Raw genomic sequence first — 57,671 nt, forward strand, 5'->3', positions numbered from 1 at the left:
CCGCTCCCAGAACTGAAGAAGAAGAGAAACTATACAAAAAATTGCAAACGAACGGGAACAGGTGGAGGCAAGACCTGGAAGATTTCCTGCAACTCAATCAAGAATTCGAGAGCCTGGGGATTCTCAACCCCTTGGAAGTGCAGCTGGCGCTGGTGCGTCAGGGGCGGGAGAGATCGCCAGAAATGGCAGAGGCAAAAACGGCTACCAATCTTTTCAACAAACTTTACGAACGCTCCCAGGCTAACCGGATCTTTTTTGAGGGGCAAAACCAATCCATTTTAAAAATTTTGGAAATAAACGAGGAGGTAGCGACAGCAGCTTATAAGGCAGCCCAGGAGGATGTGAGCAAAAGCCTATTCTGGGCTGTCACCGGCCTGTTACTTGGCCCCCTCACGGCAGTGATTTTTGGCCTTTACTTCAGCAATACCATTGCTAAGCCCCTCGGTGCTAAGATTATAGGCGTCGTAACAGTAGCCGAACAGATATCTGCCGGCGATCTCACCACCTCTGTGCCGGTCCCGGAAGATCGGGACGAAATCGGAAAATTGCTGGTGGCTTTCCGCACCATGACAAAAAGCCTGAGTTCCTTAATTTCCCAAGTGCAGCAGTCCGGCATTCAAGTGACCAGCTCAGCCACCCAAATCGCCGCCTCTGGCAAACAATTAGAAGCCACGGTGCAAGAACAACTCGCCTCTACCAACGAAGTCGTCGCCACGGCGAAGGAGATTGCCGCCACTTCTGGGGAATTGGTGAGGACGATGGATGAAGTCACGGAGATGGCACACAGCACCGCGACGGCAGCCGGTGCCGGACAAAAAGACCTCTCACGCATGGAGGCAACGATGAGCCAGCTGGCAGACGCCACTTCTGCCATCTCTGCTAAACTGGGGGCGATCTCTGAAAAAGCCAATAACATCAATAGCATTGTTACCACGATCGCAAAAGTGGCTGACCAGACGAATTTGCTCTCCCTCAACGCCGCCATAGAGGCTGAGAAAGCGGGAGAGTACGGTTTGGGCTTTGCCGTCGTGGCGAGGGAAATTCGCCGGCTGGCTGACCAAACCGCTGTCGCTACCCTAGATATCGAGCAGATGGTGAAAGAGATGCAATCGGCAGTTTCCACCGGCGTGATGGAAATGGACAAATTCACCAGAGAAGTTAGCCGTGGGGTGGACGACATTCGCAATATCAGCGCCCAAATCGCGCAGATTATTGAGCGAGTGCAAGCGCTCACCCCGCGTTTTGAAGCAGTGAATCAGGGTGTGGAGGCTCAATCCACCGGCGCGACGCAAATCAGCGAGGCGATGGTGCAGTTAAGCGAAGCCTCCTCGCAAACCGCTCAGTCTCTGCGCGAAATCAACAGCGCGATTGGGCAGCTGAACGAGACGGCGCAAGGCTTGCGGCGAGAAATTTCTCGCTTCCAAGTCGGAGATTAAACCTTCCAGCTAAACCTTCTCAATGGAGAGCAGGGCTCGTGTTTAATAACATGACATTCCCAGCGCGGATGTTCAGCGCATTTATGTTCTTAGGTCTAATCGTCTTAATCGTGGCTCTTTTCGGCAGGGGCTCGACTTCCCGGTTGAGCAACCACATTCAGACCTTGAGCGCGAACAGCCTGCCTAGCGTCCTCGGACTGTGGGAAGTGAACGAGAGGCAAACGCAAATCGAGTCCTCAGAGCGAGCCTTGATCGACCCCAAACTCATCCTAGCAGAAAGGCAGGCAGAAATAGCGAGAATCCGGCGGGCGTCTGAGCAAATTGACGGGAGATTCAGCCAATACGAGGTTATCTGCGGTTCCCTAAAAAAAAGGTAACAAAATGACAGCAAACAAGGAACAAAGAACTAACAATTGCTGGAAGCGAATCGGAATTTGGGGCGACCGGTCTTGCCGGGAACTGAAAACCCACACTCACTGCCGCAATTGCCCTGTCTATTCTGCCGGCGGGCGCACTTTGCTGGAACGGATAGCGCCAACCGGCTATGTGAGTGAGTGGACTGATTTGCTGGCTGAGCAAAAAGAAGCTAGCGCCAAGGGCACTGTGCCGGTGGTTATCTTTCGCCTGGGAGTGGAGTGGCTGGCACTGCCGGCTGGCTTGTTCCAGGAAGTGACGCCGGTGTCGCCGGTGCGCACCCTGCCTCACCGCAGCAACGATATCCTGCAGGGGCTGGTGAACATCCGGGGCGAACTGCAAATGTGCGTCTCTCTCAGCAATCTCCTGAGACTGCACGCCGCACCGGCACCTGCCGGCAAGACTATAAACAGTGCTGTTTACAAACGGATGGTGGTTGTGGAAAAAGAAGGGAACCGCTGGGTCTTTCCCGTTGATGAAATCTATGGGGTTCACCGCATCGCCCCAGAGGAGGTGCGGAGTGCGCCGGCAACTGTCTCTAAAGTGCCCGACACTTATATCAAAGGAATGATTAGCTGGCGAGAGAAAAGCGTGAGTTACCTGGATGATGAGTTATTATTTTACACTCTGAACAAAAGACTTCTGTGATATATAGCGTTTTTCAGTTGGATGAACTATGGCCCAGAAACCCGGTTTCTTAAAGAAACCGGGTTTCTCAGTACCTCACTAATATGAGAGACGCTATAATATTTTCTCTGTTTGAGCCTGGAAACGAGAAAAAATAATCAACCGCCCCCGTGAGGGGACGCCAAGAAGGAAGAAGAGAGGGGATAGCACCCTACTGCTGAGAAATGAAAAATCAGAATATGAGCAACTACTCGATGATGGATTTATTCCGCACGGAGGTGGAAGCCCAAGCAGCCATATTGAATGAAGGTCTGCTGGCGCTGGAAACCAACCCGAATGACACTCGCTGCCTGGAATCGATGATGCGTGCCGCGCATTCAATCAAGGGGGCTGCCCGGATTGTCCAAATTAATGCTGCAGTCAGAGTCGCCCACGCTATGGAGGACTGCTTTGTTGCCGCCCAGAGAGGAGCCATCACCCTAACAGCAAACCAGATCGATGTCCTGCTGCAAGGGGCGGATTCGCTGCTGCGCATCGCCCGCGTCAGCGAAACCGAGTTAGTGAACTGGCAAGCGGAATATGAAGGGGAAATTGAGGCGTTGGTGACTGCAATTTCCGCCCTCCTGACACCGCTGCCGCCAGAGGGGAGCGCCGCACCGGCAGCCCGCCCGCCGCAGCAAAGTCCGCCGGCGCACAGCACATATATATCTCACTCCTGTGAGGCGCAAGCGGGGCGGGAGACAGGGGGAGAGGTTCCGCCCTCCACCTCCCCTGCAGTTGAGCCGGTGGCGATTCCAGCAATTCCGGCGGTGCGCGCACCCGAGAGGGCACTCCAGACGCCGGCAGTGCCCAGTTCGCCACCGGCAGATCGAGTGGTGCGGATGAGCGCGGAGAATTTAAATCGCTTAATGGGTTTGGCCGGCGAGTCTCTGGTGGAGGCGAACTGGCTGCAGCCGTTTGCGCAAGAACTGATGAAACTGAGAAACCGCCAAGCGGAACTGTCGAGCCACTTGGAAAAGCTACAGGAATCCCTTGAGGGCGAGCGTTTGAATGAGCGCAGCGAGGAGCATTTGAAAACAGCCCGCCAAAAAGCCAGTGAGTGCCGGCAGATGCTATCCGAGCGCCTTAACGAACTGGAGCTATTTGCCCGCCGGTCTGCAAATCTTTCCGACCGGCTCTACCAGGAAGTGATCGCCAGTCACATGCGCCCTTTTGGGGACAGAATGCAGGGTTTTCCGCGAATGGTGCGCGATTTAGCAAGACAGCTGGGCAAGCAAGTTAAATTGGAAATTGTCGGGCAATCGACTAAAGTTGACCGGGATATTTTAGAGAAGCTAGAGGCTCCCCTGACTCACATGCTGCGCAACGCTATCGATCACGGCATTGAGTCACCCGAGGAGCGTCTGGCGGCGGGGAAGCAGGCAGAAGGTAAGGTGCGCCTGGAAGCAGCGCACAGGGCCGGCATGCTCTCGATTGCCGTTTCTGACGATGGCAGGGGGGTTGATTTCCAGCTGTTGCGCCAAACAATCATTAGCAGAGGCATGGTAACAGCCGAAATGGCTGACCGGCTGACAGAAACCGAGCTGATGGACTTCCTATTTTTGCCCGGATTTTCCACAGCAAAAGCGGTGACGGAGATTTCCGGTCGCGGCGTCGGGCTGGACGTGGTGCAGAGCGCGGTGCAGGAGGTGGGCGGCGTTTTGCGAGCTTCAGCACAGCCGGGAAAGGGGATGATCGTTCACTTGCAATTGCCGCTCACCCTGTCTGTTATTCGCACGCTGCTGGTGGAAATCTCGGGAGAGCCTTTTGCGTTTCCGCTGACGCGCATTGAGCGGCTGGTGCGGGTTCCCAGAGCGGAGATTAGAGTTGCGGAAAATCACGAATATTTTATTGCAGACGAGCAAAATCTTGGTCTGGTGGCGGCGCATCAAGTGCTGGGGTTGAAGGAATCCCCCCCGCAGTCATCCGCGCTGCCGGTGGTTGTGATTAGCGACCGGTTCAGCCGCTACGGACTTGTGGTGAGCCGGTTTCTCGGCGAGCGCGATTTGGTGGTCAGACCTTTAGATCCGCGCCTGGGAAAAGTTAAGGATATTAGCGCCGCCGCTTTGCTGGAAGACGGCTCTCCGGTGCTGATTGTGGATGTGGAAGATATGGTGCGCTCCATTGACCACTTGCTCGCTACCGGGCCGTTGTGCCAGGTCGGTGGCGCTGAACACCCCACTGCGTCAAAGCCCCGCAAGCGCATCCTGGTAGTTGACGATTCGATTACTGTCCGCGAAATGGAGCGCCAGTTACTGCAAAATAACGGTTATGAGGTGGAAGTGGCTGTGAACGGGATGGATGGTTGGAATGCTATCCGCACCGGCCACTATGACTTGATTCTCACTGACGTTGACATGCCTCGCCTGAACGGGATTGAGCTGGTGAGTTTGATTAAAAGCCATCCGAATTTGAAGTCGCTACCTGTGATTATTGTTTCTTACAAAGACCGTGAGGAAGACCGCATCCGGGGGCTGGAAGCTGGGGCGAATTATTATTTAACTAAGAGCAGTTTCCACGACGACTCGCTGTTGCAGGCTGCGATAGACCTGATTGGCAATTAAATCTAGCACTTCTAAATGATTTGCGCAACCGCGCTGGGGGCTATAAACCCGGTTTCTAAAAGAAACCGGGTTTCTGGGTCCCTCACTCGGGGTGGGGTGCGCGGGCGCGTCACCCACCCTACTTCTCTAATTGCAATGCCATGCCCCACGCGATGATGCCCCACGCGATGATGCCCCACGCGATGATGCCCCCCACCCCCATTTTGATCCTTGTTATTTGTCGCTGTCTGCTGTAAAGTGTCAAAAATCCCAACTCCAGCCCCCAATGCCCCATGCCCCATGCCCCATGCCTCATGCCCCATGCCCCATGCCCCACGCCCAGTGACAGGCTTCGGATCGCGATCGTTAATGACACGCTGATCGCAGTGGAAGCGATATTGCAGGTCTTGGCTGCAGATCCGGACTGCAAAATTGTTTGGGTGGCTTGTAATGGTGCTGAAGCAGTCACTAAGTGCGCGATAGACCTTCCAGATTTGATTTTGATGGACTTGGGGATGCCGGTGATGGATGGTGTTGAGGCAACCCGCCGGATTGTCAGCCGTTTTCCCTGCGCTATTGTTGTGGTCACCGCCAGCGTTAAAAACCGGCTGTCGAAGGTTTTTGAAGCGATGGGCTGTGGGGCGCTGGATGCGGTCAATACCCCGACTCTGGGCGGTTCCGCTGAGGACAGGAGCGGTGAGTTGCTGCTGGCCAAAATCGCTACGGTGCGCAAATTGCTGGGCAAATCAACTCGCCGCAAATCTGAGCTAAGGTTGAATAAACAGGAACGGTGTTTTGCTCCCTCCCTGAGGCCGGTTGTGGCGATCGGGGCTTCCACCGGCGGTCCGCTGGCTCTGATGGCGGTCCTCTCCCGCTTGCCCAAAAATTTCTCAGCCGCAGTGGCGATTGTCCAGCATATAGACGCTCAGTTTGCCCCCGGATTGGTGGAGTGGCTCAACCAGCAGTCGCCCCTCCCCGTTCGGCTGGCGGTGGGGGGCGGGCGTTTGGAACCGGGAAAAGTTTTGGTGGCTGGAACGAATGACCACCTGGTTTTGTCTCCAGATTTGACGCTCAGGCACACCCGGGAACCGCGCGACTGTTTCTACCGTCCGTCTGTGGATGCTTTTTTCCTGAGTGTGGCCAAATACTGGCCGGGAAAGGGGGTGGGGGTACTCCTGACCGGCATGGGAAGGGATGGAGCCGCCGGTCTGATGTCGCTGCGGCGTGCCGGCTGGCACACTATCGCCCAAAACCGAGCCACCTGCGCGGTTTATGGCATGCCCAAAGCGGCGGCGGAGTTGGGAGCGGCTGTGGAAATTTTACCTATTGACGCAGTTGCGCCGGCCATTGTAAAGTTGTTTGGCTGCTAAGGTAACTGATTTCAACCGGCCAGTTTACCGCCCGATATCGGGGGATTTGATTGAGAGCGCCCGCGAACTCCTTACCCGGTCAGCGCTTTCGGCTTTCCCTCAGGACAGAGTTCCCAAATTTATTCAGCAGAAATTTCAGTATTTTTATCAGTCAGTCAAGCCCGTAAAATCCGTAGTTTCACTGTATCACCTGCGTGAGAAATATCTTAAAATTAAACTAAAGGTGCTTTGAAGAGGTTCGCCAGTTTTATAAAAATTTTATAATCAAACAACACTAAGCTAATCATCTTCTAGCTAGCCGGTCGAAAAATCTATTTTTTGGAAGATCCTGCCCAGAAGCCCCAGAAATTAAAAGTAGAGCAGCTTACCGCTAACCTCAGTAGAGGAGGAAACTAAGATGAGTGTCCCGACAGCCAGCGCCACCAACTCCGCTTCACCTTTGACGGGATATCCGATTAAAGTTCTGCTCATCGACGATCAGGAGATGATCGCTGAGGCGGTACGCCGCATGCTAGCGACTGAAGAGGATATTATTTTTCACTACTGCAGCGACCCAGCCCTAGCCCTTCAAATGGCTGCAGAGATTGCCCCGACAGTTATCTTGCAAGATTTAGTCATGCCGGATATTGATGGGTTGCTGCTGTTGCGTTTTTTGAGAGCGAATCCAGCCACCCGCGACATTCCTACAATCGTGCTTTCAGTCAAGGAAGAGGCCAAACTGAAAGCAGATGCCTTTGCCAGCGGGGCTAATGACTACTTGGTCAAACTTCCGGATAAAATTGAGCTGATTGCCCGCATCCGCTACCACTCAAAGGCGTATATTAGCCTGCTGGAACGGAATGAAGCGTATCAAGCCATGCAGCGCACCCAAGCTCAGCTGGTGCAGGCAGAAAAAATGTCCAGCTTGGGGAATCTGGTGGCCGGTATTGCCCACGAAATCAACAACCCCGTCAACTTCATCTACGGCAACCTCAGCCACGTCACTGAGTACATTGAGGGGCTGCTCAATCTGATCCACCTTTACCAGCAGCGCTGTCCCAACACTGACCCAGAAATTCAAGAACTGGTTGAAGATATAGAGTTAGAATTTGTGCTTGAGGATCTGCCCAAAATGCTATCCTCAATGAAGATGGGCACTGAACGCATCCGCCAGATTGTTATCACGTTGCGCAACTTCTCTAGGCTGGATGAAGCGGAGATGAAACCTGTTAACCTTCACGAAGGAATCGACAGTACGCTACTGATTTTGCAGCACCGGCTGAAGGCGAAGCAAAACCGCCCCGCTATTCAAGTCATCAAGGAATATGGCGATTTACCTCCCGTGGAATGCTATGCGGGATTGCTCAATCAGGTGTTTATGAACATTCTCAGCAATGCCATTGACGCCCTGCACGAACGCGACCGGCAGAGACTTCCAGAAGACATTAAGCGCAACCCCAGCACTATCACCATCCGCACTCTGGTTCAGGAGCGCAGCGGGGTGGCCATCTGCATTAAGGATAATGGCCCGGGAATTGCCGGCACTGTCAAAGCGCGGCTGTTTGAGCCTTTTTTCACGACCAAACCCGCCGGTGAGGGCACGGGGCTGGGACTTTCCATTAGCCACCAAATTGTCGTGGAAAAGCATGGGGGCGCGCTGCGGTGCGTCTCGGAACCGGGAGAAGGCGCTGAGTTTTGGATTGAAATTCCCTGCAGCGTGAAAGTTTCAAAAGACTTATCTAAAAGTAAGAAAAATCGGCAATTCCTGGAGCCCTATGTGGCCTAGCCCTTTTGGATTTTGGATTTTGGATTTTGGATTTTGGATTTTGGATTTGGCATTAAAAACCCGGGCATCAAGGGGTTTTCGTCGGGCGAAAAAAATACTATCTCCTTCAACTTTGTATTATAGCAGTATGCACTTAGGTTAAAACATTAGACCTTCAGGGCAGCCAGACGCTGGCCTACGTCTATATCCCAGTAGTAATATGGGTTAGGACAATAGAAGCCGGAGTGCGGGGGTGCAAAAGAGGCCGAAATGTACGAACCTAAGTGGCTACTGCTATATATCATATCCGGTTGAACGGCCTAGAAAAAACTGTTGGCCACGCCAGAGGCCAGAAAGCCGGTTTCTTTAAGAAACCGGGTTTCTTAACCCTCGGGTTTATTAACAAACAACAATTAACAAAAATTTAGTACAGGGTTTCACTCACAAAATGGGCAGATCAATGGTAAATTCTGTCCCCTCTCCCGGCAGAGAATGACAGCTCAGCCGCCCGCCATGTTTTTCTTCTACAATCTGGCGAGAAATAGACAGTCCGAAGCCGGTGCCTTTACCCACCGGCTTGGTGGTGAACAAGTGGTCGAACACCCGGGCGCGGACTGACTCGCTCATCCCCTGGCCATTGTCTTTAATAGAAATGACCAGCCGGTTTGAATCCACCAGGCCGGTGCGAATCTCAATCCGGTTGGGATTCGCCTCGATTTGCTCATAGGATCGCCCAGCGTTAGATTCGTCAAGGGCATCAATTGCATTGCTCAGCAGGTTCATAAATACCTGATTCAGCTGGCCCGGGTAACACTCAATCTCCGGCACCTCTCCATACTCGCGCACCACCCCGATTTCGGGGCGATCTTTGTTGGCTTTGATGCGGTGTTTCAAAATCGTTATTGTGCTGTCAATCCCCTCATGGATATTGAACTCCACCGGCGCGTTAGAATCCGAGCGAGAGAAGGTTCTCAGAGAGATGCTGATATTGCGCAGGCGGTCCGTTCCTTCCCGCATTGATAAAAGCATTTTTGGGAGGTCTTTGCTCAAAAACTCTAAATCAATTTCCTCAATAAACTCCTCAATATGAGAGCCTGGCTCCGGATATTCTTCCTGATATAGCTTCAGTAAAGCTAGCAAATTATGCATGTATTCTACCGTATGTTTGATATTGCCATCAATGAAATTTATGGGATTGTTGATTTCATGGGCCACCCCAGCCACGAGCTGGCCGAGTGTGGACATCTTTTCATTTTGCACCAGTTGCAGCTGAGATTGCTGCAAGTCGTGGAGCGCCTGACTCAGTTCGGCAGTCCGCTCCTCCACCCGTTTTTCCAGCTGTTCATTTTGCTCTAATAGCTTCTTCATCAGAGAGCGCAGTTTCAGGTGCACCCCGACGCGAGCTAAAACTTCTTCTTGCTGAAACGGCTTCGTAATATAGTCTACCGCTCCGATTTTTAACCCTTTTACCTTATCGACGGGATCGCTGAGAGCCGTCATAAAAATTACTGGAATGTCCTGGGTTTTGGGGTTGCTCTTTAGCCTGGTGCAGGTTTCAAACCCGTCAATCCCCGGCATCATTACATCCAGCAGGATCAGGTCAGGACTCGCGTACTCCGCCTGCTTGATCCCCCTTTCGCCATCCGTAGCCACCAAGATTGTCCACCCCGACTCAGCCATTGCTCCAGAAAGCACTCTCAAATTTGTTGCGTTATCGTCAACCAACAAAATTTTCCCCGTCATGGCTCGCCTCTAAAAAGACTTATCCTTTACCCGTCAATCTTACCACACCCATCTGCGGCTCAAGTCAAGCTTGTTAAACTGGGCTATCTGTCAAGAGGTGCGATCGCAAACTTTACTGGGAGCTTGGCGGGGAGGCTCCCAACGTTATTTCCTGGCTGCTCTCATATCCGGTTGCGCCAATTTTATAGCAGTAGCCACTTAGATTAGGACATTCAACCTTCAGGCCCGGCGGACGCCGCACCTACGTCTATATCCCAGCATTAATATGGGTTAGAACAATAGGATCCGGAGTGCGGGGGTGCAGGCCGAAATGTACGAACCTAAGTGCATACTGCTATATATCGCTGCAGGGCGCGGTATCCCCGGAGGTGTATCACCCGATACATTTGCTTGTTGGGGTTTGTGCGATGTGCCGGTGGCAAAGACTATATAGCGTTTCTCATCCTTTGTGAGGTGCTGAGAAACCCGGTTTCTTAAAGAAACCGGGTTTCTGGGGGCTATATATAGCGTTCTAGTTGTGAGAGCTGAGTTCCCCGGTTTCTTTAAGGAACGGGGGCTCTACAATCTCTCAAGTCTCTACCCCGAATTTTTCAACCAGCTCTCGACAAATTTTTCGATTTCCTCTATGGCAAAGCTGTCCGCAAATTGCCGCACCTGCGCGGCAAACGGGGCGTACCTCGCATCGGATTTCTCTAGTTCGGCGCACGCCTCCTCTATCTCCTGAATATTTCCCATCATCGCTAAGTCGTAGAGTTTTTCTAATTCCGCTTTCGGTGGGGCAACTATCTCACTCGTCTCTTCCTTCTTCTTCCTGCCTTCTTCTTGGCGCGCCGGCTTTGGCTCCTCCTCGCAGATCCATTGCAGCTCCAGATGCTCCTGCAAGATCGTCAAAAGGTCGTCAACCCGCACCGGCTTGGGCAAAAAATCACTGGCTCCCGCCTCCAAACTTTTCTGCCGGTCACTCTCAAAAACACTCGCCGAAGAAACAATCACCGGCACAGTGTTCAGCTGGGGGTTGCTGCGGATGCGCCCCAGCATCTCAACGCCGTCCATCACCGGCATGGCTAAGTCCGTTACAATCAAGTCCGGCGGGCGCTCGGCTGCCCTGTCCAGCCCTTCTTCACCGTTGCTAGCCTCGATCGCAGAAAACCCAATCGATTCCAGCAGGGTGACGAGAACTGACCGGTTTTCTGGGCGGTCGTCCACGATCAGGACAGCCGGCTTTTTCCCTTGAATGCCAATAATTTTCCCCCGCTTCTCGGCGGAAGCTTCCTGCAGCCAGTCTGCAGCCACCGGCACATCCGCATCAAACCAAAAAACCGACCCCTCTCCATAGCGCGAGCGCACCTCCAACTGGCTGCCCATCAAATTAACAATTTTCTGGCTAATCGCCAGCCCCAGTCCCGTCCCTTCCGCCATCCGCGATTTGTCCCCCACCTGCTCGAAGGGCAAAAAAATCTTTTCCAGCTGTTCCGGAGTCATCCCAATGCCGGTGTCTCCCACGGAAAACCGGATGCTGGTCATCGGACACTGGGCATTGGGCATTGGGCACTGGGTGCCGGCGGTTATTTCTTTTCCCTCACGCCCTATCACCTCTACCTTAAAAATCACTTTCCCGCTGTCCGTAAACTTAATCGCATTGCCCAGCAAATTGATTAACACTTGCCGCAGCCGCTTTTCATCAGCGCGGATGCCGGTGGGAAGCCCCGATAAATTGGGAGCGGCAAACTCAATCCCCTTTTCTTCCGCTTTGATGCGGCAAATTTCGGACACGCCTATTAAAAACGTGTTAAAATTGAACTCTGTGGGGTGCAGCTCCAGTTTGCCGGCCTCAATTTTCGAGAGGTCGAGAATGTCGTTTATTAAGGTCAGCAGGTGAGAGCCGCACTGGTAAATAATCCCAATTTTTTCCCGCTCTTTGACCGGCACTGCCGGCGAGCGCTGCAAAATTTGCGCGTAGCCCAAAATCCCATTCAGGGGAGTGCGGAGTTCGTGGCTCATGTTCGCCAGAAACTCGCTTTTTGCCTGATTGGCCGCCTCCGCCCCAATTTTAGCTCTCTCAGCCGCCAGTTTGGCTTCCTGGAGTTCCGCAGTGCGCTCCTCAACCCGCTGTTCCAGGGTTCGCGAATAGTCGGTGAGTTTTTCGTTGGCGCGTTTCAATTGCCAAATCTGGTGGCAGTTCGTAACCGCCAGGGCAGAAACCGTCAGAGCCACTAAGGGGGAAATGACAGGAATCACCCAGCCGCCCAAAAAGGCGACATAGCAGAGGCAGATAAGAATAGAACCCGCGACGAGAATTCCCAAAACGATTCTCCCCAGTCCAACAATCTTTTTATGAAAATGAGACGCCAGCAGCACTCTCCGACTTCCCGCCGCACCAATTCCAGACCAAACCAGAACCCACAGCCACTCCACCGGATGCGGCCAAGCTCTCAGCAACGTCCGCCCGTCTAGTGCGGCGCTCACTATCTGGCTGGTTACGTTGGCGTGAATCACAACCCCCGGCATTCGCGACTGGTCTTTGCTGGCCGTGTTGCTGTAGGGAGTGAAAACATAATCGTTCAGGCTTTTGGCCGCCGAACCGATTAAAATAATGCGGTCGCGAACTGAGTCGGGCGCTGTGCGGTTTTGCAGAACATCCGTCACCGATAGGATTTGGAAGCTGTTTTTCGTGCCGCGATAGTTCATCAGGATTTGGTAGCCGCCGATATCCTCAGGGCGGTAGTTCCCCTCACTGCCGGTCAGCGGCACAAAGAGGGCTTTGCCCAGTCTCAGGTGCATCTTTTTGGCATTGACCATCTCTAGGGTAACGCCTTTCTCTTGCAGGTACATCAGTGCCAAGCGAACCCCCAGTCCCAGCTTGTCTGTGCCGGAAGTATCCTTTGCTGACATTAAAGCGCGGCGGATTTTTCCATCCGCATCGGGCACCAAATCGGCGATGCCCACTCGATCGAGTTTGCTGAGCACCGGCGGCGGGGCGACTTTTTGCCCGACAATTTTTTCCACCCCGATCAGATTCGGGGTGGACTTCATCACCTGCAGCAGTTTCTCGTGTCCCGGTTCCGCCGGCAGATCCCGATAAATATCCAGCCCGATGGCTGCCGGCTTTTGCGCCCTGAGTTTCTCGATTAACTCCGCCATCACCGCATCGGGAATTGGCCATTTCCCGACCGCCCTAATGTCCGGCTCATCAATCGCCACAATCGCAATGCGACTGTCCGCCGGCTCAGCGGGACGCAGTTGAAAAAAACGATCGGCAGCCGCCCAATCCAGCAGCTGAAACAGTCCCGCTCCGTTCATGGCGATAGCGAACCCCGCCACAGTGGTAGCCGTGACGAGGACGGTTGAGTGTTTTTCCCACCACTGCCGAACTTTCCCATAAAACCACATAAAAAGAGAGTCAGAGTTACCGAGTGAGTGGCTGCGTCGCAATTGCCTTCAGTCCCGCTGAGGTTAACAGTTCCTCCCAGTTACTTTCCAGGTTAGAATCTTGCGGCTGTTGCTGGCGAGCGGCGGCTAGAGCGCTCACCGCTTCGTACCAAATTCCTTCTTCCCCATAAGCCGCTGATCGCTCCAGGTTTGTGGTAGCTTTCTCCAGCTTCCTTTCCAGGGCGGGATTGATTTGGGTCCGGCGCACCAACCCCTCCACCAGGGGGTTGTCCGGGTCAAACTCAGCGTAACAGTGCACCTCCAGCATCCATTTGTAGTTTTTGCCCACCTGCAGCGCCGGTGCTGTTGCCGGAAGGGCAACGCCCACCACACCCCCCCCAGACGGGAGCGGCACTTTGGTCTGGTAAAGCAGATTTTCCGATTCGTCTTGCAGGCTGAAGGACGCTTCTTTCGCTGTCATTGCCGGCACGAATACAAAAAAAGTCGGGCGCTCCCCTACAGTCAGTCCCACACTGCTGCTGGGGATGAGCGCCGTCGCGCCTTGCTCTGAGGACGCACCGGTCCGAGCCTCACACTGGCTGCCGGTGCGGGTGGCTCCCCCAGTCGTTTCCTGCTGGGGAGTTCCCTTCGTGCCCTGCGGTGCCGAGAAGGTCACGGCGTCTGCCTGCGCTGTAGCCAGCAGCGAGCCCCCGCTCAGCAGCAGGGCTGCTGTGAGAAAAACAACTTGCTTTTTTGGAAGGTTCGATCGTAGCATATTTTTCATCCTTTAGATAGATATGCGCTTTTTTGACTTTGTGTTAAAAAGGCGCATTTTATAACCCATTCCCCACCAAAACGAACGGGGCCCAGTAAAAGGGGTGTTCGTACTTCGGCTGTTTTAGCAGCGCTAACTGAGCTTGGCGCAGCGCTTCTGCTTTAGTGAACCCTGGCGCGTTCAGCTGCTTGTAAAACTCAGCCATCATCGAGAGCGGTGGACGGGTCTTTTACTGACCAGAGTGTCGCCATCGTTGAGCGTGCGCCGCTTTTTACTGCCAGCCCCGCCAAGCCCAAAGCAGCTCGGTCATCCCCTTTTGCCCTCTGGCAGGCGCTCAAGACCAATAACTCAATCGCCCGATCGCCAGTCTCATTCCTTTCCCGAAGCCGGTCCCCAAAATCCCCTACATTAATCTTACCATCTCACGTCAAAATAAAAGTATTTTCGGCGCTAGAGCTGAACTGGCCGTGAGTGGTGAGGTGCAGGACTGGGGTGGCGGTTTTTGACAGGGCAGTTTGTATAGAATCCGTGGTAAAGTCCTGATCGAGCAGCACCTTGAAGGAAACCTCCGACGCCACTCGCTCTATTTCTGCTCTCACTTCGAGACAGGCGTCCCGAAAAAAGTTGTCCAGCTCCGCAAGTTGCAGCCCTTCGATCGCCTCGCGGGCTTGTTTGAGGTTTTTTTGGCCCGGCTCCCCGAGCAGCAGCAAGCTGACCAGCTGCCGGCACACCGGCTCGACTCCTTCGCGGAAGGAAAACTGAATATTTATTTAGAAAAGGCTGAAGGAGCGCTTCGGGCTGTCCCACAGGTGCTTTCGCACGCTGGGCGAGCTCGCCGGAACCGCGCCACCGCCGGCTCCATGATGTCCGGCTGGCTGTCCATTTGGGGGGAGTGGCGGGGTGGGTTGCTGTTCTGCGCTTTGATGCCGGCAATTTTATCGCCGGCAGCGCACCCCGCAAGGGCTGTGGGGTGGGATAGTACAGGAGTTGCGGGAAACATTGAGGGAAAGTAAATCTTCAAGGCTTCCCCCGAACGCGCCGGCTGTCTCGCAACTCTGCTTGCGGGAGGCGGTTTTTGGAGGGAAACGGTTTATAGCCTTTCTCATATTGATCGGGTACTGAGAAACCCGGTTTCTTAAAGAAACCGGGTTTCTGGGCCAGAGTTCATCCAACGGAGAGCCGCTATATGTGGATTTTTCCGCTCGCTGGCAGCGGGCCAGGATTGACAGTTGCTAACTAACTGGTGGAGAATTCTTTAAAGTCGGCTTGACATGCTGCCGGTGCTGTGTTATAAGTATTTTCAACTGGCCGGTGACGGACAGAAGAATGACATAAGACCAAAACAGCAACGAGGAGAGACAAACAGTGGTACTGCAACGAGAATGGCGACAGATAGTCAACCAAGTGTGCCAGCTTATAGCCCGGGCTTGGCTGGACGAAAAGTTCAAGGCACAATTCATCGCCAATCCCCAACAGATTCTCGAAGAAGCTGGAATTGATGTTCCCGAGGGAGTAGACGTCAGGATTGATGAGTCCGCTAATATCTGGAGTGTTCAGGAATCAGAAGATGGGTCGGGTGCGGTTTGGACAATTCCGCTGCCACCCAAGCTAGCCGACGTCACAGACGAACAGCTCACGGACTTAATTCAGGGACGGATTTCTTCAGACCAAGTTCGCGCCACAACCTTGTGTTGATAGCATTCCTGCCTCTTGATAGCGATTGTTTCCCAGTGTGGGGATGCGACATGTCGCGTCTGTGCTGGGTGGGATAGTACAGGAGTTGGGGGTAGTATTGAGGGAAAGCAAGCCCTCAATGATTCCCCCTATCACCTGGCTGTCTCGCAACTCTGCTTGCGGGAGGCGGTTTTTGGAGTGGGAAACGGTGTGTGTGGATTTTTTCGGTCGCTGGCAGCGGGCCAGGATTGACAGTTGCTAACTAACTGGTGGGGAATTCTTTAAAGTCGGCTTGACATGCTGCCGGTGCTGTGTTATAAGTATTTTCAACTGGCCGGTGACGGACAGAAGAATGACATAAGACCAAGACAGCAACGAGGAGAGACAAACAGTGGTACTAAGTTTGACGCCGCAAGATATCGGCAACCAAGTGTCCAAGCTTATAGCCCGGGCTTGGCTGGACGAAAAGTTCAAGGCAGAATTCATCGCCAATCCCCGACAGATTCTCGAAGAAGCTGGGATTGATGTTCCCGATGGACTAGAAGTCAGGATTGATGAGTCCGCTAATATCTGGAGTGTTCAGGAATCAGAAGATGGGTCGGGTGCGGTTTGGACAATTCCGCTGCCACCCAAGCTAGCCGACGTCACAGACGAACAGCTCACGGACTTAATTCAGGGACGGATTTCTTCAGACCAAGTTCGCGCCACAACCTTGTGTTGATAGCATTCCTGCCTCTTGATAGCGATTGTTTCCCAGTGTGGGGATGCGACATGTCGCGTCTGTGCTGGGTGGGATAGTTGGGCATGAGTGGGGTGCGTTACTATTCTACGCTTTGATGCCGGCGATTTTTTCCGATGCCGGCAACGCACCCTACTGAGTTTCACACCCATTTAGCAAAGGTTGAAGAAGCGCTTCGGGTTGTCCCAGAGGAGCTTTCGCACGGTTGACTCACCGAGCCGGTCTGCTAGCGCCACCGCCCGCTCTACGATGTCGGGCTGGCTGTCCATGTGCGGGTAGTCGGAACCAAAAAGCAGGTTGTCTGTGCCGGTGTGGCGGATAACTTCCTCCAGGTAAGGTTCGTTGGGATCGACGCTGATGAAGCACTGCCTTTGGAAATACTCAGAAGGCTTCATCTTGACGTTATCTCGCACCTCCCACGCCAGATCCTCCCACTCCCTGTCCAGCCGCCACAGCCAGTAGGGCAGCCATCCGCAGCCGGCTTCAAAAAAACCCACCCGCAATCCGGGATGGCGCTCCAGCACGCCCCCTTCTATCAGCGCTAGCAGCCCCATCATCTGCTCTATCGGATGGGAGCAGGCGTGCAGGGCGAAACGGGTGTCAAACCGGTCGGCACCGGCAGCCGGCAGCCGGCAGTGGCTCCCCTCGTGAATGCAGACTGCCACTCCCATGCGATCGCACTCGCTCCAAAACGGCTCGTAAGCTGGGTCGCTCAGCGAGCGCCCCTTCACCAGATTCGGTCGCAAAAATACCGCCTTCCAGCCAAATTCCGCCAGCCGGTGCAATTCCGGCACCATCTCTTCCGGCGCGTGCTGGTTAATTGCCCCTATCCCCCACAGCCTTTGCGGATCGTAGCTGCAAAAGTCGCGCAGCCAGCTGTTGTATGCGCGTGCCAGCGCACCGGCAAGCTTTGCCTCCATCGTATCCACCGCCAGCATCCCAAGGCCCACCGTCGGGTACAGGAAGGCCATGTCAACCCCGTTCTTCTGCATCGTTTTTATATACGACTCCGCATCGAAACCCCGGACAACCGCCATGCCATGATTGCGAATCACCTGCCGCGCCGCTTCAGTTTGAACCGCTTTAGATAGCTTGTTCCAAATTGGAACGCCCTCGACTTTGAGGCCGGTTTCGTCACAGTAGGGTGCCCGACTCTTGAAGGCCGGCTCGATATATTTCTCCCACATCTCGAAGGGCTCAATGACATGGCAGTCTGCATCCAGAATGCTAAATCCTTTAAACATAGGTTCTCCTTTTTTTAGTTTATTCTCGTTCCCCACCTTCTCGGCGAATGGAATTCGCGGCTACACAAACGAAGTCCGCCTGCGCGGACTTAAAGAAGAAATATACTCTTATAGCGCTTTGCATCTGGGTGAAGTACAGTCTGGAGATCCCCCCAAACCCCCCTTAAAAAGTCCTCAACCTTCTCGGCGAATGGAATTCGCGGCTACACAAACGAAGTCCGCCTGCGCGGACTTAAAGAAGAAATATACTCTTAAAACCCTTGCCTTGCGGTTTTTTTTCTCGGTTTAAAAACCGCGCAGATTGTGAGAGTCTCGCTCTACTCTTAGCCCGCGTAGGCGGGCTTCGTCTGTATAGCCGCGATTTCCAATCGCCAGGAACCTCGGCTAATCGCCAGGAACCTCGGCTAATCGCCGAGGAACTAGCTGTAGGTCTAACCCCTCACGCATTCGCCAACAGCTTCTTTCAACCGCCGAGAGACTTTTCAGAAAAACACGGGAATTGGATTGAGCTCACTCTCCCTCAAAGGTGCCGGCAGCCAGCCCAATTTCACCGGCACGTCATACAGACGCCCCGGAGCCAGCCGCCGCCAAAAATGCCGCATGCCCGGAACAATCACCCTCACCACATTCAGTCCGATATCCGGGCGGGTTTGGTCTAATACTAGCATTTCCAGCCCCAGTTTGTCAAGCAGTTTGACGCAAGTTTCCACGTCTTCTTTCAGGTCGTCTGTGGCTAAATATTCATAGTCGCCAAGCCGTTTGTCCGGGACATTTGCGTCTGGAATTAAATAGGGCTGATTCTCTACCGTTGCGGTTTCCCACCACTCGATTGCGAAATCTTCCCAAGCACTGTACCGCACGCTACCGTCTGGCGCAACCTCAGAAACAGCCGGGAGAATCTGATTCATTTCGGTTAGCGCCCGCAGCAGGGCGATTTTGGGGTCGAAATGGGCTCCGAAGCCGAAAATAATATCTTCCACCGGCTTGTCTGTTCTGCGAGAAATGGCGGCACAAACCGGAATCTTCATATCTGCGGTCAGGTCCAGCACCCAAAACTCGCGATTGAATGTTTTATAATAGTCTTTTAGGGCTTGACAGTAGGGTTCGCCAAAACTCTCTAAATCTACTGCCGGTCGCTTGACGCGATTGTACCACCACAGCGCTACGCTATCTCGCTCGACTAGCTCCATGAACCCTTGCACGATGGCTTCTTCTTTGGTATTGCCGGCAGCGCAGCCATTGGAATCGGTGCCGCAAACTGTGTTAGGATAGTCTGGATAGGCGTAGTAGCAAAAAGCCGTTGGCAAATACTTCCAAGTTTGGCCCGTGAAAGACCACACCGGCGTCCACTCGATTTCCCGCGTTTCGTCGAAGGGTTCAAAAACTTTACTGAAATCGCTGGTTTTGCTGGCGTTCCACTCGCGGCGGGTGCGGTACTGCTCTTCGCTGAAATTCATGCAGGCATTGGGGTGAATCGCCGCCTCTCCCATTTGCTGCAGGGTGCCTTTGTAGCGGGTTTCGTATCCCTCGTACAAGCCGGAATATCTCTCTAGCGCTTCGCAGACGGCGCTGGCTTTGGCTTGGATTTCGGTTTTGCCTTTGCCGGCGCTGCTGTTGCGGATTCCTTTCTTTAGGAAGTACAGATCGTCGGCTGATATCCGGGAGAAATTGTGCCCGGAATAATATAAATGCATCACCCCCCCTGATGGCTGTGACGCTTGTTTCATATATTTGACCGCACCGGCAATCGGGCTGATGTGGTGCTCGTATTTTTTCAGGGTTGCTTCGGGAGAAAAGGAGCGGTGCCCTCCGTCAGCGGTAAAGGTTTTCTTGCCGGAGGTTAAAATAATTGGGGAGGGCTGCCGGTTTTGCCAGTATTCCGGAGCGCCGCAAGCCTCACACTGCGGGCGTTTGACGGCGGTGTGGCTTTCGGTTTTCAGGGCGAGAGCGTCAAAAGTAATGACCTTGCCTTCTAGGGCGGGATTTTCTCGCTTCAGCACCCACTTTACCAGTTCGGTGGTGGCTAAGTCCAGACCGATTTTAGCGGTTGGGTAAAAGGCGGGGGCGGGAGCGAATGCGGAGGATTCCGGGATGCCTTTTTTCTTCTGGATGAACTGTTCGACGGGGCGGTTGCTGCGCAAGCGCTGCGCCAAACACTCCCAGCACGGGGTTTTTTCGGGATGAAATATTGGCCCTATCCAGATAGAGATGCCGGCGGGTTTGACGAGCATCCACGGGCGCTGTAACTGCATGGCTTTTTGATTCCACTCGGCTAGCCCCTCTCGCAGGTAGTCGTCTGCCAGCACGACTTCTATGTCGCCGTCTTCGCAGACTTGAATGTTCAGCGATTTCAGTTTTTCCAGAAAGGGTTTGGCATCCACCGCGCCGAAGCTGCGGACTGATACTTTGGTGGATTGCAGCGCCTGAGCTGCCGGTTGCCGGTGGACCTTCAAAATATCGGCGATTGCCGCAATTTCTGGCGGCAATTCGCCACTGTCCTCGACGGTATAGCCTTTGCGCTCCATCTGCATTAGCGCGTAGTACGCCTCGGCGGCGGAGATTTCTGGCTGCAAGCGCTCGACGATTTCGTCTGCGGTGCGGCACCCGTCAATTAAGGGGGCGATCCGCTCGTAAGTGCGACCTTTCAGGACGTAAGAATCTGACTCGGAGAGGAGAAACACCCCTACGGACTCGACTATTTCCACGCGGTAACAGCTTTTAAATTTGGGTGGGTGAAGCATTTTTGAAGAAGTGGGATAAATTTTCAGATTCTCGTTCGTTGCGGGGTGGGGTTGAGCGAGTGGGAAACCCACCCGGTGAGTGAGAAATCACTTACAGGGTTCAGGATATCACAAGCAACAGGGGCGTCAATATCTTTAATTATCTCTTTAGAATTGTCCTGTTCAGGGTTGCGGAGGCCCAGGTCTGCACCGGCGCAGGACCGGCGGAAGAACCCCACCCCCCAACACGCCCGACGCGCGCGCCCGCCGGCACTCGCGCCCCCAATGTGAAAAAGGCGTAGGACAGGCGTCCCGCCTGTCCTCACAAAGCCGGCACGCCCGACGCGCGCTTGAGCGCCGGCACTCGCGCCCCCAATGTAAAAAAGGCGTAGGACAGGCGTCCCGCCTGTCCTCACAAAGCCGGCACGCCCGACGCTTAAGCCGGTTTCTTGAGGGGGGGCAGAAACGGATTTCTTTTCAGCACAAGAAAGCCGGTTTCTTGACTTGTTTCAAGTGGCTCTCAGCGCTTGGTGCAGCCTTGCGGCTGCCAAGAATTGGCTCGCGCAACAGTCGCCACTAATTCCACAACCCCGTCAGGACGAACCACCACAGCCGTCGCTTCTTGCAGGGGCTTCTTGACGAGGATTTTCCCGCTCTCACCGGCAGGAACTCCCACCAAAGCCGGCACAGCGGACTGCAGCCGGTTGTCTTCCGACGCCGGCGGAGGGCTATCTGTTTCAGAGAAATCCCGAACGTCCCGCCAAACGGTACTGCCCAAAAGTGGCTGTGTCGGATCTTCTGGCAAACCGCCGCGCCCGATGACGGTAAAAGTATTCCCCCGATCCGTCTCACAGCCGCCGGCAATCTGCTGGTTGGGGTCGATAGGATTTTGGGCCAACTCCACCAGTCCAGATTTGAGGTCAGTATTGGGCGTTTGGATTTCCACTACGCCGCTGAATTCGGCACCGCGGGCAGAAGTCGCCGTAATGGCGCTCTCCCGAGACAGGAAAACGCCCTGTGCGGCAATGCTGACCCGCCCCCCCCTGCCCTCTTGGGCGTTAGCGGCGATGGTGCTATTTTCCAAAGCTGCGAGAGTATCGGTATTGATAATAATGTTGCCGCCATCGCCCGCGCCGGTCACTTGGGCGGCATAGAAAGCCGCTAAATCAGGCGGGAGTCCGAACGGATTTTTAGCGCTGCCCGCCGTGACGCTGATGGTGCTGCTGTTGCGCAGTTGCAAAGAGCGCGAGCGCAACGTGATATTGCCGCCTTCCCCGAAAGCTGTCTCCGCCGCAATGCTGGCTTTATTGTCCAGCAGGATTGTGTCTGCGATTACTTCCAAACTCCCACCACTTCCGGGAGACAAATTGCTCATAGTGATAATCGCTCCATCTCGAACGATTAACTTTCCAGTCGAGATCGTCACATTCCCCCCTCCCGTTCCCGTTGCCAAGGGGGTGGTTGCAGCCAGTAAAGTTGTGGGAAAGGCAAACGCATCTCTAGTTTTGCCACTCAATTCTACCGATTGTGTTGCGTTGATAATCGCATTTCCCGGACGACCTGCGCCCCCGCTATTGGGCGCTATAGCCGCTCCATTGCGGGCAATCAACCGCCCGGTGTTCAGCCGCATCTCTCCCGCATTGCCGGCACCCGTGGTCGCGGCGAACAAAACAGAAGAGATAAACAGGGGCGTCCCGTCGGAACGCACAACCACGAGCACATTGTTTCCCAATACTTCTATGGAATCAGAGGCATTGACCGTGAGATCCCCCCCCTGACCGGCTCCATTCGTACTGGCGCTAACATATCCCACATCTTTGACGCTAAGCCGACCCGTGTTAACCGTCAGATTGCCACTCGATCCAGGAGAATCGAGAACGGTGTAAGTCTCCAGCCGAGAAGCACTGATCTCTACCGATTCAGGTGCATTCACCGTCACATCTCCCCCCCGACCGGTACCGCTGGTATAGGTGCCGATAACTGCACTGTTTCGCTCACTCAGCAGAGGCGCATTAATCTCCACATTGCCGCTCGCTCTCGCACCCGATGTCACGGAAAACAAGCCGGTGGGGAGTTCCAGCGGGTTGCTGAAGTCAGTTTCATTAATCGTTACAGTATCTTTCGCCAAATTTCCCGTTCCGACTAGCTCCAAGGATTGCGAGGCATTAATGTTGATATCACCTCCCGCTTGCGACCCGGAATTCAGCGCATAAATCCGCGAACCAGACATCACTTGAACTGCCCGCCCCCGCACCATAACCGCACTGCTGGGAGTTCCACTGGCATCTACCATAGCTCCCTGCGTGAGCCCCACATCTCGGAAGTCCCTCACGCCCTCATATCCCAGCGCCAAACTGCTCCCTGTTGCGCTAATACTGACGGAACTATTCTCCCCCACACCGGCAAGTTCAATTCGCCCACCGGCAACCGTTACATGTCCCCCCGCCAAACTCACCTCCCCCCCCACCAGCGCCAGCGTTTTCCCTGGAAGCACAGACAGTCCCACCGTTTTGCCGGTGCTATTTGCAGCCACAGATTGATTCACAATCCTCCCCGGATTTTGCCCCAATTGCAACCCGACAGGCACGCTCACCGTCAGCACCGGTTTTGCCGCCGTATCTTTAGCGCTGAAAACGCTGCCATCCGCAAAGTTGAAGCGCTCTCCCGTGCTGGCAAAAAACGAGCCGCCGATATTCAGCTTAGCATTGGGGCCAAAGATAATCCCGTTCGGGTTGAGCAGGAATAAATTCGCCCCGCCATTGGCTCTCAGCGTGCCGTCTATATTGGAAACTTTCCCGCCGGTGACGCGCGTGAAGATATTCTCAATTGCCGGGGCGCTATTGAAGTGAGCCTCTGTGTCTTTTGGTAAAGAGAACTCCCGGAAACTGTGAAATAGATTGCCGCCGGCACTCGTTCCCCCCTCGATTTTCAGCGCCGAACCCTGTTGCGAGACGGTGGAATTATTTGGCAGCGTCGCGTCTGGGACGATTTGCGCTCCTGAGGGAGAGGGAGCGAGCAGAGATAATGTAGCGAGCGCCACAAAAGGAAGCCGGACGTGGTAAAATGGTTTCATAGTTTCTGGGGCATTCAAATAGAACTGAGTGAGCTTTTCTCAAATTTCATTCAAAGGAGGCCGGTTGAGACCTGTAAGAATTCCTTAATGTTAGCCGCGAAGGCCCACAGCACGAATCGTTAAACTAAGAATACCACGGGCGCAACACTATAGATACACGGCTTAATATAGTTTATAGGAATGGACAGTAAGTTTAGGGCATGGGGCATGGGGCATGGCGCATGGCGCATGGCGCATGGCGCATGGGGCAGTGGGCGATGGGGCATTGGGCGGGCATGGGGCATGGGGCATGGCGCATGGCGCATGGGCATGGGGCTTAATGTCCTTTCCCAATATGACTGCTGCTATACCCGCTCCCCGCACAATCGAATTGCAGGCGGTTACAATTGTATTGCAGGCGGGTACAATGAGATTGTATGCCCATACAATGGGATTGTATGCCGATACAATGGGATTGTATGCCGATACAATGGGATTGTCTGCCGATACAATGGGATTGTATGCCCATACAATGGGATTGTATGCCGATACAATGGGATTGTATGCCGATACAATGGGATTGTATGCCGATACAATGGGATTGTATGCCGATACAATGGGATTGTATGCCGGTGCGAAGGCATTGTCTGCCGGTGCGAAGGCATTGTCTGCCGGTGCGAAGGCATTGTCTGCCGGTGCGAAGGCATTGTCTGCCGGTGCGAAGGCATTGTCTGCCGATAAGCTGTTAGGCTTTTAACCTACTTTTCCGTTGAAAGGAGGCAGAGCCTCCAGATTGCGTTCCCAGCCTGAGGCTGGGAACGAGAGAATGCGATGATGCCGGTTTTTAAAACAGGAAGTAGCGCTGCGCCAGTGGCAAAACCTCTGCCGGCTCGCAGGTGAGGAGTTCGCCATCCGCCCTCACTTCATAGGTTTCTGGATCGACTTCCATCTGGGGGAGGGCGTCATTCAGTTTCATATCGCGCTTGGAGAGCCGGCGCGTCTGGGAAACCGGCACCGCCTGCTTGCGCAACCCCAGCCGGTTGGGAATATCCAGCTCCAGCGCCGCCTGAGAGACAAACGTCAGCGATGTGGCGTGGCGAGCGCCGGCAAAGCTGCCAAACATCGGGCGCATGTGCACCGGCTGCGGCGTGGGGATACTTGCATTGGCGTCCCCCATCTGCGACCATGCGATCGCACCGCCCTTAATCACCATCTCCGGCTTCACCCCAAAAAATGCCGGTCGCCACAGGCACAAATCCGCCAGCTTTCCCTCCTCCACGGAACCGACACAACCGGCAATCCCGTGAGCTCGCGCAGGGTTAATCGTGTATTTGGCGATGTAGCGCTTCGCCCGGAAGTTGTCGGCGCGCTCCCCCTCTCCCCCAGGGGCACAGAGCAATCCCCGCTGCAGCTTCATCTTGTGCGCGGTTTGCCAAGTGCGAATTATCACCTCGCCCACTCTCCCCATCGCCTGGGAATCAGACGAAATCATGCTAAACGCGCCCAAATCGTGTAAAATATCCTCAGCGGCAATCGTTTCCCGGCGAATCCGCGACTCAGCAAAGGCCACATCCTCTGGAATGCTCCTGTCCAGGTGGTGGCACACCATCAGCATATCCAGGTGTTCTTCCAGGGTGTTGCCGGTGTAGGGGCGAGTCGGGTTAGTCGAAGAGGGCAGCACATTCGCCTCGCCGCAGACTTTAATAATATCTGGCGCGTGCCCCCCACCGGCACCCTCGGTGTGGTAGGTGTGGATAGTGCGCCCTTTGAAAGCGGCGACAGTGGTTTCCACAAAACCGGCTTCATTGAGGGTGTCGGTGTGAATCGCAACCTGCACGTCAAACTCATCCGCCACACTCAAACAGGTGTCAATCGCTGCCGGTGTGGTCCCCCAGTCTTCGTGCAGTTTCAAACCCATCGCACCGGCTTGGATTTGCTCGCGCAGCGCCAGAGGCAGGCTGCTGTTTCCTTTGCCCAAAAATCCCAAATTCACCGGAAAAGCGTCAGCCGCTTGCAGCATCCGGTAAATATTCCAAGGTCCCGGCGTGCAGGTGGTGGCGTTAGTGCCGGTGGCGGGGCCGGTGCCTCCGCCTATCATAGTAGTAATCCCCGATGCGATGGCGACTTCTATCTGTTGCGGGCAAATGAAGTGAATGTGGGCGTCGATCCCGCCGGCAGTCAGAATCATCCCCTCGCCGGCAATCGCTTCCGTGCCCGGACCTATAATAATGTTTACATTATCTTGGATGTGGGGGTTGCCGGCTTTCCCAATCTTAAAAATTAGCCCGTCTTTAATCCCGATGTCTGCTTTCACCACCCCCCACCAGTCCAGGATTAAAGCGTTGGTAATCACCACATCGGCAGCACCATCCGCATTAGAAATCGGGGACTGTCCCATGCCATCTCGGATCACTTTGCCGCCGCCAAACTTGACCTCATCGCCGTATGTGGTATAATCCCGCTCGACTTCTATGAACAAGTCCGTGTCTGCGAGGCGCACCCGGTCCCCGACAGTTGGCCCAAAGGTTTCGGCGTAGGCTCGCCGGTTCATTCTGTAGCCCATAATTTTCTCCTTTTCCTCCCCCTCAATTTTATGCCGGTTTGCCAAAGAAGAACTGAAGAACGCATGTAGAACGCTCTCGTCGCGTCCCCAAACCTAAAGAGACGCGATTTATCTCGTCTCTAGAAGAGATCCCCCTCTCCCCGCCTCACCGGCTCATTCCTGATAATTTTATATGATATTGCGCCCACTTCACCTGAAAAAAGCTCCTCTCCTCGCTGCGCTGTTACCCTTCGCGCTTGCGGGGTGTGTTAGCAAGCCGGCACTGAACAAACCGGCTGCCATCCCGGCACAGCCGGCATTGAATAAACCGGCTGCCATCCCGGCACAGCCGCCACTGAATAAACCGGCTGCCATCCAAACCTTTGTCAAAACCTTGCAACCGCAGATGTCCGAACTCCTGCAACAGGAACTCAAGCGCCGGCAAGTGGACTTTCAACTCACCCCACAAACCCAGGGCAATGCGATTCGCTTATCCGCTCCCAGCTGGCTTGACAGGGAGACGGTTTGGGATGTTAGAATAGAATGGGATAATAATGTGCCGGTTCTCAAAGGAAAAGTCCTCACGAAGCAACAGAGAGAGTTAATTGAAAAGGTGGCAGCAGAGAGCTTCAAGAACACGGCGCGGTTGCGGGTAGAGATTTTCCCGTATGAGGGTGTGGGGTTAGATTATGGCATTACAGTCAAGCCCTACAGCAACCTGTATGTGCAGCCGAAAGAAGAAGCCGGTGGCAACTTAGCCACGCAAGTGCGTTTGGGGACGCCGGTGAAACTCTTAGAGTACAGTGCGGACAAACAGTTTGTCCGGGTGCGGATTGAAGATGACGGTTATATTGCCTGGATACCGAGGCGCGATATAATGGAATCGGAGCCGGCGACTTTTGAGGAGTGGGTGAAGTCGCCGAAACTCACGCTCGCGAACACAATTAAGCAGCCGCAAGAAGTCTACTTCGGGACTCGCCTCAAGTACATTCCTGTCAAAGAAACTGACAAAACCAGTGGCAAATCACCGGACGTTTTGGGAGCAGTCATTCCTGCCAAGTCCGCCAAACCGGAAGCCATGCCTGTTATTCAGCTGAAGCGTCAGGATGTATCCCTCAACCCAGCGACGGCTGGCAGACCGGCACTGATTGAGATTGCCAAACAATTTCTCCCCAAAGGAAAGCAAGGGGGAGGAACCTATCTGTGGGGGGGAGCGGTTGGGAAGAATTTGGATTGCAGCGGGTACACGCAAACGGTTTTCCGCGCCGGGAATATTTATTTGCCGAGGGATGCTGACCAGCAGCAGCTTTACACGCAGCCGGTGGCTGAGACGTTGCAAAAAATTGACCTGTTGCGTCCGGGAGATTTAGTCTTCTTCAGCCAGAACAGAAAATATGCCACTCATGTAGGGATTTATATCGGCAATTACCAATTCATTCACTCCTCCACGAAAGGTGGCTACAGTGGCGTCAAGATTAGTGCGCTCAAAGGTGGGGGCGATTATGACAACTATTTGCAAGAAATCTATTTTGGCGGGGGGCGCGTTGGGGGGATTTAAAATTATAGCAAGGACAGTTAGTTGAGGGCAAGGCCGGAACGCTTGCTCTTACGGACAGGGAGAGGCATCTTACCTGTCCCATGTCTGGGGTGCGTTCCCCCAAGGGGGAACGCTACTTATTGTTGAAACTCACCCTCCATCCAGCCGGCCATTAATTTTGCCGTTGAAGCCATAAACTTCGCGGCTGCCGGCAAAGGGCACTAACTGGACTGAGCGCTGATCTCCAGGCTCAAAGCGGACAGCAGTGCCGGCGGGGATGTCGAGGCGCATCCCTCGCGCCTGTTCGCGGTCAAAGTCCAAAGCCTCGTTGACTTCATAGAAGTGAAAGTGGGAGCCAACTTGAATGGGCCGGTCGCCGCGATTGGCCACCTGTAGGGTAACAGCAGTCCGACCGGCATTGAGTTCAATTTCCCCTTCCTGTACGGTGATTTCCCCTGGAATCATGGCCAGCTGCCAAATGTCTGCAGGGCTATTATAGCAATGGGGCATGCGGCATGGGGCATGGCGCATGGCTCATGGCGCATGGCGCATGGGGCAAAACAATCAATCCTTGCATCCAAAATCCTTGCATCCAAAATCCTTGCATCCAAAATCCTTGCATCCCCAATACCCGAAATCCCCCCCGAAAAAACGAAAAAGCCGTTTTCCCAAGAGAAAACCGGCTGTTTTCAGGACAGGGTAATGGGAAAGTGCGGGGAAAGCCGGCTCGCTTAAGCGGCCATTGGCACCACGCTTGTAGCGGTTTCGTGCTCGACGCGGAACACATTGGCATAGAGGTTGGCAATAATCTGTTTCCCCTGCTGCGTGAGTTCCAAGTAGCGAAGTCCGTCCTGGATGTAGGCATGGACCACATTCCAGTAGAACTTCGGGTAGTTTTGGCGCAAGTCTCCCGGATGGCGGTAGCCCAGACCTTTATTCGCGCCCGTTTCTTCAAACTCGTAGAACAGGGCGCTAATCTTCTGTAGGTAGCGCGGATCGCTCAGCTGACCGATGAGATCGGCGGCGCGAACCAGTCCGGGGTAGTTGATGGTGTCTTGGTGGTCTTCGTCTTTGGGCACGGGGAAGCGAGTCAGCTCGATATTGCGCTTGATCACCTCGGCATCAATCAGCCGGTGACCGCCAAACCGCTCATTAATAAAGAGTTTCCCCCGATCCACATGATAGGGGGTGAGACTGGCATCGGTTGCGCCGGGGGGCAGGATCACCATCTTCCCGTCTGTTCCCGTGGCGTAGAGTCCTTCTGCCGGTCTGTCTTTCCGGCAGACGCCCTTGACATACCCAATGTCGTGGCACAGCAGGGAAATCGTGAAGTGCAGCCAGTCCTCACAGGAAACGCCCCCCTCGCGGATGTGCCTCCCCCTGAGGACTTCCTGCCCCACTAAGGTGACTAAGATAGTGTGTTCGACGTTGTGATAGAGAGCGTCGCTGTTGGCAATATTTTCCAGCGCCATATTGCCGGCCCAGACAATAATGTCGGCATAGTCCGGCTTGTAACCCCCGTAGGTGCGGTGGTAAGCAGCTTTTAGCTGTTGAGCGAAAGTGTCAATTAGGAGTTCAGTGCAGTTAAACATCTCATTTCCTCACCCGATCGGGCTTGTCACCACTCTATCAAAAACGGCTAGAGAGTTAGGCTCTCCCACGGTGGTGGTGTAAAACCCTCTTGTCGGGCACAGGGCGCAAGGCTGGGTAAATTTGTTATCCAGCTATCCTTGGCTCTTTTTTATAAGTTGCGCTTATAACCCGACTGCGGGAGAGCCGAGATTTATATAGATGATAGACCATATTGAGCCGAATGGTTGAGAGGGCAGGATTTTTGGCGGTTCAGTCCGCGACTCCCAGCCACCCCCGGCGAACCGCGTAAAGCAGCCGGTTGATTATCCTGCAGTCTGGCTCGCTGATGCGATCGTTTAACAGCACGGACCTTAGCTCTTGCCGGTGTTCTTCCCTAATCAGCCCACCTTTCCAAGCCTGGAAGCAGACTTCTGAAAGATTGAATTGTGGCAGCCCCCCTATATATTGCATCACCCTTCCTCCAAGACTATTAACTTAATGTTAAATCTTTTTTCCCGCACTTGTGTGATGGAACTCGTGCGGTTGGTGTGATATTATTGAGGCTAGGGAGTGATTTAAATCTCTTCGATCTGGTGATCTGAGTCAGCGATCTCTCGCTTTTCTGAGTTGGGGTAGGGAGAGGGGTGAGCTTAACCGCCTTCCCCGACTCCCCACCCCACTGCAAACGCACTGGGCAGCAGCACCGGCCTGAGGAGAGAAAACACCGGCAGCCTTTCGCCAAGACGCTTCTGCTAGGGGCTTTCCGGCTTTTCTCGCCAGGGCTTTCCGGCAGTCTTTGCTCCTGCTGTGCCAATACGCTCCCCCGGCAAACTCCATACAAACCTCACAGGTGGCAGGACTGCTCTAACCTATTTTTAGCAATTCTGCTGTTGCTGACGCCCAGTTGCTGAAGTGGCTGGCAAAATAAATGCCGCCGGCACTCAGTTCAAAATCCGACCTCCCCACACCCGCTCTCGCAATGCTAACCCTGACACAGCGCAAGCCTGCCGATCCAGAAGCCGCCGCCAGCTTGACTCTGGCTCTCACCGCCTTTGAGCGCACCAAAAGCCGCCACCGGTTTGAAATCGATTCCCAGTTTGTGTCTGTCCACCTGCCCAGAGGGACGGTGCTGCGCGATGGGGACTTGCTGGCACCGGCATCGGGCGACTTGCTGGTGCGAGTGATTGCCTTCCCCGAGCCGGTGCTCACCGTCACCGCCAACACCCCCCTGGACTTGCTGCGCGCCGCCTATCATCTGGGCAATCGCCACGTGCCGGTGGAAATCGCCCCCACCTACCTGCGGCTGTCACCGGATTCCGTACTCCAGGCAATGCTGGAACAGCTCGGTGTTCAGGTGCGAGAGGAAGTCGCTCCCTTTCACCCGGAAACCGGCGCTTATGGCAGCCACTGAAAATTGCTTAGGACATTAGACACTGAGGGCAGGCGAGACGCCTGCCCTACGCCTATAGGTCCACCCTGCAGTGTTGACATTGAGCAGGTTTTATGATAGAGCTAAACGACTTTGCGCTCCTGTCTTTGCTGCAGCTGGCTTCTTCAGCGCTGCCGGTGGGCGCATACAGCTATTCCGAAGGGCTGGAAACCCTGATCGCCACCGGCACGATTGACAGCCGGCAGTCCTTGGAGCGCTGGCTGGCGCACTGCCTGCGATATGGGGCAGTGCGGGTGGAGGCGGCGGTGATGGTGCGCGCCTTGAGGGCTGCCGGCACCGGGGATCTAGAGGCTCTGGCTTATTGGAATGCCTGGGCGACGGCAACCAGGGAAACAGAAGAGTTGCGCCAGCAAAGCTGGCAGATGGGCAGCGCTCTGAGCCGGCTGCTAGTGGCGCTCGAGCCGCAGCTGCAGGTGCCGGTGAGCGCTTGCGGGAGTCCGTGCAATTTTTCCGTAGCAATGGGCATCGCAGCCGCTCACTGGCAAATTGACGAATTTGCCGCTGTTTTGGGCTATTTGCACAGCTGGGCGTCGAATTTAATCGGTGCCGGTGTTAAACTGATTCCCCTCGGCCAGACAGCCGGCCAGCATCTGCTGTTAAATTCCCACCCGGCACTAATTCATGCTGCCCGAGAAATTCTATCCTTAGATGATGAGAGCCTCAGCTGCACCGGCTGGGGGCTTTCCCTGGCTAGCATGAACCATGAAACCCTGTACGCGCGTCTATTTCGCAGTTAACTGGGCTTTCATCCGGCAATTACCAGCTAGAGAGTTTTGGGGGTGTTGCTGTCAAAAAATAAAATGTGTGCTTTCTTTGCCAATTGCCATGTCCGTTCAGACTCGCCCGATGATGTCGCTAAAGTGCTAGAATGTGTGAGCCGCACTCGCGCCTATGTGTCCGCCGCCGAAAACGGCTGGGTTTCGGTCTATACTGAATCCTCGTGGAGAGCGCAGAACTATCGCGAAATCAACCACATTGCGCGGGAGCTGTCCTGCCGCCTGTCCACAGCAGTATTTGTTTTTATCGTTGATGACACTATCTATTTGCTCTACAAACTGTACGACAGGGGCGAACTGCTCGATAAGTATAACTCACAGATTGACGAATTAGAATATTCCGAGCTATACTATTTTGGGGAAGAAGTGGAGGGGGGCGGAATTCTCAAGCGGTTGGTCGAGCGGTTACGCTATGGCGCTAAAGTGCCTGAAGCCGAACGAAACCGCTTCCGGGGGCAGCCCGATGTACTGCTGCCCTATTGCGTGCCCGGTACTGAATTGCAAACGGTTGCCGGCTGGTTCCACCCGGTAGACATGTCAGAGGAGGAGAGAAATAGAGCGGAGACAGCCTGGGAAAGGTATGCTATATATGCTGAGGGGCCTGGAGATGAGGAGCTATTCACCCGCTGGATGGCATGCCTTTTTGAAGCGGACAGGTTTCTAGTTATGGCCCGGTTTTTGGGGATAAAAAAAGACAGGGCCAGGATAGATTTTATGCACTTTGAAGAGGGGCTAGTAGGGAACGAGGCTGAGAATTTTAGATTGGTGGGGACAGCCAAACAGCCAAATTTAAATTAATGGAAATCCTGAAAAGATGAGCGCAGAGGAATCGAGACTTAACCAGTTGCGACGCATCGCCGAGAGTGCCAGCAAAGTGGCAGCGCAAGGGCGGGAGGCGGTCACAGTCGGGCCATTTCAAGGGACAATTGACCGGTCCTCAGATATGATTTGGCTCAGCTGCGCGGTGCCGGTGGCACCCTTGGGCAGCGCCGGCGAGGTGGCTCTTGCGCTGGCTGAATTGCAGCGCCTGTTTCGGGAGCGCCGGCGCACTCTCCGCTTTGAGTTCAGCGAGTCCCTGTGGCCAGAACTGCCCGCCGCCTTGGAGCGAGCCGGTTTGCAGCTGCAGGCGCGCCAGCCCCTGATGCTGTGCGCGCCAGCCGACTTCCAGCCGTTCCAAGCGCCAGAGGTGGAAGTGCGATTGCTGGACACTCCCGACGACACCGGCACGCTCGCCACCTTCGAGTCGGTGCTCAGCCAAGCTTTCGGCTTTGAGGGCATTTTCCAAATCCCGCAGTTGCGAGAGCACTTGCGGCGCGGCAGCTGGCGCTGCGCTCTGGCAAGCTGGAATGGGGTGCCGGCAGCCGGTGGCTGCACCATGCCGCTGGAAGGGGTTGCGGAACTCGCCGGTGTCGGCACTGTGCCGGCGCTGCGCCGGCGCGGTGTGGCGTCAGCGCTCAGCAGCTTTCTGGTGCGGGACCACTTCCAGCGGGGCGGCGATCTGGTTTGGCTGTCTGGCGGTGACACTGTTGCTGAGGCGGTTTACCGGCGCACCGGCTTCCGCGTGGCGGACGCGCAGCTAAATTACATAGAAGGAGAGGCAGTGTGAGTGCATTTCGCGTGGGAATTGCCGGCCCGGTTGGGTCGGGAAAAACAGCTTTAGTTGACGCCCTGTGCAAATCTCTGCGGCAGCAGCACAAAATTGCTGTCGTTACGAATGATATTTACACGCAAGAAGACGCCCAGTTTTTAGTGCGCTCTCAGGCGCTAGATGCGGAGCGGATTGTGGGAGTGGAAACCGGCGGCTGCCCCCACACCGCTATCCGCGAGGACGCTTCTATTAATATGGTGGCAATTGAACAGCTGGAAGCGCGCTTTTCTGATTTAGACCTGGTGTTTGTCGAGAGTGGGGGCGACAACCTGGCGTCTACGTTCAGTCCGGAGCTGGTAGATTTGACCATTTATGTGATTGATGTGGCTGCCGGTGACAAAATCCCTCGCAAAGGTGGGCCGGGAATTACGAAATCGGATTTGCTGGTGATTAATAAGATTGACCTGGCCCCTCATGTGGGGGCTTCCCTGGAAGTTATGGAGCGGGATGCAAAAAAGATGCGGGGGGACAAGCCTTTTGTGTTTACGAATTTAAAGACGCGGGAAGGGCTGGAGGCTGTGAGCGATTTTATCCGCTTCCATGCAGGGACTCTGTAGGGTGGGGAACGCTTCGCGTTCCCCACCCTCAAGGAGATTGGGACAGGCTTTTCGGCCTGTCCTGCGCCAGAACTGCCGGCTAGCTAGAAACTAAACGTAGTCCGGACGGTGCCGACGTACATGGTCTTGTTATTGTCGTTGTGTTCCGGATTGACAATTACCATCAGGCCGGGAGTGATGCCGATACTATCAGTGATTTGGTAGCGATAGAACGCCTCTAAATGCAAAGAAGTGTCCCGATCTTCAGCGCCGTCGCTATCAGTCAGTTTGGGGGGCATCCCCACGACAATTCCGCCCAAATTGCCCTGTTTGCCCAGGTCTGGGAAAGCTAAGGTGACGGCCCAGTTTAAAAGTGTGGCGGTGTCCCCGTCATTAGCTACTTGAAGTCCAGCATCATTAAACCCATTGCCTTCAGCAGTTGCTTCTGTCCAGCCAACCCAGCCGCCTAGCGTAAACCTGGGGCTGAGCCGGAAACTGGCTTGCAGCCCATAGGAGTTGGCGGTGGTGGCGGCATTGCCAAAAGGTTTTTCGGCTAGGGCGCTGCCGACTCCGCCGCCGGTGCTGACGTTATTATTGGTGACATCTTCGCCGGTAAAATAAGAGCGGACATAGGTTAAACCCAGACCGATACTGTCGCTGGGGCGCACGGTGAGTTGGGCGATAGCGCCAAACGTGCCATCGAAAAGACCTCGTCCGGGAGTCGGATCGCCAGCGGAGAGATAGTTGCCGCCGAGATAGCCCAAGGAGACGCCGAGGGATTTGCTGAAGTTGTAGGTGATGCCGGCACCGACACCGGCACCGCTGAGCCGGTAGATGGGGTTGCGCTGCCCAAACTGGGAGATGGTGCCCAGGGCTGCGCCGCCGTAATCAAGGGCGTTGAGGGAGGGAGCGAAATCATCTAGTTTGCCACCGGCAAATTCGATCAATACGTTGCCCCTGTCGCCGAGGGGGAAGTTGTACCAGCCTAAATCGATGTCGAAATTGTTGTCGTTGCCCCGGTCTGGGTGGAGGCGGGCCATGTTCGTGCCGGCGGAGATACCTAAGTTAGGGCTGTTGGAGGCATACAAGCGGACTAACAGGTGATCTTTGCCGGTGAAGCTGGTATTGAAGTTGAGCCGCACTCGCTCGGAAAAGTTGGGCACTGACCCGGGGCCGGTGTCTGTCTCTCCGATAATATCGCTGGCGGCGAATACTACTTCGCCGGTGAGTTTGCTGGTGGTGGAGAACTGATTGGCTTCCAGTTCGGCGGTGCGCGCTTCTAGGGCGTCGGCGCGACCCCGCAGGGTGGCCAGTTCGGCTTGGAATTCTTGCAGCAGCCGGTTCAGGGTGGCTAAATCCGCTTTGGTGGCTAAGTTGGATGTGTCCGTTCGCGAAATCAGCTGCACGATCCGCTCCAAACAGGCGTTCAAACCGGCAGCAAATTCGTAGCGCGTCATCGCTCGGTTCCCCCGGAAGGTGCCGTCGGGATAGCCGGCAATGCACCCGTAGCGCTCTACTAGGTTCTGCAAGGCTTGGAAGGCCCAGTCTGTGGGCTGGACATCGGAGAGCTGAGACACCGATGTCACTTGTTCCATCACTTCTGTTTCGGGCAATACCGGCTCTGTGTTGGGGCTGAACTCTTGCATTTGTGCCGGTGCCGGTGCCGGTGCCTGTGCCAGTGCCGGTGCCAGTGCCGGTGCCAGTGCCGGCAAGTTATCCGGGCTGAACTCTTGCAGTTGTGCCGGTGCCGGTGCCTGTGCCAGTGCCTGTGCCGGTGCCTGTGCCGGTGCCTGTGCCTGTGCCGGTGCCGGCAAGTTATCCGGGCTGAACTCTTGCAGTTGTGCCGGTGCCGGTGCCTGTGCCGGTGCCGGTGCCGGCAAGTTATCCGGGCTGAACTCTTGCAGTTGTGCCGGTGCCGGCATCTCTGGCAAGTCCCCCTGGTTTCCCTCCGCCCTTGTGGCTGCTGTGTCAAGCAGCTGGTACGTCACAATTGCCGCACTGAGCGTCAGCAAGTGCCAAACAGCAGTACGCATTCTCTCTCACACCTATACGCAGTTGAATAGGCAACTTTTAGCAGAGGCGCTTCTGGCAATATGTTATCTGCGCTACATTATTGCCTCTGTGCGGCAGGTTTGCGCCGCTCCGGTTTGGGCCGGCGGGACGCCAATTGTTAAGATTAGGTTAAGTTTCTCCCACCTGCGGGCTGCCGGTGAATATTCTGTATCAGAGATAACAAGTTTTCGGGAAGGCACAGCCCTACCATCTCAAAAGAGCTGTTAAGTCCATAAGATATCGCGGGTTTCAGTTGGATAAAGTAGCCCTTTGAAACCCGGAAGAGGGCGGGCACAGGGGCCATTAGTCTCAACTTAAGCTGTGTCCCGCAGTCTCTGGGCGGTTGAAACCGCAGCTATACAGACAAAACCCGCAAGGCAAGGGTTTTAAGATTCTAGCTCTTCTCTTAAGTCCTTGTCATGCGGACTTGGTTGTAGTGCCGCGATTTCAAGAAGCTGTTGGCGTGCTTGATGTAGGGTAAGACCCCACCCCCAAGTTTCCTCGTTCCCAGCTCAAGCCCGGAGGAGGAAAAACCGCGCAGTTTGTGAGAGTATCGATCTACTCTTAGCCCGCGTTGGGCGAAGCCCTTCCCGAAGGGTAGGCGGGCTTCGTCTGTATAGCCGCGATTTCAATCGCCAGGAACCTGGCCAACTAGCCAGAGGTCTAACCCCTCACGAATTCGCCAACAATCTCTTTCAATCGCCAGGAGCTTAAATTGACACCGATGGCACTCTTTCCCGCCCCTACGCTCACCGGGTTTCTCCGTACTTCATTAATAGAAAACCCGCTAAAATCCACGCATCCAAAATCCACGCATCCAAAATCCAAAATAGATTATGTACAGCTACTCTGATGAGGGAATCAATCTTAACGAATATTCTTTTGAAGAGTGGGTTGATTTCGCCTTTGACCATCCCGTGACTGACCCCCCCTGGCATCACGCGGCAGAATGGGAATGGACCGGCGATCTCGAACATCTCTTGCCGTATGTGGCTCGACTTTTCAGAACCCCTGACTTCCTGCTCGATAGATATAGCGAAGAGCAGCTCATACAAGGATTCGGGTATCTTTCCAGCTGGATAAACTTGCCAAACTGGATATGGCAAAAAGATGTTTCCTGGCCGCTTCGGGAAGAGTGCATCTTCTCAATGGTCACTCTTTGCGAACGTTTGTTTGTCAAGAACCCTTTGGATGAAACTTGTTCTATGTGGTGGAACTGGTTTCGCTATTATGGAGAAGAACCTGCAGAGGAGAGAGTGGGAGAGGCGATGCTTCAAGCTCTTTTGCAGGTTCTCAAACTTCCCTCTACAGACTGTTGGGCGAGCGCCCTGTATGGGTTAGCGAATTTGCAGCATTCTGGAAAGAAAGCGGCGATAGAGAGTTTTTTGCAGGCGCACCCGGAGCTTGAGGAAGGATGGAAATCGTTGGCTTCTGCTGCTATAGAAGGAAGAGGCCCCATTCGGGATTAGCAATTACTTTATCGCGGCTCTCATATTAATGAGGTACAGAGAAATCCGGTTTCTTTAAGAAACCGGGTTTCTGGGCCATAGTTCATCCAACTGAGAAATGCTATATATAGTTTGTGTGGTGGGTTGCGCAACGCTTACCCACCCTGCGGGGAGAGGAGATTATAAAAATTAAATTAAGTTTTTGCCGGCAGGGGGTGAAAGCGGCTATTTTGTAGCGTAGATTACAAAATAGGGGGTGCCGCAGCCCTAGTATCACACGGTACATTGAATGTCTGCAAACACAATTGGGGTAAGTTAGAGTATGGCAAGGCGGTTTGGCCGGCGTAAATTTCTATTATACGGTTCTGCAACCTTGGGAACCAGCATTCTGCTGAAGGCTTGCGGTCAAAATCCGCCGGCACAGACAGGGAGTCAGGCCACTACGGCCTCTTCTCCATCCCCGGCTGGAGCCGCCGGCAGCGGCAATACGATTAAAGTGGGAATACTGCACTCGCTGAGCGGCACGATGGCCATTAGTGAGAAGAGCGTCGTGGACGCGGAGATGCTGGCGATTGAGGAAATTAACAGTGCCGGTGGGGTGCTGGGCAAGAAAATTGAGGCGATTCAGGAAGATGGCGCGTCTGACTGGCCCACTTTTGCGGAAAAAGCGAAAAAGCTGATTGACCAGGATAAAGTTGTGACTGTTTTCGGGTGCTGGACTTCTGCCAGCCGCAAAGCGGTGCTGCCGGTGTTCGAGCAGAAAAACCACATGCTGTGGTATCCTGTGCAGTACGAAGGGCAAGAGTGCTCTAAGAATGTTTTCTACACCGGCGCAGCCCCCAACCAGCAAATCGAGCCGGCAGTTGACTGGCTGCTGGAAAATAAGGGCAAAAAGTTCTTCCTGGTTGGCTCGGACTACGTGTTTCCGCGCACGGCGAACACCATCATCAAGGCGCAACTGGAAGCCAAAGGCGGTGAAGTGGTGGGCGAAGACTACCTGGCCTTGGGCAGCCAAGAAGTGACGCCGCTGATTGCTAAAATAAAGGCGGCACTGCCAGAGGGGGGCGTGATTTTTAACACCCTCAACGGGGACAGCAATGTGGCTTTCTTCAAACAGATGCAGGGGGCCGGTTTGGGGCCAGATAAATATCCCTCCATGTCGGTGAGCATTGCGGAAGAAGAAGTCAAGGCCATCGGCACAGAGTCGCTAAAAGGCCATTATGCTGCCTGGAACTATTTTATGACGGTGGACACACCGACAAACAAGAAATTCGTGGAAGCTTTTAAGGCGAAATATGGTAAAGACCGGGTGACGAATGACCCGATGGAAGCAGCTTATATTATGGTTTACCTGTGGAAGCAGGCGGTGGAAAAAGCTGGGACAGCTGACGACTTGGAGAAGGTGAGAGCAGCTGCCCTGGGCCAGACGTTTGAAGCGCCGGGAGGTCAGGTAAAATTGGAAAATAACCATCACCTGGCTAAGTTTGTGCGGCTGGGACAAGTCCGGGATGACGGCTTGTTTGAGATTGTTTACTCGACGCCCAAGGCCGTTGATCCGCTACCCTGGAATCAGTTCGTTAAAGAAACGAAAGGTTTTTCCTGCGACTGGTCAGATCCGGCTAAAGGCGGTAAGTTCAAGGCGATCTAAAGAGTTTTATCCCTCGTTCCCAGGTTCCGCCTGGGAACGAGAGAAAATCCAAAATCCAAAATCGCACGGAGGAGCGGGTGCTGCAATTACTAGACGGTGTGTTTAATGGAATTAGTATTGGCTCGGTGCTGCTGATAGCGGCGCTGGGTCTGGCTATTATTTTTGGGCTGATGGGCGTGATTAATATGGCTCACGGCGAGCTGATGATGCTGGGAGCATACACGACTTTTGTGGTGCAAAATGGCTTCAAACTGCTGGGAGCGCCTTGGGCGGATTTTTATATTTTCTTTGCCCTCGTGTGTGCGTTCGCAGTGGCGGCTTGGGCGGGGTTAGTTTTGGAGCGGGTTGCGGTCCGCTTTCTCTACGGGCGTCCGCTGGAAACGCTGCTGGCGACTTGGGGCGTGAGTTTGATTTTGCAGCAATTTGTGCGCAGTGTCAGCTGGGTGCTGGCGATTGGGATTGGGCTGTTTTGCGGGCTGTTTTTTGGGGGGCTGTGGGTGCTGTCGCGGCGAGCGGATTTTGAGCGAATTCGCGGGGGCGCGGTGGCGGTGATTTTGCCTCTGTCGCTGGGGATTGCCGGTGCGGCGGGCGCGTTTTTGGGACAGACGTATCAACTGGCAGTGACGAAGCCTTGGTTTGGGGCGCAAAATGTGGATGTGACGGCACCGAGCTGGCTGCGAGGGGGGCTGCCGGTGGGGAATTTTCAGATGCCCTATACGCGACTGTTTATTATCGGGCTGACTGCTGTTTGTGTTGCCGGCATTTACCTGTTTTTGCAGCGTTCTGTCTGGGGCTTGCGGATCAGGGCGGTGACGCAAAACCGCAACATGAGTTCGTGTTTGGGGATTCCCACTCAAACAGTGGACGCCCTGACGTTTGCCTTGGGTTCTGGACTCGCTGGGGTTGCCGGCTGTGCGATCAGTTTGCTGGGTTCGGTGGGGCCAAATACGGGTCAGAATTATGTGGTTGACGCTTTTATGGTGGTTGTCACCGGCGGTGTTGGCAAACTTGTGGGGACGATTGTGGCGGCGCTGGCGATTGGCACGGCGAACTATCTGATAGGATCGGGAACGCTAGCACTGATGCTGTCAAATGTCAAGCCTCTGGCTGATTTCTTTTCGTTTTTTGCCACGGCGAGTATGGCGAAGGTGATGGTGTTTGCGCTGATTATTGCTTTTCTGCAGGTGCGCCCTGCAGGGATTTTCCCGCAGAAGGGGCGGGCGGTGGATGCTTGAGGGGGGGATTTTGGATTGTGGATTTTGGATGCGTGGATTTTGGATTTAAACCCGGGGCATCAAGGGGGGCGTCGGGCGGAAAAAATACTATCTATAGCCTTTCTCATATTAGTGAGGTACTGAGAAACCCGGTTTCTTAAAGAAACCGGGTTTCTGGGCCATAGTTCATCTAACTGAGAACCGCTATATCTCAACTTGGTATAACAGGGAAAAAAGGAGTTTGAGAGAATGCCAGAAGGGGAAAAAGGGAACCGGGAAAGTCTGAAAATCTACCACTTTCCTTACAGAAGACAGGGAGAAAGGCAGAGCCGGCTTGCCGGCACGCAGTCGCACGGGAAAAAAGAGTTGGGAGAAAGTATTTTACCAACTCTCCCTGAGCAGCTATGGCTATTCATTGAAGCGGCGGCTGTCGCGGGGGTTGCGCTGGTTTTGATCTTGGCGGTGCCGGCGGCGCTTTCCGAGTTTCGCCTCAACTTGCTGGGGCGATTTTTGGCGCTGGCTATTGCCGCCCTCGGCATTGACTTAATCTGGGGCTACACCGGCATGCTCAGTCTCGGGCACGGGGTGCTGTTTGCCTTGGGCGGTTACGCCATAGCTATGCACCTGAAGCTGCAAATCCCCCCCGATGCCAGCTCGCAGCTGCCTGAATTTATGAGCCTCTACGGGGTGACAGAACTCCCCTGGTTCTGGCAGCCGTTCTATTCCTTCACTTTCACCGCCGCAGCCCTGATCCTGATTCCGTCTTTGGTGGCAGCTTTCCTGGGCTATCTGGTGTTCCGCAACCGCATCCGGGGGGTGTATTTTTCCATTCTAACACAAGCGGCGACCATTGTGTTCTTCAACCTGTTCAACGGACAGCAAAAACTGATTAACGGCACCAACGGGCTGACAGATTTCAAAACGATTTTTGGGATGCCGGTGAGCGCAACTCAGACGCAGTTTGTCTTTTATAGCGTTACGGTGGTGCTGCTGGCGGGCGCATACGCGCTGTGCCGGTGGCTGACGAGCGGGCGCTTCGGGCGCTTGCTAATTGCCATTCGCGATGATGAGAGTCGGGTGCGCTTTTCCGGTTACGATCCCACCGGCTATAAAGTAGTGGTTTTTGCCATTTCTGCGGGGCTTGCCGGCATTGCCGGTGCCATGTTCACCCTGCAAACCGGCATCATCTCCCCCAAAGCAATGGATATTGCCTTCTCCATTGAAATGGTAATTTGGGTCGCAGTCGGAGGGCGAGCCAGCTTGGTGGGAGCCATCTTAGGGGCGCTGGCGGTAAATTACGCCAAAAGCCTTCTCAGCGAAAAATTCCCCGAAGTCTGGCTATTTTTCCAAGGGGCGCTGTTTCTGATTGTCGTCATGGCACTTCCCAGCGGTTTAGTCGGCTGGCTGCGCAACCAAGGAATCGATCAGCTGCAATCCCGACTGAGATTGCGCCGGCACGTTGCAACTTACCCCAGCTTAGAAGACAGCCCCGAAGTGCAGCGCGAGCGCGAAGAACTGGAAAACTAACCTCTTGGCGCTCTTGGCGTCTATGGCGGTTCAAAAAATTCCCCCCATAAATATGAGCCCGAACATCTTACAAATACAAAACCTAACCGTCAGCTTTGACGGATTTAAAGCCCTGAACCAGCTGAACTTCAGCATGGATGCCGGTGAGTTGCGCGTGATAATTGGCCCAAATGGTGCCGGCAAGACCACATTTCTGGATGCGATCACCGGCAAAGTGAAGCCCACAATAGGGCGGGTGATGTTTAAAGGGCAGAATTTGCGCTCCTTCTCGGAACATCAAATCGCCCGCATGGGAATTGGGCGCAAATTCCAAACCCCTCGCGTTTACCTTAACCTGACGGTTCGCGAGAATCTGGAGCTGTCTTGCAACCGCAACAAAAATGTGCTATCAACATTATGGAGCCGCACGCCGGCATCGGAGCGCAAAACGGTGGTGCAGCTGTTGGAAACGATTGGGTTAGTGACGAAAGCGGATATAACAGCTGGGTTTCTATCTCATGGGGAGAAGCAGTGGCTGGAGATTGGGATGCTGGTGGCGCAGTCACCGGATTTGCTGCTGGTGGATGAGCCGGTTGCCGGTTTGACGGATGAAGAAACGGCACTCACCGGCAAGTTGCTCCTCTCGCTCGCAGAAAGTCACTCGATTGTGGTGATTGAGCACGATATGGAATTTGTGCGGCAAATTGCTCGCAAGGTGACGGTGCTGCACGAGGGTTCGGTGCTGTGCGAGGGGAGTATTGAGGAAGTGCAGAATAACCCGCGCGTGATAGAGGTATATTTGGGGAAGCCGGCAACTGAGGGCGAGGCGAATTAAGGCGGATCGAGAAACCGGGTTTCTTAAAGAAACCCGGTTTCGGGGAACTGCGAAAGCCTGCCGGTGCGGGCTTCAAATTCATTAGTCCGCGCAGGCGGACTTTGTTTGTATAGCCGCGACTTCTAGTCGCCAGGGGAGTGCAATTGATATGATGTTGCAAGTGTCTGGGCTGAATGTTTATTATGGTGAGAGTCACATCCTCCGCCAGGTGGATTTAAATGTGCCGGCGGGGAAGATGGTGTGCCTGATCGGGCGCAATGGTGTGGGCAAAACTACGCTGCTGAAAACAGTGATGGGGCTGATTAAGCCGCGCACCGGCACGATTAAGTTTTGCGACGAACTGATAGCCGGCACATCTCCGGATCGCCGCGCTCGCATGGGAATTGGATATGTGCCGCAAGGGCGCGAGATTATCCCCCGTCTGACGGTGAGGGAAAATCTGCTGCTGGGTTTGGAGGCGCGGCGCGATCGCCCGAAAAACCAATCTGTACCTGATGAGATTTTTGAGCTATTTCCTGTGTTGAAAACCATGCTTTCGCGCATGGGAGGCGACTTGAGCGGGGGGCAGCAGCAGCAGCTAGCTATCGCTCGTGCGCTGATGGGAAATCCCCAATTACTGCTGCTAGATGAACCCACCGAGGGGATTCAACCTTCTATCATTTTGGAAATTGAAGCGGCGGTGCGCCGCATTATTGAATCCACCGGCATATCGGTGCTGTTAGTGGAGCAGCACCTCCATTTTGTCCGCCAAGCTGACTGGTACTACGCCATGCAAAAAGGCGGAATTGTCGCTTCTGGAAGCACCGGCGAACTCAGTCAAGATGTGATTCAGCGGTTTCTGGCGGTGTGAGTATCATTTTATAATGAACCGCCAAGACGCGCCTGTTCGCCAAGAGGAATTTTCTTGGCGACCTTGGCGTTCTTGGCGGTTCAATCAATTATACGCTATGGGGCGCTAAAGTTGTCAGCCAGCTGCTGATTCAACTCCAGCAGTTGCTCTAAAATACTGTCGCCTGCGTCAAATCCATACGCTGACATCACCAGTTTATCTAGTCCGGCGTGCAGTTGAAACAGCTGGCTCGCCGGCTCCTCAAAAAATTGATTGTACAGCTGGGTAATCCCCCACTGTTTCTTTTCCATTTCTTGTGTGCGATATTCATTCAGCTGCTCAGCTGCTGTCCGAATTTGCTCGGCTAAGGAGCCGCTGGGTGTCTGGGGAAACGGGAAGGTTTCAAAGCAAGTGTTGTGAGTGTAGCGAGTGTCGCCCTTGAGAGTAGAGCTTTGAGCTTTAACCCAGAGGCGGTGAACTTTAGACGTGAGAATTCCAAGAGTGTAGAAATCATCGGAGGCGACAACGATATTTAGATCGCCCGGTAGCCAGCTGAGAGGCGCAGGGATGAAAACCGCCCATTTGGAAACTCTGGGAACCGTGAAGTAGCGGGATAGCGGCGCGATAGCCTCTCTCATTTCTGGACGAGTTCGCAGAAATTTCCACCAGTCAGTTCTGGCTTTTTTATCTCGGTTGGTATCCCGTTCAGGCTTAACAGTTGTTCTAACGTGTTCAAAGGGCAAAACATAATTGCTGGCGGACTCAAGGCTCATATCATTAAAGTCAATAATCCAGCGTTCCGGTTTTCCGTGAGGGTTTTTAGCCAGATTCGCCCCCATTGAAAACAGTTTGAGAACGTCTTGATTCTTCGGGTCAGCTTTAACCCACGCCTTGACCTCTCGCTCAGTCACAATAAAACCTTTGCCTACAGGAATCACCCCCTGAAAGCATTTATTCAGATTGCCAGAAAGTCGAACCGCTTGTGACACATCTGTAGTGGCTGTCAGGGAAGAATTGATTCTCGCCACCTTCCGATTGTCCAGATAGCAAGCTTTGGGTTGCTGCTTGTTCCAATTCACAATGCTAACATGGACTTTGGCCTCACCTGACCAAGGTTGAGAGGAAATGGCTTCATAAATATATCCCCCATTTTGAGTGATGTACTCCAAAGTAGCAGCCCGACTCTTCCCCTGACTGATTGAATTCGTCCCAACCAAACCAGCCCTGCCATTTTCGCCCAACTGTTCGTGCGCTAACCGGAACCAATACGAGCAAAAATCAACCGAATCTCTCACCTCTGGGAAGCGCTCAAAAACCCGCTCCATGTACTCATCGCCCAAGACAGTCCTCGCATGCTTTCCGCCCAAAAATGGGGGATTGCCGATAATGGCTTCTGCCTTTGGCCACTTGACAAACAGCGCATCTTGGCAGACAATATTCTTATCCAGCGTATCCAGAGGGAGTGCCGGTTCTCGCAGCCCCAAATTGTCAATGGCAATCTTGCGCCCAATCATCAAAGTCACCCGCGCCAGTTCCACCGCAAAGGGATTGATATCCATACCGTAAAACTGTGCCGGCGTCACAAAACTGATTTCTATCTGAGCTATTTCCCCGCGCCGGCGCTGGGATAACTTTTCCAGCAACAGCTGTTCAATCCGCTTCAGTTCCTGATAAGCTATATAGAGGAAGTTACCAGAACCGCAAGCCGGATCGAGCACCCGGTAGCTTTGCAATTCCATGCGCAGGGCTGACAGTTCTGGAATTGTCGCCGCCGCCTCAATTCGCGACTCCCAGTATTTGCTAATCGTCGGGCGGACAATCTGCATGATATCAGCTTCCGAGGTAAAATGAATCCCGTGCGCGTGACGCTTTTGCTTGTCTGTCGCCGCCTCAAAAATATTGCCAAAGATAGCGGGGCGCACCTTGCTCCAATCCTGACGCCCGCACACATCCAGAATTTCCAACTCGCGCCGCGTCAGCTCAATCGGATGGACAGTCTTAAATAACCCCCCGTTAAAGTAATCAACTCCCTTGTAGCGCCCAGCTGGGGTAATTCCCGGCTGATTCATTTCCCGGAATAACCCCCCCAGCACATCGTAAGAATTCGCCCCACTCAAGCACTCCTGAACGCAAGCGATGAACATATCCTGGGGAAGCAGCCCTCTATCTTCAGCGAACATCGCCAGCACGCACTGCAAAACAAACCGCTGCGCCGCTAATTCATCAAATCCCTGTTTCTGACCGCGCTCTTTCAATTCTCGGAAGAGCAATCCCATCCGACTGGCGGCTTTTTCCGTTATCTCCACTTGATTATTGCGAAACACCGGCACTCGTTCAGCCAACTCCATAAACGCGAAAGCGCCGGCGCGTTCTGGAAGTTGTGACACCGGCACCCTGTCTGCCGGTGTGTCCAGCATTGTGTTAAAATCAAATATCCAGAACTCGTCAAAATTGCACAGCAACACATAGCGGGGGCGCTCTGGCACCAACCGCATCCAGTAATCAAACGCCTGCGAATAGTGTTTGCTCAGGTTTTCCCCCCGTTTTTTCATCTCAATCAGCACCCGGGGTTTCCACACCAAATCCGCAAAGCCGGTTTGGCCCTTTTGGCTACCTTGCTTGACTCGTTCCTCGTAAATCGCACCGGCTTCTAGCGCCCCCTCGTGGCCAAATGCCTGAAAGAAGCGGTCGAGGAATACCTGCGCCTCTCCCTTTTCATCTCCTGTAATGTGTTGTTTCCAGTAAGTGACAAACTTTTGTAGGCTCTCCGGGGTTGCCGGCATAAGTCATTGCTCCAATATAGCGATTGCTTCAGAAACCCGGTTTCTTAAAGAAACCGGGTTTCTCAGTACAGTTTAATGCTATTTTGGGTAGAATAGCATAGATTTAACATTTGTGAGACAGTTTTCCACCCCTCAAGCCGCAAATACCCCTGACTCTGGCTGGCAAGGCAGCCTCAACCTAATCTACGCCAACCGCACCGGCACGTCACAGCTGGTTGGCGAGCGAGTCGGAGTCCCCCTGAAGGTAGAGCGCCCAGCTGCATTATTGACACCACCGGCATATCGGTGCTATCAGTAGAACAGCACTTCCACTTTGCCCGCAAAATGGTACTGCGCCCTGCAAAAAGGCGGCACTGTCGCCTCTGGAAGCACCGGCGCTCCGAGAGCCAAGATGCGATTGGTGCGGTTTATGGCGGTGTGAGAACCTACTAGCGGTAAAAACAATGGCAAAGCTACTCTATGAGGGATATACTGCCGGCCAACACACCATCTCACTCCGTGAGAACTTCGGAACCGCCAATGTCTACGCCCAAAACGCTCAATCAATTCTTAACAAAGCAACCGGTTACATCGCCGGCTATGATTTCACCCTCAACCCTTACCGGGGCTGCCAGTACGGGTGCAGCTATTGCTACGCAGCGGCATTCAGCCCCAACGAAAAAATGCGCCAGTACTGGGGGAACTGGGTGAGTGTCAAACAAAATGCTGCTGAACTTTTAGACCGAGAACTTGCCCGCTGGTACAAGAGAAACCCTGGCAAACCCCCCAGCATTTATATGAGCAGCGTCACCGATCCCTACCAGCCGGTGGAGTCGAAACAAAAACTGACGCGCCAGCTGCTGGAAGTTATGGTAAACTACCAGCCCACTCTGGTGATTCAAACCCGCAGCCCCATGATTGTCAGAGATATTGATATCCTGCAAAAATTCCAGCGCCTCCGCATTAATATGAGTGTCCCCACCGGCAGCGAATCTGTGAGAAAAGATTTTGAGCCGCGCTCCCCCAGCATCAAAGCCAGACTGCTGGCCATCGGCACCCTGAAACACAGCATCCCCTGCGATTGCGAGCATGAAACGCGATTTTCCGCAACCGTGACACCCCTGCTCCCTACCTTGCCGGCTGAGCAAGCAGCTTTCATTCGCAAGCTGGAAGTTGTGGATCGAGTTGTGATTCAGGACTTTCACGACTTCCACGAACGCTCCCTGGTGGCCAGCACCCGCCAAGAAGCGGCGGAGATAATCAAAAAATATGAATGGTGGTACAGGGAGAGAAGAAAAAATTATCAAAACTTTAAGAAAACTTTGGAGACTATGTTACCCCATATTGAGATAATGGAGGGAAAGGAGGGATTTGGCTATGACTAACCTGATTGTCCATTGGTGGCGCTCCCGCCAGTTCCGCGCAGCCCTCGCACAGGGCAAGACTCGCCAAGCTAAGCAAATGTTACAAGAGATACAGAAATCCGGGGCAAAGCTTTCCCTGCTGGAGAGGCTATTTCGGGACAAGCTCAAGGCTGAGGAGTCCGCACAGCATTCCAAGCAAGAAGTCGCCGCTCTGCGGAAAAAGTTAAGCCAGCTTGAATTCCCGGATTTTGAGGTAGAGCTTTTAAAGCTACAGCTGGAATCTTACCAGGCGGAGAATCTAGTACAGCCCAACGAAGAATTTATCCAGTCTGTATGGCAGAAGTTCAAACTCTTGGAGAACGACGAACATCTGCTGCAGTGTACGGGCATTGACAGGGAAGTCTTTGACGAGTTTGAAGCCAGTCTGGCAGCCTATTTAAAAGAAGAACTTTATAAAATTAAGCCAGACAGTTTAAAAAAGGCGCAGGAAGATATTAACCGGCTAAAAAGCGGGCAAGACCCTCAATACAGTCTGCCGCTCACTCCCCACGTCTACTTCATGCGATATTTCCTGGAAAATGTCTATTGCGCCTATCTGGCTTGGTTTCTAATCTACAGAGGGGGGTTGCTGCCGGCTAAGCTCAACATCCTTGACATTGCGGCGGGACCGTCAACCATTGCTTACGGTCTGTCCCTGTTCCTGAAAAGCGCCAGTCCCTTCTTGGATCTGCCTAACACGCACATTTCTTACTACTCTCTGGAGCAACTGGATTTATTTCAATACCGGGGGCTGCAATTCTGGCGGCGCTACATAGAACCCCAGCAAAACGCCACGAACGCTTACTTCCGCTTTGACACGACTGATATCTTTGATTATCAGGACAGCGACCGCAAGATTCCTGAAAACTTCTTTGACTTCGCTGTCGTCTGTCACTGCTTCTTTTCTGACCCCAGCAAAAGAAGTCGCTCTTACCAGATTTATAAAGAGATGTTTGCGAGCTGCCTGAAAGAGGGAGGCTGCGTTTTGCTGGTTGTTCAAGACAAAAAGCTCTTCATGCAGTATAATGAGAGGCAAAATGAAGACCTCGCTCTGGAGCAAAGACTGGTTAAGCAATTGGTGGGAGATATGGGCCTGAAATTAGTTTGGTATAAATACCTGAACTCCACAGGCAAGAGGGCATTTCCGGGAGCTGATTTTGCGAGATTTGCTAGCAAAAATCTACCCGCACAGACCTTTATGAATCCACTGCTACGCCAGCACCTTGGATTAAACTATAACTCGCACTACACGCTCGATGATTATATAATTTTAGCCCAACGAGGATGAGCGAGGTGACAGAACAACCACCGGCAGGCTGGCAAGGCAGCCTCAACCTAATCTACGCCAACCGCACCGGCACGTCACAGCTGGTTGGCGAGCGAGTGGGAGCGCCCCTGAAGGTGCAGCGCCCATTTTATCCCGAAGGTGCCGCTGTCTGTCACAGCGTTATCTTGCACACCGCCGGCGGCGTCGTCGGGGGAGATCGCCTCTGTTTCGACATTACCCTTCACCCCGACACCCGCGCCTTAATCACCACCGCAGCAGCCGGCAAAATTTATCGCACTAATGGCTTAGAAGCAAAACAGACCGCGCTAATCAAAATAGCCGGGGGCGCTTGTTTGGAGTGGTTGCCGCAAGAAACAATCGTGTATAATAATGCTATCTACCGGCAAGATTTGCGGGTGGAGTTGGAACCGGGAGCCAGCATACTGATTTGGGAAATTACCCGCTTCGGGCGCAGCGCCAGAGGGGAGCAATTTTTGCAAGGTTTTTGGCGATCGCACACCGAAATTTGGCAGCAAGGACGCCCCCTCTGGATTGACCGGCAGCAGTTAATCGGTGGGGAAGAAACCCTCAACAGCCCCCACGGATTAGCGGGAAAACCTGTAGTGGGAAGTCTCGCTTGGATTGGGGTGCGGGTGACACCAGAATTAGTGGAAAAAGCCCGCTCCCTCCGCACTCCCCTCTCCCTTGATGGGAGCGGGTTTGGGGGTGAGGCTGCCAGGGGGGTTCATCATCAAGCCGGCGCAACCCGCCTCACAGATGGATTGCTGTGCAGATATCGTGGCAATTCTACCGCCGAAGTGAGAAACTGGTTTATAGGAGTTTGGCAGCTGTTGCGCCAGTCCTTCTGGGGACGCCCCGCCTGTCCCCCGCGAGTTTGGCCAACCTGAACCCCAGCGAGGTGCCGCGATGATCGACCAATTACCCATTCACATCCCTCACGACAGGATAGCCGAATTCTGCCGGCGCAATCACATCAGTAAACTTTCACTGTTTGGCTCTGTCCTGCGCAGTGATTTCCGACCTGACAGTGATGTGGATATGCTGGTAGAATTTGAGCCAGGACAAAAAGTCGGTTTTTTTAAGTTAGCCGGCATGGAGATTGAACTTACTGAAATGTTAGGGCGCAAAGTGGATTTGCGAACACCGGGAGAGCTCAGTCGCTATTTCCGGCAGAAAGTTCTTGACTCAGCACAGGTGATTTATGTTTATTGATGACCCAGTACGCCTGCGTCACATGCTCGACACCGCAGTAGCGTTCCGCGCTTCGCGGAACGCACCCTACTTTCTATAGAGAACATTATACCACCAGAAGAGCAGGAATAGCAATGCAACTCTCACCGCAAGAAAAAGACAAATTGCTGATTTTCACCGCCGCCCTCGTAGCGGAGCGCCGCAAAGCGAGAGGCTTAAAGCTCAACTACCCAGAAGCCGTCGCCTATATTTCCGCCGCGATTATGGAAGGAGCCAGAGACGGCAGCACCGTCGCAGACTTAATGGCTTACGGCACCACTTTGCTGGGGCGGGAAGACGTGATGGAAGGCGTGCCGGAAATGGTGCAAGAAGTGCAAGTAGAAGCCACCTTTCCCGACGGCACAAAATTGGTGACAGTACACAACCCCATTCGCTAATATAGCGGTTCTCAGTTGAATAAACTATGGCCCAGAAACCCGGTTTCTTTAAGAAACCGGGTTTCTCTACCTCTTTCTGGCCCTAACCCTTAAAAGACGCGAGTGGCTGGCACTGCTCCAGGGCTGCCCTGAGTTCCTCAAGGCGGAGGGGTTTGCTGATAAAATCATCCATACCGGCATCGAGACAGTTTTGCCGGTCTTCCTGCATCGCACCGGCAGTCATGGCCACAATCCTGGGGCGACACGCCTGCGCCCACTGCTCGCAGATCAGGCGAGTCGCCGTCAGTCCGTCCATTTCCGGCATCTGCACGTCCATCAGCACCAGATCGTAAGGCTGCCGGCGCAAAGCTTGCAGCACCTCCAGCCCATTCCCCGCCACATCCGCCCGATACCCCAACCCCTCCAGCATCAGCAGCGCCACGCGCTGGTTCACCCGGTTGTCCTCCGCCAGCAAAATCCGCAGGGGAAGCAGCTCACCGAGTGGGGGCATCTCCGCTTCAAGATCAGCGCTATCCTCATCCCAACTGGCTGCCGGCATAGCGGGTTGGAGAGCGCGGACAATCACAGTAAAATAAAACACAGATCCCCGAGTTTGTGCCGCCGGCGGCTGCCAGTCAGGCGGGGGATTGCCGGCCATCGCGCCCCCACTGCAGACCCACATCCGACCCCCCATCATTTCACTCAAGCGCTGGCTAATCGCCAAACCCAGTCCCGTACCGCCATAGCGCCTCGTCGTAGAAGCGTCCACCTGACTGAACGACTTAAACAGGCGGTTCATGCGCTCAGCGGGAATGCCGATGCCGGTGTCGTCAACCGCAAATTGGATTTCCCAAACCGAGCAATCCCGATCGGCCACAGTCAGGTCCGAGTGCCTGCCGGACAATTTTTTGCCGGCTGAATTCTGGAAACAGGATGGAAACCCATCCCCACTCCCCGACCCTATTTTCTGGGCTGTCACCAGCACCGCCACCTCACCGGCATCCGTAAACTTAACCGCATTGCTCAACAAATTCACCAGAATTTGGCGCAACCGCGTCACATCCCCCAGCACCACCTGCGGCACCGGCCCAACAAACCGGTATCCCAACTGCAAGCCTTTCTCTGCAGCCTTCGGAACCAGCAGGGCCATAGAAGCCTCAATACACGCTCGCAACTCAAACGGCTGCTCCTCCAACTCCAGCTTGCCCGACTCAATTTTCGAGAAATCCAGGATATCATTAATAATCGTCAGCAGCGCCTCAGAGCAGCTGCGAACCGTTTCGGCATATTCTTGCTGCTCCTCATCGAGTTCCGTATCCAGCAGCAAGCCGCTCATGCCAATCACCCCATTCATCGGCGTGCGGATTTCGTGGCTCATCATCGCCAGGAATTCGCTCTTGGCGCGGTTAGCCGCTTCCGCCGCCTGTATCGCCCGCTCCAGCGCCAAATTTTGCTCAGCCAGCTGCCGGTGCTGCCCGGATTCTTGCTCCAGCAGGCGAGCTTGCGCTAGAGCAATCCCCACTTGCTCCGCCACCGCTTCGAGCAATTCGATTTCATCCTCTTTCCACTCGCGCAACCTGTCGCACTGGTGCAAAGTAATCACCCCATTCGGCTCCCCCTGATAGGACGTGCGAATCCCCAACATGGATTTCACTTTAAACAGGCGACAGCGGGACAGAGACGCTTTCATCAAAGGATGGGTGCGGACATCTGCAATCGGGATCGCCCGGTCTTGAACCATTGTCTGCTCGGCGTGGGGGTTGCCTGTCACCGGAATCTCCACATTCAGTGCCGATGTTTGCCCCGGCGCTAGATACTCCGCCACACAGCGCAACCGGCACATGGACTCCCCTTCATAAACAAACAGCAAACAGCGACTGACGCCAAACGCACTGCCCAGTAAATTGCACGTCGTCTGCAAAATTTGCTGAGTGTCCAAGCTGCGGCGAATCTCCTGGGTAATTTGCCGCAGCAGCAAGGCGCGGTCGAACTGCTGCTGCAGCTTGGCGGCGGCTTCTTCGCGCTCAATCTCACCCCCCACCCACTGCGCCATTAGCTTCAGCAATTCTTTTTCCACCGTTTTGAACTTGCGGTGGCGGGGAGCCAGTGAGTGGGCAATAAATTCAGGCAGCGCCGGCGTTCCATTGATCTCAGCTAAATCCCCTGAGCCGTATTGCAAAAAGCAGAGCGTGCCGTACATTTTCCCCCCCACCAGCACCGGCGCACCGAGATACGCCTCGATTTCCACACCGGCGCAGGACAGGTGGCGCTGCCCTTTTGACCCCCCCGATCTGAAGCTGACAATTCCTTCCGGAAGCCAGAGTTGGCGGCAATCCCCCTGCGGCAGATCGAAAACCGCGCCGGTGGCGATGCCAGTGTCGATCGAGTGCGCCGCCATCACCGAGATCCGATCCCCTTCAATCCGTCCCAACATGCCGGTAGAGAGCCCAAACCACTGGCATCCCAGCTCTAACAGCCGGTGGAGGCGCTCGCTGTAACTCAGTTCGCTGGCGGCTTGCACCTCACAAAATGCTTGAATCGTGGCTTGAGAGTGGCGCAGTTCTGCCTCCGCTTGCTGGCGCTGGCTGATGTCAATCCCCACCACCACAGCGGCTTGCCCTTGCATGTACTTCTGCGCTACAATCAGATATTTGAACGGAGTCCCACTCACCTCCCACTCCACTTCTGCCGAGGCTTCTGACTCCGCGCCGGCAAAAAACTGCCGCACGAAGGCCACCGTTTGCGAGCCCGACTCCAGGAAGCCGATGTGCCGGCCCACAAATGCTTCTGGGGGCATGTTGAAGGCTTTCGCTAAATAGCGGTTGACGCCCAAGTATTTCAAATCGGCTCCGATCCACGCCACACTTCCCGGCACCGCATCCAACACCGCTCGCAGCTGATCCGTGACTTGCCACAGCTCCTCAGACGCCTGCAAGCAGCTGCTTGCCTCTCCCACCGGCGGCTTGAGCCGGTCGTCCGCAGGTACAATTAAATCCGGGGGCGGCGGGGAGAATTTTTGGCCGGCTGACTCCGGCAAACGGGACTGACAGAACACCGCACCGGCAACCCGCACACCCTTACTGTTCGCCCCGCCGTTCGCCTCGCCGTTCGCGCCGTTTGCCCCACCCCCAGACGCCCCATCCCCTGCCGGTCGGGCCATATCCAGCAGCCACCGCACCTCCCCCGGCTTGGTGAAAATCCGGTACTCCACCGCACCGGCTCGATGGCTGGCGATTTCCCGGGCAAACTGCTGGTATTTGGGCCAATCCTCCGGATGAATCCAGCACGCCCAGCCCCCCCTGGCCCTCACCTCTTCGGCGCTGTAGCCGGTGAATTGCTCTATGCCTTCCGCCACCCACTCCACAACCGCATCGCCGGTGGCGGAAACCCAAGCTGAATAAATGCAGTCCGACGTGAGGAGCGACGAGCGAAGGGAAGCGGGCTCACTCTCCCGCACTCCGAGCTGAGCCGGCAGGCGCTCAACGCTCTCGCCGTCTATTTCAATCCCGTTCCCAGGATTCAGCTGGCTGTTTTGTTGCCCCCCGGTTCCTGAATTTATCATACAGCTCTCCTCTCGCCGCCACCTCAATGCTATAAGTTACAGGAAGCTAACCGACTTATACACTAAGGAGCGACAACCTTGAAAAAGGTAGAAGCCATTATACGGCCATTTAAACTGGATGAAGTCAAAATCGCCCTGGTCAACGCCGGCATTGTCGGCATGACGGTTTCCGAAGTCCGAGGCTTTGGGCGTCAGAAAGGCCAAACCGAGCGATACCGGGGTTCCGAGTACACCGTCGAGTTCCTGCAAAAGCTGAAAGTCGAAATTGTTGTTGACGACGACCAGGTCGATATGGTAGTGGACAAAATCATCTCCGCCTCCCGCACCGGCGAGATTGGGGATGGTAAAATCTTCGTCTCGCCGGTCGAGAAAATTATCCGCATTCGCACCGGCGAACGGAACGAGGAAGCGATTTAGACTCTTCTGGATGAGAATCGGGGAAAGCAGCGGAGTTCGACTCCCAGGGCGTTGCGCTTTGCGCCGGCTCAAAGAACCCCACCCCCCAACCCCCTCCCCGCATGCGGGGAGGGGGAGCTTGAGGGGATTAAAGCGCCGGGAGAAAAAGTTTCCATCATCCTGGCGCAGCGCCGGCACCTCCCCCCCTCACCCCCTGCTGGCTGATTCAGCAGTCGGGCACTGAACCCAGCATGGGGAGCAGGGTTTGGAACGCTTGACCCCGATGGCTGCAGCGCCGCTTCAACTCCGGCGTCATTTCCGCAAAGGTCTGGTCGTGCTCTGGGACATAGAAGATGGGGTCATAGCCGAAACCGCCGGCACCCCTTGGAGCGTGGAGGATTTCCCCCCGGCACGCCCCCTCCACTTGCAGGGCGATCGCACCGTCAGGACGTGCGATCGCTATCGCACAGACAAATTGCGCTTGTCGGTTCTTTTCGTCTCCGAGTTCCCGCAGCAGCCGGTCGATCCGCTCAGCGTCAGTTTTGCCATAACGCGCCGAATAAACGCCCGGTGCGCCGTTGAGGGCGTCCACTTCTAAACCAGAATCATCCGCTATCGCCCACCGGCCCGTTGCTTTGGCCACTTCCGACGCCTTCAGGCAAGCATTTTCCATGAATGTGGTGCCGGTTTCCTCAATATCAAGTTCGTCGGGCTTTAGCTCCAGTTGCAAGTTTAAATCAGTCAAATACTCCTGCATTTCCCGCAGTTTGCCAGGATTGCCGGTGGCTACTACTAACAATTTTGCATCAATCATTGCGATGAAAGGATTTGGGATTTTTGATTTTGGATTGGGAATGGGGCATGTCTGGGAGGAGTTTATTTGGGAATGAACCGCTCCTGAGCCAAGGACGCCAAGAAGGAATTGTCTGTGGGGAGAGGGGGCCGCACCGGCATGTTCTCACCCCCTTGTATTTTAACATAAATTGTGCTATGTTAAGAGAATCTCAGGAAGTTCTCTCTGTGGCACTCATGGAAATGGATACTAAAATTAAGCTGCTGGGATGGAGCGCGGTGTTGGGAGTGGGACAAACCTTCGCGACGGCTTTGGGGGGACCGGCAGCGGGTGGTGTGCTGGCGGCTAATGTGCTCTCAACTATCGCCGCTAGTGTCGCCGGCAATATGACGGCGACTGAATTGGGCAATTATCTGGTTGAGAAGCTCAGTAACAGTCAGAAAGTTCTCCACAGTCGCGACTTGACAGAAGCGGCAGGAGAAGCTATAAGCCTTGTTATCAGAGAGGCGGCTAAATCTGACGCTCTGATTGAAATTGCGGAGCGCAAGGGGCTGCCTTATCCAGAACAAGACCTCTGTCAGCTCGCCGGCAACACGGCTGACTATTGGCTGAATATTAACACAAAAGCCGGCGCACCGGCAACTTCTCTCCAGATTCCGGAAGCTCAGCTAGCCAAGATTTTTTCCCCGGACCCTACAGAGTTTGCCACAGTCACCGGCTCCGACGCCGCTACTTGGGAAAACTTCCTTAAGGATTTGGCTCGCTCTCAACACAAAACGCTCGATTGTGATATAATAAAAGCAGTTGCCGGTGAGCTGCACGCCACCTTTCCCCGCGCCTTTCGCCAGGTGCTGAAACGGGACAGTCAAGCCTTTGCGGGGATGCTGCTGGAGTTGCACAAAGAGGCGCTCGGCTATCTCCAGCAGTTGGGGCTTCAGACGGGAGAGATTCTGGTAAAATTGCAGGGGGTGGCGACTCAAGAGCAGATGTGCCAGCTAATAGCGCGGCTGGATACAGCAGGAGTTGGCATCCGCACTGATTTAGCGGAGATTCGGGAAGTGTTGGAAAGACTTGCAGACTCTTCCGCGCCGCGCCTTCCGCTTCCCTATGAGTGCGAGACGATTATTCACGAGAAGACGCGAGACTTCGTTGGGCGGAAATTTGTCTTTGCGGCGATTCGGGAGTTTGTGCGCAACAGTCCTAAGGGCTATTTTATCCTGGAAGGGGAACCGGGCGTTGGCAAAAGCGCCATTATGGCGATGTGCGTGCTGGCAATGAATTGGCGGTGTGTGGCGCATTTTAACGTGCAATCCCAAGGCATTACCCGCGCTGAGCAATTTCTGGAGAATGTCTGCACGCAGTTGGTTAAAGGTTTCCAGCTGAATTATACCGCGCTGCCTGCGAACGCGACAGCGGACGGCAACTTTTTGGCGCGGCTGCTGGGGGAAGTTAGCGCTAAACTGGGCGGGAAAAAGCTGGTGATTGTGGTGGATGCTCTGGATGAGGTGGACTTGACAAGCCAGACTTCCGGGAGTAATGTGCTTTACTTGCCCCATTCTTTGCCGGATGGGGTCTATTTCCTTGTGTCGAAACGACCGCAACCCGTGTCTTTGCACGTCAGTAACGAGCGGACTTTTGACTTGATGCAGTACCCTGCAGAGAGTCTGGAAGATGTCAAGAGTTATATTCAAAAACGCACCGGCAGCAGTGGGAAGCTGCAGGAGTGGGTTGCAGGGAAGGGATTGCCGGTTGAGGCGTTCGTGACGGCGGTGGCGGAGAAAAGCGAGAATAATTTCATGTACCTGCGCTATGTGCTGGAGGACATCGAGAGCGGTGCGTACCGAGATTTGACACTGGAGAATTTGCCGAAAGGTTTGGAGCAATATTACGAGCATCACTGGCGGCGCATGGGGATGATGTCCAATCCCCTGCCCATGCACAAGGTGGCGATTGTGTACTTCCTCGCTCAAGCTGGCGAACCCGTCTCACGCCGGCTGCTTGCGAAATGGTCTGGGGAAAAGGCGGTGACGGTGCAGCAGGTACTCGACGAGTGGGAGCAGTTTTTGCGCGAGGTGCCGGTGGGTGGCGAAACCCGCTACGCCCTCTATCACAAAAGCTTCGCCGATTTTTTAGCTCGCAAGGACATTGTTGAGGCGTATGGCGATGACGTACATTGAAAAAATTAACGCTCGGATTGTTGATGAGCTGACAGGTGGGTTGGGAGTAGCGGATATTGGGAAACAGTTGGACAGCCTGTTGCCAGAAGACAGGGAGTATGCCTTAAAGCATTTACCCAATCACATGGCCAAGGCGGGGCGAGGCAAGCAATTGTACCGCTGGCTGACTGACTTCCATTTCATCGAGGCCAAAGTTTCTGCCTTGGGGGCGCAGCCGCTCATTGAGGATTATACTCTGGGCAGCAATCCAGACCTGAGCCTGTCTGGGGAGCGAGCGAAAACTCTGACATTGATTCAAGGGGCGATTCGACTGTCGGCGCACATTTTGGAACAAGATAAAACGCAACTGGCGGGGCAATTGCTGGGGCGCTTGCTCGAACCCCCCCAATCCGCCCTGAACAAGGAGGGGCAAGGGGGAAATTCAGACATTCAGTCCATGCTGCAGCAAGCAAAACAGTGGAAAGGCGCACTCTGGCTGCGCCCTCTGACGCCCAACCTGATCCCCCCAGGGGGCGCGCTCCTGCGCACCCTCACCGGGCATACCGCGCCGGTAAATGCAGTCGCCATCACCCCCGACGGGAAAAAGGCGATTTCCGCTTCA

48 protein-coding genes and 2 pseudogenes (2 of these 50 running past the window's edge) are annotated in these 57,671 nt (G+C 54.4%); 32 read left to right on the plus strand and 18 right to left on the minus strand.

Going from position 1 to position 57,671, the window contains the following annotated elements; translation table 11 throughout:
• The 7 genes from OSC10802_RS56130 to OSC10802_RS49185 form a co-directional block, all read left to right on the plus strand.
• Positions 1 to 1,436 carry the 3' portion of a methyl-accepting chemotaxis protein gene (locus OSC10802_RS56130; RefSeq protein WP_017716333.1) on the plus strand. Its footprint begins 310 nt before the window's first position, so only the last 1,436 of its 1,746 coding nucleotides appear in the window; its start codon lies beyond the left edge, outside the window; the stop codon is at positions 1,434 to 1,436.
• Positions 1,437 to 1,474: 38 nt separating this feature from the next.
• A complete protein-coding gene (locus OSC10802_RS0108350; protein ID WP_155967457.1) occupies positions 1,475 to 1,813 on the plus strand; it encodes an MCP four helix bundle domain-containing protein in 339 nt (112 codons plus the stop codon).
• A gap of 4 nt (positions 1,814 to 1,817) precedes the next feature.
• The gene (locus tag OSC10802_RS0108355; RefSeq protein WP_017716335.1) at positions 1,818 to 2,498 is read left to right on the plus strand and encodes a chemotaxis protein CheW; all 681 of its coding nucleotides are present in this window, start codon (positions 1,818 to 1,820) and stop codon (positions 2,496 to 2,498) included.
• A 203-nt stretch (positions 2,499 to 2,701) separates the two neighbouring features.
• A complete protein-coding gene (locus tag OSC10802_RS0108360; protein ID WP_026098296.1) occupies positions 2,702 to 5,080 on the plus strand; it encodes a hybrid sensor histidine kinase/response regulator in 2,379 nt (792 codons plus the stop codon).
• 293 nt (positions 5,081 to 5,373) lie between these two features.
• Complete coding sequence (locus OSC10802_RS0108370; protein ID WP_044170016.1) at positions 5,374 to 6,429, plus strand: chemotaxis response regulator protein-glutamate methylesterase; 1,056 nt, start codon at positions 5,374 to 5,376, stop codon at positions 6,427 to 6,429.
• 397 nt (positions 6,430 to 6,826) lie between these two features.
• Positions 6,827 to 8,194: a sensor histidine kinase gene (locus tag OSC10802_RS39230; protein ID WP_017716340.1), complete on the plus strand. Its 1,368-nt coding sequence runs from the start codon at positions 6,827 to 6,829 to the stop codon at positions 8,192 to 8,194.
• A 263-nt stretch (positions 8,195 to 8,457) separates the two neighbouring features.
• The gene (locus OSC10802_RS49185) at positions 8,458 to 8,601 is read left to right on the plus strand and encodes a hypothetical protein (protein ID WP_155967458.1); all 144 of its coding nucleotides are present in this window, start codon (positions 8,458 to 8,460) and stop codon (positions 8,599 to 8,601) included.
• A 13-nt stretch (positions 8,602 to 8,614) separates the two neighbouring features.
• Here OSC10802_RS49185 and OSC10802_RS0108395 read toward each other — a convergent pair whose 3' ends face one another.
• The 5 genes and pseudogenes from OSC10802_RS0108395 to OSC10802_RS52695 form a co-directional block, all read right to left on the minus strand.
• Positions 8,615 to 9,916, minus strand: coding sequence for a hybrid sensor histidine kinase/response regulator (locus OSC10802_RS0108395; RefSeq protein WP_017716342.1), 1,302 nt, complete (start codon positions 9,914 to 9,916; stop codon positions 8,615 to 8,617).
• Between the two features lie 576 nt (positions 9,917 to 10,492).
• Positions 10,493 to 13,306, minus strand: coding sequence for a CHASE2 domain-containing protein (locus OSC10802_RS0108400; protein ID WP_017716343.1), 2,814 nt, complete (start codon positions 13,304 to 13,306; stop codon positions 10,493 to 10,495).
• Positions 13,307 to 13,322: 16 nt separating this feature from the next.
• The gene (locus OSC10802_RS0108405) at positions 13,323 to 14,060 is read right to left on the minus strand and encodes a DUF928 domain-containing protein (protein ID WP_026098298.1); all 738 of its coding nucleotides are present in this window, start codon (positions 14,058 to 14,060) and stop codon (positions 13,323 to 13,325) included.
• A 58-nt stretch (positions 14,061 to 14,118) separates the two neighbouring features.
• A pseudogene (locus OSC10802_RS47490) lies at positions 14,119 to 14,824 on the minus strand (CHAT domain-containing protein); the annotation flags it as partial.
• A gap of 2 nt (positions 14,825 to 14,826) precedes the next feature.
• Positions 14,827 to 15,081, minus strand: a complete 255-nt coding sequence (locus tag OSC10802_RS52695; protein WP_232731647.1) for a hypothetical protein — start codon at positions 15,079 to 15,081, stop codon at positions 14,827 to 14,829.
• 344 nt (positions 15,082 to 15,425) lie between these two features.
• Between OSC10802_RS52695 and OSC10802_RS39235 the strand changes: the two genes are divergently transcribed.
• The 3 genes from OSC10802_RS39235 to OSC10802_RS39240 all read left to right on the plus strand — a co-directional run bounded on the left by OSC10802_RS39235 (position 15,426) and on the right by OSC10802_RS39240 (position 16,455).
• The gene (locus OSC10802_RS39235) at positions 15,426 to 15,755 is read left to right on the plus strand and encodes a hypothetical protein (protein WP_232731648.1); all 330 of its coding nucleotides are present in this window, start codon (positions 15,426 to 15,428) and stop codon (positions 15,753 to 15,755) included.
• A gap of 43 nt (positions 15,756 to 15,798) precedes the next feature.
• On the plus strand, positions 15,799 to 15,996 hold the full coding sequence (locus tag OSC10802_RS54175; RefSeq protein WP_232731649.1) for a hypothetical protein: 198 nt from the start codon (positions 15,799 to 15,801) through the stop codon (positions 15,994 to 15,996).
• A 129-nt stretch (positions 15,997 to 16,125) separates the two neighbouring features.
• Positions 16,126 to 16,455 carry a hypothetical protein gene (locus OSC10802_RS39240; RefSeq protein ID WP_232731650.1) on the plus strand — a complete coding sequence of 110 codons (330 nt, stop codon included), beginning with the start codon at positions 16,126 to 16,128 and terminating at the stop codon, positions 16,453 to 16,455.
• A gap of 170 nt (positions 16,456 to 16,625) precedes the next feature.
• Here the strand turns inward: OSC10802_RS39240 and OSC10802_RS0108440 are convergent, their stop codons facing one another.
• From OSC10802_RS0108440 to OSC10802_RS39245, 3 genes are all read right to left on the minus strand, one after another.
• Positions 16,626 to 17,717 carry an amidohydrolase family protein gene (locus OSC10802_RS0108440; RefSeq protein WP_017716349.1) on the minus strand — a complete coding sequence of 364 codons (1,092 nt, stop codon included), beginning with the start codon at positions 17,715 to 17,717 and terminating at the stop codon, positions 16,626 to 16,628.
• A gap of 482 nt (positions 17,718 to 18,199) precedes the next feature.
• Positions 18,200 to 20,458: a TOMM precursor leader peptide-binding protein gene (locus tag OSC10802_RS0108445; RefSeq protein WP_017716350.1), complete on the minus strand. Its 2,259-nt coding sequence runs from the start codon at positions 20,456 to 20,458 to the stop codon at positions 18,200 to 18,202.
• A gap of 499 nt (positions 20,459 to 20,957) precedes the next feature.
• Entirely contained in the window at positions 20,958 to 23,510 is a 2,553-nt protein-coding gene (locus OSC10802_RS39245; protein WP_017716352.1) for a two-partner secretion domain-containing protein, read from the minus strand.
• Positions 23,511 to 23,844: 334 nt separating this feature from the next.
• Here OSC10802_RS39245 and OSC10802_RS39250 point away from each other — a divergent pair, with 334 nt between their 5' ends.
• Positions 23,845 to 24,246, plus strand: coding sequence for a hypothetical protein (locus OSC10802_RS39250; protein WP_155967460.1), 402 nt, complete (start codon positions 23,845 to 23,847; stop codon positions 24,244 to 24,246).
• Between the two features lie 87 nt (positions 24,247 to 24,333).
• Here the strand turns inward: OSC10802_RS39250 and ureC are convergent, their stop codons facing one another.
• A complete protein-coding gene (gene ureC, locus OSC10802_RS0108460) occupies positions 24,334 to 26,052 on the minus strand; it encodes an urease subunit alpha (protein ID WP_017716354.1) in 1,719 nt (572 codons plus the stop codon).
• Positions 26,053 to 26,224: 172 nt separating this feature from the next.
• Here ureC and OSC10802_RS0108465 point away from each other — a divergent pair, with 172 nt between their 5' ends.
• Positions 26,225 to 27,589: a C40 family peptidase gene (locus tag OSC10802_RS0108465; protein ID WP_017716355.1), complete on the plus strand. Its 1,365-nt coding sequence runs from the start codon at positions 26,225 to 26,227 to the stop codon at positions 27,587 to 27,589.
• A gap of 129 nt (positions 27,590 to 27,718) precedes the next feature.
• On the opposite strand, the gene OSC10802_RS0108470 is transcribed toward OSC10802_RS0108465, so the two are convergent.
• The 4 genes from OSC10802_RS0108470 to OSC10802_RS54180 form a co-directional block, all read right to left on the minus strand.
• The gene (locus OSC10802_RS0108470; protein WP_026098300.1) at positions 27,719 to 28,033 is read right to left on the minus strand and encodes an urease subunit beta; all 315 of its coding nucleotides are present in this window, start codon (positions 28,031 to 28,033) and stop codon (positions 27,719 to 27,721) included.
• Between the two features lie 266 nt (positions 28,034 to 28,299).
• Complete coding sequence (locus tag OSC10802_RS0108480) at positions 28,300 to 29,160, minus strand: Npun_R2479 family HD domain-containing metalloprotein (RefSeq protein ID WP_017716358.1); 861 nt, start codon at positions 29,158 to 29,160, stop codon at positions 28,300 to 28,302.
• A gap of 250 nt (positions 29,161 to 29,410) precedes the next feature.
• On the minus strand, positions 29,411 to 29,611 hold the full coding sequence (locus tag OSC10802_RS0108485; protein WP_017716359.1) for a hypothetical protein: 201 nt from the start codon (positions 29,609 to 29,611) through the stop codon (positions 29,411 to 29,413).
• Positions 29,612 to 29,743: 132 nt separating this feature from the next.
• Entirely contained in the window at positions 29,744 to 29,977 is a 234-nt protein-coding gene (locus OSC10802_RS54180; RefSeq protein ID WP_017716360.1) for a hypothetical protein, read from the minus strand.
• A 142-nt stretch (positions 29,978 to 30,119) separates the two neighbouring features.
• Between OSC10802_RS54180 and ureE the strand changes: the two genes are divergently transcribed.
• The 5 genes from ureE to ureG all read left to right on the plus strand — a co-directional run bounded on the left by ureE (position 30,120) and on the right by ureG (position 33,571).
• On the plus strand, positions 30,120 to 30,551 hold the full coding sequence (gene ureE / locus OSC10802_RS0108490; RefSeq protein WP_026098301.1) for an urease accessory protein UreE: 432 nt from the start codon (positions 30,120 to 30,122) through the stop codon (positions 30,549 to 30,551).
• A 92-nt stretch (positions 30,552 to 30,643) separates the two neighbouring features.
• On the plus strand, positions 30,644 to 31,327 hold the full coding sequence (locus OSC10802_RS0108495) for an urease accessory protein UreF (RefSeq protein ID WP_017716362.1): 684 nt from the start codon (positions 30,644 to 30,646) through the stop codon (positions 31,325 to 31,327).
• Between the two features lie 63 nt (positions 31,328 to 31,390).
• Positions 31,391 to 32,164 carry a hypothetical protein gene (locus OSC10802_RS0108500; RefSeq protein ID WP_017716363.1) on the plus strand — a complete coding sequence of 258 codons (774 nt, stop codon included), beginning with the start codon at positions 31,391 to 31,393 and terminating at the stop codon, positions 32,162 to 32,164.
• A 16-nt stretch (positions 32,165 to 32,180) separates the two neighbouring features.
• Positions 32,181 to 32,972, plus strand: coding sequence for a GNAT family N-acetyltransferase (locus OSC10802_RS0108505; protein WP_017716364.1), 792 nt, complete (start codon positions 32,181 to 32,183; stop codon positions 32,970 to 32,972).
• Positions 32,969 to 33,571 carry an urease accessory protein UreG gene (gene ureG / locus OSC10802_RS0108510; RefSeq protein ID WP_017716365.1) on the plus strand — a complete coding sequence of 201 codons (603 nt, stop codon included), beginning with the start codon at positions 32,969 to 32,971 and terminating at the stop codon, positions 33,569 to 33,571. Before OSC10802_RS0108505 ends, ureG begins: the two co-directional genes overlap by 4 nt.
• An 83-nt stretch (positions 33,572 to 33,654) precedes the next feature.
• Here ureG and OSC10802_RS0108515 read toward each other — a convergent pair whose 3' ends face one another.
• The gene (locus OSC10802_RS0108515; protein WP_017716366.1) at positions 33,655 to 35,583 is read right to left on the minus strand and encodes an iron uptake porin; all 1,929 of its coding nucleotides are present in this window, start codon (positions 35,581 to 35,583) and stop codon (positions 33,655 to 33,657) included.
• A gap of 855 nt (positions 35,584 to 36,438) precedes the next feature.
• Between OSC10802_RS0108515 and OSC10802_RS0108520 the strand changes: the two genes are divergently transcribed.
• The 6 genes from OSC10802_RS0108520 to urtE all read left to right on the plus strand — a co-directional run bounded on the left by OSC10802_RS0108520 (position 36,439) and on the right by urtE (position 43,103).
• Complete coding sequence (locus tag OSC10802_RS0108520; protein WP_017716367.1) at positions 36,439 to 37,071, plus strand: hypothetical protein; 633 nt, start codon at positions 36,439 to 36,441, stop codon at positions 37,069 to 37,071.
• Positions 37,072 to 37,372: 301 nt separating this feature from the next.
• Positions 37,373 to 38,698, plus strand: a complete 1,326-nt coding sequence (gene urtA / locus OSC10802_RS0108530) for an urea ABC transporter substrate-binding protein (RefSeq protein WP_017716369.1) — start codon at positions 37,373 to 37,375, stop codon at positions 38,696 to 38,698.
• Positions 38,699 to 38,775: 77 nt separating this feature from the next.
• Entirely contained in the window at positions 38,776 to 39,933 is a 1,158-nt protein-coding gene (gene urtB / locus OSC10802_RS0108535) for an urea ABC transporter permease subunit UrtB (protein WP_017716370.1), read from the plus strand.
• A gap of 228 nt (positions 39,934 to 40,161) precedes the next feature.
• Positions 40,162 to 41,439, plus strand: coding sequence for an urea ABC transporter permease subunit UrtC (urtC, locus tag OSC10802_RS0108540; RefSeq protein ID WP_017716371.1), 1,278 nt, complete (start codon positions 40,162 to 40,164; stop codon positions 41,437 to 41,439).
• A gap of 52 nt (positions 41,440 to 41,491) precedes the next feature.
• Entirely contained in the window at positions 41,492 to 42,253 is a 762-nt protein-coding gene (gene urtD / locus OSC10802_RS0108545) for an urea ABC transporter ATP-binding protein UrtD (RefSeq protein ID WP_026098303.1), read from the plus strand.
• A 151-nt stretch (positions 42,254 to 42,404) separates the two neighbouring features.
• Positions 42,405 to 43,103 (plus strand): urea ABC transporter ATP-binding subunit UrtE, encoded by a 699-nt coding sequence (urtE, locus tag OSC10802_RS0108550; protein ID WP_017716373.1) that lies wholly within the window; start codon positions 42,405 to 42,407, stop codon positions 43,101 to 43,103.
• Positions 43,104 to 43,198: 95 nt separating this feature from the next.
• On the opposite strand, the gene OSC10802_RS0108555 is transcribed toward urtE, so the two are convergent.
• Positions 43,199 to 45,865 carry a DNA methyltransferase gene (locus tag OSC10802_RS0108555; protein ID WP_017716374.1) on the minus strand — a complete coding sequence of 889 codons (2,667 nt, stop codon included), beginning with the start codon at positions 45,863 to 45,865 and terminating at the stop codon, positions 43,199 to 43,201.
• 112 nt (positions 45,866 to 45,977) lie between these two features.
• On the opposite strand from OSC10802_RS0108555, the gene OSC10802_RS49200 reads away from it, so the two are divergent.
• On the plus strand, positions 45,978 to 46,163 hold the full coding sequence (locus OSC10802_RS49200) for a hypothetical protein (RefSeq protein ID WP_198525083.1): 186 nt from the start codon (positions 45,978 to 45,980) through the stop codon (positions 46,161 to 46,163).
• Here the strand turns inward: OSC10802_RS49200 and OSC10802_RS49205 are convergent.
• The gene (locus OSC10802_RS49205) at positions 46,157 to 46,315 is read right to left on the minus strand and encodes a hypothetical protein (RefSeq protein ID WP_155967461.1); all 159 of its coding nucleotides are present in this window, start codon (positions 46,313 to 46,315) and stop codon (positions 46,157 to 46,159) included. The genes OSC10802_RS49200 and OSC10802_RS49205 overlap by 7 nt on opposite strands.
• Here OSC10802_RS49205 and OSC10802_RS0108565 point away from each other — a divergent pair.
• The 5 genes from OSC10802_RS0108565 to ureA all read left to right on the plus strand — a co-directional run bounded on the left by OSC10802_RS0108565 (position 46,309) and on the right by ureA (position 50,163).
• Complete coding sequence (locus OSC10802_RS0108565; protein WP_017716376.1) at positions 46,309 to 47,229, plus strand: SPL family radical SAM protein; 921 nt, start codon at positions 46,309 to 46,311, stop codon at positions 47,227 to 47,229. The two genes, OSC10802_RS49205 and OSC10802_RS0108565, sit on opposite strands and share 7 nt — an antisense overlap.
• Positions 47,222 to 48,535: a hypothetical protein gene (locus tag OSC10802_RS0108570; protein WP_017716377.1), complete on the plus strand. Its 1,314-nt coding sequence runs from the start codon at positions 47,222 to 47,224 to the stop codon at positions 48,533 to 48,535. The genes OSC10802_RS0108565 and OSC10802_RS0108570 overlap by 8 nt, the downstream gene beginning before the upstream one ends.
• The gene (locus OSC10802_RS0108575) at positions 48,532 to 49,422 is read left to right on the plus strand and encodes an urease accessory protein UreD (protein ID WP_017716378.1); all 891 of its coding nucleotides are present in this window, start codon (positions 48,532 to 48,534) and stop codon (positions 49,420 to 49,422) included. Before OSC10802_RS0108570 ends, OSC10802_RS0108575 begins: the two co-directional genes overlap by 4 nt.
• Before the next feature lie 19 nt (positions 49,423 to 49,441).
• A complete protein-coding gene (locus OSC10802_RS0108580) occupies positions 49,442 to 49,747 on the plus strand; it encodes a nucleotidyltransferase family protein (RefSeq protein WP_017716379.1) in 306 nt (101 codons plus the stop codon).
• A gap of 113 nt (positions 49,748 to 49,860) precedes the next feature.
• Positions 49,861 to 50,163, plus strand: a complete 303-nt coding sequence (ureA, locus tag OSC10802_RS0108585) for an urease subunit gamma (protein ID WP_017716380.1) — start codon at positions 49,861 to 49,863, stop codon at positions 50,161 to 50,163.
• Positions 50,164 to 50,245: 82 nt separating this feature from the next.
• Here the strand turns inward: ureA and OSC10802_RS39255 are convergent, their stop codons facing one another.
• Positions 50,246 to 53,704, minus strand: a complete 3,459-nt coding sequence (locus OSC10802_RS39255) for a response regulator (protein ID WP_017716381.1) — start codon at positions 53,702 to 53,704, stop codon at positions 50,246 to 50,248.
• Positions 53,705 to 53,782: 78 nt separating this feature from the next.
• Between OSC10802_RS39255 and OSC10802_RS0108595 the strand changes: the two genes are divergently transcribed.
• On the plus strand, positions 53,783 to 54,121 hold the full coding sequence (locus OSC10802_RS0108595) for a P-II family nitrogen regulator (RefSeq protein WP_017716382.1): 339 nt from the start codon (positions 53,783 to 53,785) through the stop codon (positions 54,119 to 54,121).
• Positions 54,122 to 54,326: 205 nt separating this feature from the next.
• Here the strand turns inward: OSC10802_RS0108595 and rdgB are convergent, their stop codons facing one another.
• The gene (rdgB, locus tag OSC10802_RS0108600; RefSeq protein ID WP_017716383.1) at positions 54,327 to 54,914 is read right to left on the minus strand and encodes an RdgB/HAM1 family non-canonical purine NTP pyrophosphatase; all 588 of its coding nucleotides are present in this window, start codon (positions 54,912 to 54,914) and stop codon (positions 54,327 to 54,329) included.
• A 176-nt stretch (positions 54,915 to 55,090) separates the two neighbouring features.
• Between rdgB and OSC10802_RS0108605 the strand changes: the two genes are divergently transcribed.
• Together OSC10802_RS0108605 and OSC10802_RS39260 are read left to right on the plus strand one after the other, a co-directional pair.
• Positions 55,091 to 57,070: an ATP-binding protein gene (locus OSC10802_RS0108605; RefSeq protein WP_017716384.1), complete on the plus strand. Its 1,980-nt coding sequence runs from the start codon at positions 55,091 to 55,093 to the stop codon at positions 57,068 to 57,070.
• Positions 57,057 to 57,671, plus strand: a pseudogene (locus OSC10802_RS39260) (beta-propeller domain-containing protein); its annotated part runs 404 nt beyond the window's last position; the annotation flags it as partial. The gene OSC10802_RS0108605 and the pseudogene OSC10802_RS39260, both read left to right, overlap by 14 nt.

The organism is Kamptonema formosum PCC 10802, from assembly GCF_000332335.1.
Taxonomy (GTDB): Bacteria; Cyanobacteriota; Cyanobacteriia; order Cyanobacteriales; family Oscillatoriaceae; genus Oscillatoria.

What these genes read in the sequence shown, in the direction of transcription:
- ureA (WP_017716380.1), top strand. Translation starts at nt 49,861, where the DNA reads ATGCAACTCTCACCGCAAGAAAAAGACAAATTGCTGATTTTCACCGCC.
- rdgB (WP_017716383.1), bottom strand. Translation starts at nt 54,914, where the DNA reads ATGATTGATGCAAAATTGTTAGTAGTAGCCACCGGCAATCCTGGCAAA.
- OSC10802_RS0108395 (WP_017716342.1), bottom strand. Translation starts at nt 9,916, where the DNA reads ATGACGGGGAAAATTTTGTTGGTTGACGATAACGCAACAAATTTGAGA.
- urtD (WP_026098303.1), top strand. Translation starts at nt 41,492, where the DNA reads ATGAGCCCGAACATCTTACAAATACAAAACCTAACCGTCAGCTTTGAC.
- OSC10802_RS0108440 (WP_017716349.1), bottom strand. Translation starts at nt 17,717, where the DNA reads ATGTTTAAAGGATTTAGCATTCTGGATGCAGACTGCCATGTCATTGAG.
- OSC10802_RS0108465 (WP_017716355.1), top strand. Translation starts at nt 26,225, where the DNA reads ATGATATTGCGCCCACTTCACCTGAAAAAAGCTCCTCTCCTCGCTGCG.
- OSC10802_RS0108480 (WP_017716358.1), bottom strand. Translation starts at nt 29,160, where the DNA reads ATGTTTAACTGCACTGAACTCCTAATTGACACTTTCGCTCAACAGCTA.
- OSC10802_RS0108495 (WP_017716362.1), top strand. Translation starts at nt 30,644, where the DNA reads ATGATAGAGCTAAACGACTTTGCGCTCCTGTCTTTGCTGCAGCTGGCT.
- OSC10802_RS0108580 (WP_017716379.1), top strand. Translation starts at nt 49,442, where the DNA reads ATGATCGACCAATTACCCATTCACATCCCTCACGACAGGATAGCCGAA.
- urtA (WP_017716369.1), top strand. Translation starts at nt 37,373, where the DNA reads ATGGCAAGGCGGTTTGGCCGGCGTAAATTTCTATTATACGGTTCTGCA.
- OSC10802_RS0108505 (WP_017716364.1), top strand. Translation starts at nt 32,181, where the DNA reads ATGAGCGCAGAGGAATCGAGACTTAACCAGTTGCGACGCATCGCCGAG.
- OSC10802_RS0108400 (WP_017716343.1), bottom strand. Translation starts at nt 13,306, where the DNA reads ATGTGGTTTTATGGGAAAGTTCGGCAGTGGTGGGAAAAACACTCAACC.
- OSC10802_RS0108360 (WP_026098296.1), top strand. Translation starts at nt 2,702, where the DNA reads ATGAAAAATCAGAATATGAGCAACTACTCGATGATGGATTTATTCCGC.
- OSC10802_RS0108555 (WP_017716374.1), bottom strand. Translation starts at nt 45,865, where the DNA reads ATGCCGGCAACCCCGGAGAGCCTACAAAAGTTTGTCACTTACTGGAAA.
- OSC10802_RS0108445 (WP_017716350.1), bottom strand. Translation starts at nt 20,458, where the DNA reads ATGCTTCACCCACCCAAATTTAAAAGCTGTTACCGCGTGGAAATAGTC.
- OSC10802_RS39245 (WP_017716352.1), bottom strand. Translation starts at nt 23,510, where the DNA reads ATGAAACCATTTTACCACGTCCGGCTTCCTTTTGTGGCGCTCGCTACA.
- OSC10802_RS0108515 (WP_017716366.1), bottom strand. Translation starts at nt 35,583, where the DNA reads ATGCGTACTGCTGTTTGGCACTTGCTGACGCTCAGTGCGGCAATTGTG.
- OSC10802_RS54175 (WP_232731649.1), top strand. Translation starts at nt 15,799, where the DNA reads ATGCGACATGTCGCGTCTGTGCTGGGTGGGATAGTACAGGAGTTGGGG.
- OSC10802_RS39250 (WP_155967460.1), top strand. Translation starts at nt 23,845, where the DNA reads ATGACTGCTGCTATACCCGCTCCCCGCACAATCGAATTGCAGGCGGTT.
- OSC10802_RS0108470 (WP_026098300.1), bottom strand. Translation starts at nt 28,033, where the DNA reads ATGATTCCAGGGGAAATCACCGTACAGGAAGGGGAAATTGAACTCAAT.
- OSC10802_RS0108355 (WP_017716335.1), top strand. Translation starts at nt 1,818, where the DNA reads ATGACAGCAAACAAGGAACAAAGAACTAACAATTGCTGGAAGCGAATC.
- OSC10802_RS0108570 (WP_017716377.1), top strand. Translation starts at nt 47,222, where the DNA reads ATGACTAACCTGATTGTCCATTGGTGGCGCTCCCGCCAGTTCCGCGCA.
- OSC10802_RS0108520 (WP_017716367.1), top strand. Translation starts at nt 36,439, where the DNA reads ATGTACAGCTACTCTGATGAGGGAATCAATCTTAACGAATATTCTTTT.
- OSC10802_RS54180 (WP_017716360.1), bottom strand. Translation starts at nt 29,977, where the DNA reads ATGGAGTTTGCCGGGGGAGCGTATTGGCACAGCAGGAGCAAAGACTGC.
- ureC (WP_017716354.1), bottom strand. Translation starts at nt 26,052, where the DNA reads ATGGGCTACAGAATGAACCGGCGAGCCTACGCCGAAACCTTTGGGCCA.
- OSC10802_RS0108500 (WP_017716363.1), top strand. Translation starts at nt 31,391, where the DNA reads ATGTGTGCTTTCTTTGCCAATTGCCATGTCCGTTCAGACTCGCCCGAT.
- OSC10802_RS39255 (WP_017716381.1), bottom strand. Translation starts at nt 53,704, where the DNA reads ATGATAAATTCAGGAACCGGGGGGCAACAAAACAGCCAGCTGAATCCT.
- urtE (WP_017716373.1), top strand. Translation starts at nt 42,405, where the DNA reads ATGTTGCAAGTGTCTGGGCTGAATGTTTATTATGGTGAGAGTCACATC.
- urtC (WP_017716371.1), top strand. Translation starts at nt 40,162, where the DNA reads ATGCCAGAAGGGGAAAAAGGGAACCGGGAAAGTCTGAAAATCTACCAC.
- OSC10802_RS0108370 (WP_044170016.1), top strand. Translation starts at nt 5,374, where the DNA reads ATGCCCCATGCCCCATGCCCCACGCCCAGTGACAGGCTTCGGATCGCG.
- OSC10802_RS0108575 (WP_017716378.1), top strand. Translation starts at nt 48,532, where the DNA reads ATGAGCGAGGTGACAGAACAACCACCGGCAGGCTGGCAAGGCAGCCTC.
- OSC10802_RS0108485 (WP_017716359.1), bottom strand. Translation starts at nt 29,611, where the DNA reads ATGCAATATATAGGGGGGCTGCCACAATTCAATCTTTCAGAAGTCTGC.
- OSC10802_RS0108605 (WP_017716384.1), top strand. Translation starts at nt 55,091, where the DNA reads ATGTTAAGAGAATCTCAGGAAGTTCTCTCTGTGGCACTCATGGAAATG.
- ureE (WP_026098301.1), top strand. Translation starts at nt 30,120, where the DNA reads ATGCTAACCCTGACACAGCGCAAGCCTGCCGATCCAGAAGCCGCCGCC.
- OSC10802_RS0108565 (WP_017716376.1), top strand. Translation starts at nt 46,309, where the DNA reads ATGGCAAAGCTACTCTATGAGGGATATACTGCCGGCCAACACACCATC.
- OSC10802_RS0108405 (WP_026098298.1), bottom strand. Translation starts at nt 14,060, where the DNA reads ATGCTACGATCGAACCTTCCAAAAAAGCAAGTTGTTTTTCTCACAGCA.
- OSC10802_RS39230 (WP_017716340.1), top strand. Translation starts at nt 6,827, where the DNA reads ATGAGTGTCCCGACAGCCAGCGCCACCAACTCCGCTTCACCTTTGACG.